Source organism: Aliifodinibius sp. S!AR15-10 (assembly GCF_031569985.1).
Taxonomy (GTDB): domain Bacteria; phylum Bacteroidota; class Rhodothermia; order Balneolales; family Balneolaceae; genus JAMQKA01.
Window position 1 is genome coordinate 1 of record NZ_JAMQKA010000025.1, and the last position, 57,671, is coordinate 57,671.

A 57,671-nucleotide genomic window follows, 5' to 3' on the forward strand; every position below is an offset into this window, starting at 1 on the left:
TTATCACAACCGTATCAAATGCAAGGTATTTTGGGAAATAGCGGAAAAACCTTGCATTTGAATCGCTAATTTAGTCTCCCAAGGTATTGGTAAATAATGACTTAGCACTCGCCTGAGGAAGCCCTACTTAAAACGGCTTAAAAATGAAGATCCATCTAGTCTTTTCCCGAAAAAAAATAATCCTCATTAGAATTGTAGTAAATATCGAATCGAGACAAAATAGATTTTTGTTTCTAGCACCCTTCATTATAAGCCTCAAGAAAAATTGATGGATGAAAGCTAAAATTGTTTCCAATCTCCCACCTTATCTCATTTCCGAGTCTTAACTGCGGTAAAATGCTCCATGTATCCGAAAATCGACAAATTTAAGATTGTAATATCAATTAAGCTCAAATTTCCATTCTAAGCGCCTATAACTAGAAAACAATACTAGATCACCCTTAAATTCGGGTGGTTTATGGTGGATTACACCAAATCCAGGATTTCAACCTCTTAAGAATAGTTCAAACTTATCCGACAACTCATTCCATTTTTTGTTGAAGTTCCGGTAGAAGTACCTCTTTTACCCAGTAATAATCCGGATCAATTTGAAGTGCAGTTTGATAGGCCTCTTTTGCAAGTGCTAGTCGTTCCTGTTCAATATAAGCCTGGGCCAGCCACGCATAATTTTCGGCTTCACCCCAGTCGGGATACGGTTCACTGGATGAGCTCCATTGTCCAAAATAATCCCTAGCCTTTTTAAACGTCTTAATTGCCTTTTCAATACTTCCACCAAACATTGCGGGTTTATACATCAGGCTGATACCGTTAATCATGGTCACCCTGGGGTTTTGTGGGACCAACGCCAGCGCTTTTTTAATCGCATTTTCTGATTTTGGTCCATACCGCATCCCGGAAATCATTCCTGTGGCCTTCATACCGTAGCAATTCCCCAGCAAGGCCCAGCCTTCAGCAAAAGTTGGATCCATTTCAGTTACCTTTTCCAATTTTTTAATACTCGCATTGAGATATTGCTCTTTTCTATCCTCTGGAATATCGGAAAATAAGCTGCTGAGCCGGTAATTGGCGTATGCGATATAGTAATTGGCCAGCATGCTGTACTCATGATTTGGAATAAACCCTTCAAAGTTGTTCTTGGCGGCGATCAACTCCTGCTTATCGCCATTAGTAATTGCTGAATCAAGCTTTGTTTTTGTCTCTAGAAAAGTTTTGGCAGCTGAGTCATCCCTTACTTCACTTTGTACAGGGAATAATCCCAACAGGAGTAAAAAAACTGAAGTTATTGTAACTATCTGTTTCAACATATCTCTAATTTTCATTATACCCGGCACGATTAAACTATTTTGCTGATGCCGGAGTTCATAAGTGACTCAATGATCGGAGTACTTCATTTGATTTAAAATTAAGTAGCTGAATCTACGGTTTATTTAACTTTTTATATTAAATAAGTTCCATTTATCAGAGTTAAAGAATAGGTGAATTCCAGGACTTTTTTTCATAAACTTTGGGGCTGAATATTCCAACTTTACGATCCCTCTTTATGAATTCTGTTCTATTTCTCTGTACCGGTAATTACTATCGCAGCCGGATGGCGGAAGAACTCTTTAATTTTTGGGCCCAAGCTACCGAACTGCCGTGGAAAGCTCAATCTGCAGGACTCCGCAAGGACATGTCAAAATCACCAAATGAGGGCCCGATCTCTGAACATGCGGTCCATATGCTCACCAAAAATGGCTACCCGGTGGCCACCCGCAATCGTTACCCCCGCAGTGTGGCAGAAAAAGAGCTCAAAGTACATGATATGGTTATCTGCCTGCACAGAACGGAGCACGAACCGATGCTTCACAAGCGGTTTCCCAAAAATAAAGCTGAGATCATGTATTGGGAAGTGCCGGACGTTCAGTACATGGAGCCGGAAGAAGCGTTCAGTCGCATAAAAAAAGAAGTGAGCCAGCTAATTTCTATTTTGAGCTCTACCAACCAGTGATTCAACTTTAATAATTAATCCTACCAGGTCTAATAAATTCTGCGGTGATCAAGAGAAGGAATACGTTTGCGCACTTCTTTTATACGATTGAGATCAATTTCAGCGATCGCCATCCCAATTCCTGTACCTGCATCAGCCAGCATATCCCCCCAGGGATCGATAATTAGGCTGTGACCATGCGTTTTCCGCTTTTTCCCGTGTGTTCCGGTTTGTGCGGGAGCGAATACATACGAAGTGTTTTCTATGGCCCTGGCCCTCAGCAGCGGTTCCCAGTGATCTTTGCCGGTTGTGGCAGTAAACGCCGACGGCACACAGAGAATCTCTGCCATCCGTTCGGTTAGTGAACGATAGAGCTCGGGAAATCGCAAATCGTAACAAATACTTAACCCGATGTTCCCTATTTCCTGCGTCCTGCTTACAACGGGCTGATTTCTGCCCGACTCCACATAGTCAGACTCCCGGTAGCTCTCTCCTTCCGGTAGCTCCACATCAAAAAGGTGAATTTTATTGTACCTGGCCACTGTCCTCCCATCTGGATCGATAAGCAATGACCGGTTGTATACCTTGCCATTTTCCGCGGGTGCTGAAAAACTCCCTCCCAAGAGATAAATCTCAAATTCCTTTGCTGCTTGTTCAAGAAATTCAGGCGTGCGTTCCGCAATTTTCTCAGACTGTTCTAATCTCACATTTAAATCACCTAAAAAGGTAAAATTTTCTGGTAAGCCAACGAACAAGGCACCTTCTCCCGCAGCTTTCTTAATTAGCGCATACGCCTGTTCCAGGTTGTGTTCAAAGTTGGGTTGACTGTTCATTTGGATGGCAGCCGCCCGGAAGAATTTCATAATTACTTATATTGAAGGATTAACTATTCAGCGTACAAACCTGATATTAGCGATAGAACACTTTGGTTGCCAGAGAGGCAAACCTTTTTAAATCGATTAAGGTAAATACATGTTAGGGAAATGGTCCTATAGTACAAAATACTAATTGCTGACAAGTTCTTGTCCTGTACCGTCGGTTGAGATCATAAAAAGCCGGGTTTCTCCTTCCTGAGTAGACAGATAAGCAACTTTCCTGCCATCAGGTGACCAGGCTCCACAATATTCATTGCCTTCGTCATAGGTCAAACGCCGGATATTCTCTCCATCCGAATCCATAATAAAGAGGTCGAATCCCCCGTCTCCACGATCTGAAGAAAATAGAATTTGGTTGCCATCTGGTGACCATACCGGGGAAATGTCGTAGGAAGGATTATCAGTCAATTTTCGTTTGTCTTTCCCATCGGAATTCATCACCCAAATATCAAAAAATCCGGATTCGTTTGAGATGTACGCAACGTTCTTGCCATCCGGAGACCAAACGGGATCGAGATTATATGCAGGAGAATAGGTTAGCCGTGTCTGCTCGGTCCCATCCGCATTCATCACGTAAATTTCCGGCTGGTAGTCGCGACCCGAAACAAAAACGATCCGTTTTCCATCTGGTGAAAAACGCGGTTGAAGATCACTTGCATCATTCCAGGTCAACGGTTGTCGGTCTCTCCCCCGCCGGTTCATTTTGTAGATTTCATAATTTCCTCTTTCACTCCGTAGATGAGCTAAAATTGTTCGGCCATCTGGCGACCAGTTTGGCAGGTAACCATCCCGGGCATATGTTTCATACAGCCCCTTGATTTTATAGACTATGGTGTCAGGAGGATGTGGCGGAACAGTGCTTTCGCGGTCGGAATAAAAGGCGATATTTCGTCCAGTGGGCGACCAGGCGGGATAAAGATCGTTCGCGGGGTGATCAGTGATTTGCTCCATAGAATCATCACTGAGATTAACGATATACACATCGTAGTTTCCGCTGTAGGAGGCTGAAAAGGCCAGTTTTTGCCCGTCTGGTGACCAGTAGGGTCCTGTGGCAATGCGGCCGTCCGGCGTGTAAGCTTGGGCACAAATAGTTTCTACATTGGCAAATAACCAGAACGTCAACAAGACCAAAAGATAACATGAACGGAGTTTAACTATAAGCATTAGGAACTCCTTCCTTAAGCAGGGTTTACCGGAGTTAATGCAATATGCTACCCTGCGCAACGAAATTCAATACGTCAAAATACTTTACCCGGAATAAGTTTGTATGAGATAACTATATTTATTAACACTAATCACCTTAAGTTATTGTGGTGCATAGACTTATACTTGTATTACTCCCGTTTTGAAATCTTCAATATCAGGATTGTGATCGGCGCATTGAATGGCTTTGGAAATCTTGCCACGCGTCTCCACGGGATTTATGATAGCATCAATCCACAGGCGAGCCGCAGCGTAGCGAACATCTGTCTGGTGCTCGTAGCGCTCGCTGATCTCTTTCATGATCTCCTCCTGCTCTTCTTCGGTGATCTCTTTACCCTGCTTCTCCAGTGTTCTGACTTTAATCTGTGTCAACACTTTGGCGGCCTGCGTTCCACCCATAACAGCGATCTGTGCAGAAGGCCAGGCGTACATAAACCGTGGATCATAAGCGCGACCACACATCGCATAGTTACCCGCCCCGTAGCTATTGCCGATCACGATGGTAATCTTAGGGACCGTACTGTTGGCCACAGCGTTTACCATTTTGGCTCCATCTTTGATAATACCCCCGTGCTCCGCCCGTTTTCCGATCATAAATCCCGTCACATCCTGGAAAAAAATGATGGGAATTTTTTTCTGGTTGCAGTTCATAATAAACCGGGCTGCTTTGTCGGCGCTGTCGGAATAGATGACGCCGCCGATCTGCATCTCCCCCTGCTTGTTTTTCACTACTTTTCGCTGATTGGCTACGATCCCAACGCTCCACCCGTCAATTCGGGCATAACCAGTAATTAACGTCTGTCCATATCCTTTTTTGAACTCAGTAAAACTGTCCTTATCGACGATACATTCCAGGACGTTATTCATATCATACGCCTTGGTCCGATCTTCCGGGAATACCTCGAAGATATCTTTTGGATCCCTGGCTGGTGGTTTCGCCTCTTTCCTGTTAAAACCAGCTTTGTCAAACGGTCCGAGTTTATCCACGAGGTCTCGAATTGTACTAAGGCACTCCTCATCATTTTCCATTTTGTAGTCAGTGACTCCACTGATTTCGGTATGAGTAGTAGCGCCGCCCAGTGTCTCATTGTCCACATTTTCTCCTATAGCGGCTTTTACCAGGTAGCTGCCGGCCAGGAATACGCTCCCTGTCCCGTCCACGATCAGAGCCTCATCGCTCATTATTGGCAGGTAAGCCCCTCCTGCTACGCAGCTCCCCATAATGGCGGCAATTTGCGGGATGCCTTTGGCACTGATGACAGCATTATTCCTGAAAATACGCCCAAAGTGTTCCTTGTCGGGAAATATTTCATCCTGCATCGGCAGGTAAACACCGGCTGAATCCACCAAATAAATGATCGGGAGATGGTTCTCAATGGCAATTTCCTGGGCCCGCAGATTTTTCTTTGCCGTAATCGGAAACCAAGACCCTGCCTTCACCGTGGAGTCGTTGGCAACAATCACACACTGCCGACCTGATACCTGCCCAATTCCAATGACAACACCCCCGGCCGGGCATCCGCCTTCATCCTCGTACATCTCAAAACCGGCCCAAAGTCCCAGCTCATTTAGTTCGGTACCCTGATCGATAAGCCGTTGGATACGTTCCCTGGCGGTGAGTTTACCTTGCTTGTGCTGTTTTTCAATTCGCTGGGCCCCTCCTCCCTGTTTTATCTCCGACTCGGCTTGCTGTATCTCTTTTATTTTAGACTGTATGGCGTGTAATTCTGATGAATCATTCGTAGAACTCATAGTAACTGACCCGATTTTTTAGCTGTGAAGAGACTGCAGGCGTCAAAAAAATAAACAAATTCTCCACCTGTTACTAATCATTGAATCAGTTCGAGATCTGTTTATAAATAAACTACGTATGCTCCAGTTTCTTGGGTTGTACTATTATGCCATTGCTTATCTCTTGCTGATGAATGTTCCAGTAGAGTTCTATTCGATCGCAAAAATCACCAGGGGTATCAAAATAGAACTTCTCCCCTTTCATCAGGGCGTGTTCTTTCATTAACCGCCTGTGTTTTTCTACAATAGCATTGAATAGTAGTTTCTCAGTTTCATCAGTGAAGGGTTCACCAAGTTGTTTAATGGCAAGGTGAAGATTATGCAAATCTTTAAACGTACCGGTAAAATTGGTAATATCATGTAATTCATCTTCGAGTGTTTCAAACATTTGGGGCCAAAGGCGGTTAAGAACGTCAAGCTGATAACGCAGGTACTTTCCTCTCTTTCGCCACTCATGTAAATCTTCAACGCCCCCATTTTTCTTTGAATTTTGCAATCCCTTGCGACCTCGTTTGTATGTGCGCTTAATACTCGGACGTATATCATCGAATGTTTTAATATCGATCGGCCATCCGGATATTGCTTTAATCTTTTTCTCTACAGATTTCCTTATTTTTTCAAGTCGATTCTCTTCTCGGAATACCTTTTTAGCCACCTTCTCCCGATCTTGCTGTAATTCGTCTTCCAGAACGTTGAATGACTTCTCATACAGTTGAGAGTCATACTGCTCCAACAGAACATTTAAAGTCTCAATATTGGCTGTACGATCCCGTATCCCAGAAATCTCCCGCCCCAGATCCCGGAACCAGGCATTCTCCTTTTTATAGTACTCAATATGGTCACGAACCAGCCGCAGGCAACCCCTGATTTTCTTAAACGCCTTTCGTGTTTCGTGGACTGCTTTGTGCTTTTCGTCCATGGTATCAGATTTTTTCAAATAATCCAGTGCCGTATTGCACTCGTTGATCATCAATCGTTTCAGGCCAATTGAAAAATCTTCAGTATAGGCAAGTTGAATACTCATGCAGGTAATTTCCATTTTAGTTAATCACACGCAGTTGACAAAAGGATGAATCGAAGAATTAAAATTCTGCGAATGAGAACTTTTTTTGGAACAAGTTTTCTTAAGGAGCATTTTTCGTAGCTATAACAACAATAAATTGCATAGTTGAGTTTAATTTAGCAATCACTTCAAAGTAGAATAATACTCAATTCTAAATGCGTTCTAACAAACAATAACCGATGAGCAGGAAAGTTAGATAGAATAGGTAAACAAATTTTAGAATGCTGCACGGGAATATTAAATTGTTATCGAAACTGTTTAAAAAATAAATCATCAAATACGTGACTATCTCAAAAAAGGTATCCTACACAATACTCTCTTTGTTGCTACTAATGATGATAGGTTTACCGGTTCAGGCTCAGCGGGGTATTTCGTATGAGCAACTGGCAAACCAGCAGAGAGAGCAGAATATATTCATTGACAACTTTACTCTGCCCGGCAGCCAGGCGGGAACGGTGCAGTTTGTTACGACTTTCCGAATCGACTATAACCTGTTGCCCTTTAAAAAATATGACGGTTCGGAGGAAGGGAGAAACTTTTTCAGTACTATCGGGATGAATATTGAGATATTCCGAGATCCCAATCCACCGGAAAAACGCAGGCGCAACAGGGATTTTTCTGTTGAGGGACTAGAACCGGTGGACCGAACTTTTTGGAAGGATACCGCCTATGCCGAAAACTATGAGCAGACGAAATCCAAAAACAAATTTATCACTGGCAAGTTGGTTTCCGAGCTAAAGCCGGGAAATTACAGCTATATTCTGCAATTTACCCGTGGTGAGCAGGTGGATGGACGAACATCCAGGAAAAGATTTGTAAAAATTAAACCCTATCAAGAAAAGAAGGCAGGCCATATAATCCTGGCTGAAAGCGTAGACAAGGCAACCGGCTCGGGAACCTCAGATTCTATTCAACTGCTCAATTTTGGAACAAACGTTTATTACGGGAAGGATTTTTACGCCTTTGCTCATCTGCCTGGGTTCCAGCCGTCTGACAACTATAGCTTCAATGTTCATACAGTGGATATCAGTGAACGCGATACCACAAAAAAGGAATTGATCCATTCGGGTAACATCAGGCAGGATCAGATCTATGGAAGCATAAAACCGGAATTGACAACGCAAAATTCGTTAGAACACCTGGTACTAAAAGAAGTTTCAAACGGGTCAGCCTATGCACTGCTAACCATTCCCAACAGCCGGTTTATGAATGCAGAATATCTACTGGAAGTTAGCAAGGAAGGACAGAAAGAACCTGTAGCCAAAGCTGTTTTTCGTTCTAGATGGATTGAGATGCCTACAAGTCTACTGAATGTAAATGTGGCAATAGATATGCTGCGGTTTATTGAAAAAGAAGAAACGGTCCGACAGATGAAATCAGGGTCGAATGCGGAGAAAGAGAATAAGTTTCGGGCATTCTGGGAGAAGCGGGATCCCACCCCGAAAACTGAGTTTAATGAGCTTATGGCTGAATATTATCGCAGAATTGATTATGCCTACGAAGAGTTTTCAACAATCAATGTTCAGGGTTATAATACTGACCAGGGAAATATTTACATCCGGTTCGGCCCTCCCAAAAATATAGAGCGCAGGTTTCCGCCCGGAGAGCCTGCAGTGGAAATCTGGCAGTATGATAACCGAAAGTTTGTTTTTAGGGCTGTAAGTGGATTCGGGGAGTTCAAATTGGTTTCTAATTAATCCTTTTTAAGACTAAAAAAATAGTTGCGTCGGTTTACAATTTATAACCGTATGCAGTATCCTTGCACTGCGTAAAAAGTTCCTGAATCATCACATTACTGTTTGAATTAGCACAAATAGAATAACATGAGCGTACGTATTGCTATCAGCATTGGAGATTACAATGGTATAGGTCCCGAAGTTGTTTTAAAATCACTCAAGAGTAACAAGCTAACCGATTGCACACCAATTATTTTAGGTGATTCAAAAATTGTAGATTTCTATAGTGATTTGCTTGATATCCCACTGGAATATAACACAGCTGGAACCATGGAATCGGTTGTTGAGGGCCAGGTGAATGTGCTTAAATGCATGGATGAGCGGACGATAGAGCTCGCACCGGGCTCCCTGTCAAAGACGGCCGGGAAGTGTGCGATGTTGGCTGTGGAAAAAGGTATTGAATTGTGCAAGTCCGGACAGGCTGATGCCCTGGTTACTGCTTCGATCTCTAAAGAGGCGGTAAACCTGGCCGGCTATCATATTCCGGGGCACACCGAGTTTTTAGCTGAAAAGACGAAGACCGACGACTTTATTATGATGATGGTCAACCAGGAGCTGCGCATCGGGCTTATCTCCACGCACGTGCCGCTGGTTGAGGCTGGTAAATGGGTCTCCAGGGAACGGGTCGTTCGTTATATCAATATTCTCAGCAAAAGCCTGAGACAAGATTTCGGCATATCGTCCCCCAAAATTGCGGTATTGGGCTTGAATCCCCACGCCGGGGACGGGGGCATGATTGGACGTGAAGAGCTTGATACCATCACACCTGCCATCAGGGAAGCCGATTCTGATCACCATATTGTGGAGGGCCCCTTCCCTGCCGATGGTTTTTTTGGAAATCGAACGTACAAACGGTTTGATGGCATCTTGGCGATGTATCACGACCAGGGATTAATCCCATTTAAAACAATCTCATTTGGTGCCGGTGTTAATTTTACTGCCGGACTCCCGATCATCCGAACCTCTCCCGACCACGGCACAGCATTCGATATAGCGGGACAAGGCAAGGCCAATCCCGATTCCTTCCGCCAGGCGTACGACTTGGCGAAATCGTTGGCAAAAAAACGAAAAGAGTCGGCATGAAATCGCACAGCAGCCCGGAATATAGCAAATTGGCACAGATTTACGACGCCCTCATGGCTGATGTCGATTACGAGGTATGGGCAGATTTTATCGATGAAATCATCCAAACCAATCATCCCGATCCTGTTTCTATCCTGGAGATCGCCTGTGGCACAGGTTCTATCGCTCTTTCACTGGATGAACTGATGTGCTACGACATTGTCGGTACCGATAAATCGGCTGAAATGATTGAAATAGCCCGACAAAAGGCGCGGGATCAGCGGTCCAATGTTGAATTCAAAGTAATGGATTTCCTGGATGTTGACCTCGACAGAACGTTTGATGTGGTTATTTCAACGTTCGACAGCGTCAATTACCTGCACAAGCCGGAACAGATCGTTCGTATGCTTAATGAGTTAAAGAAAGTGTTGACCCCTGAAAGCCTGTTTGTATTTGATTTTACGACCCCAAAAAACTCTATACGTTCCATTGAGTACCTGAATAACGAAGAGGGATACGCCCCCGGGAACTACCGTTTTTTCCGTAAGAGCAGCTATGATCCCGAGAATCGCATTCACTACAATGCTTTTGATATCGAAAAGCTTGATGAAGACCAGGAGACTGTAATTGAGAAATTCCACGAAGTTCACGAGCAAAAAATTTATACTTTAGCTGAAATGCTTGACATTATCGATGAAACCGACTATAAATTATTGGCAAAATATGAGGATTTTGATCTCATTGATGCCGATGAGTCAAGCTTAAGAATAACTATGGTGTTACAATGCCCTACGATTCAGTAATTGAATTCAATAACGTTTCGGTTCGATATGATCACCGGCCGGTGCTCGACGGTATCTCCTATTCCCTTGAAAACGGTGAGTTTAACTATCTCATTGGTCAGACCGGGGCCGGGAAAAGTTCTTTTTTAAAGTTGATTTACAGGGATATTACGCCTGATTCCGGCACGGTGCGGGTCGCTGATATGGAGGTGAACTCACTGCCCGACAAGAAGGTGCCGTTTCTTCGACGTCGGCTGGGAATTGTTTTCCAGGATTTTCAGCTACTGCCCGACCGGACGGTCTATGAAAATGTAGCTTTTGCCCTGGAAGTCACTGGACAGAAAGGCAGTTTCATCAAACAGCGGGCGCTTGAGGTGTTGGGAATGGTTGGACTAAGCCACAAGCGAAAAAATATGCCGGGTGACCTCTCCGGCGGTGAACAACAGCGCGTTGTCATTGCCCGGGCCTTGGCCAACGAGCCGCGCATCATGCTGGCCGATGAACCCACCGGCAACCTGGACCCGAAGGCCTCGGCTGAGATCATGCAGCTACTCAAGCAGATTAACAACCGCGGCATGACCGTACTTATGGTGACTCATGATTATGATACGGTCAAACAATATCCCTTTAAAACGCTTAAGCTGGAAAGCGGTAAGATTAAGGAAATTAAAGCACAACAGCTGTAGTAGAACTCGAATGAGACAAATAAAACAGGCCTTTCTGTGATAATTTGAAATAACTGTTTTTATTCGTGTTCCATTATCAATGATTGCACATTTTGGGTATCCCGGCTTATATCTCTCTTTAGCCCTGCCAACCCTTTATTCCTGGACATCTACGCTCGGTAGTTGCCTTCGTCGTCCCACTCCTTTAAGAAAATTAAATCGTCCTTTTTTTATTCATTAAAATTGTACTCTACCCCTATATATGTTTCGAAAAGTGTTTCGCTTTGGTCGGGAGACACCATTACAACTCTGAGCTGATCTACCGTGACAGGGTCATCACCATCATCAATAGAAACTCCTACCTCACGACCTCCATCTCCATGAAAAACACTTGATGAAGAGTATAAAAAACGCGGGCTTATAGAGCCGGATGTATAGGGCTGTACCCACATTCGTGCACCTTCTGAATTGTCGATCATGTATTCGTATGTGATGATCACAAATTCACCATAGGATAAGTCGGCTGGCGACTCCGGATTAATGGAAATAATCTCCATAACATTACTAGCCTCGTCATCCGAGCTGGTGCCGCAACTCATTAATACCAATGAGAGGCTACAAATCAATACTATGCTATACATAATTGATGTTTTCATCGCTTGAACGTTTTTTTAGTTCATAGTGGCTGTTTTGATTAGCATTTGTTACTGGTTATCGGTTATTGCTCACCGATAAAATCTATCCGACAAACCGAGTCGGGGTTCATCTTTGCCACCTTTACAGGCTACGGAACAGAGAAGTATAAAAGGAGAAATGTAAAATGATACTTGGAACATATACGCCTCCCCTTTAATTATTATGTCCCATCTCAGCCCCGTAAATATTTATAGGTATGTTGCACTCCCTTATAAGTAATAATCTAATTATTTACGGCCATCTTGCAAATATGAAAATTACCGGAACGGGCCTCTTTTTATCGTGTCTTCTATGCCCGAAAATGGAGCGCAGATAATGTTGGTTAAGAGGTTTGTACAGGAAATACGATTTTTACAAATGTGTATATTTTATTGTTCTACCTAATCTTCCCTATATTTCTGCGGTAATACGTAATATCCACTTTATCCGCGTTCCATTATGAATTTCACCCAGCGTACGCAACGTGTTCGTGAAGAAGCCCTGCGATTGGGGTTTGATGCCTGTGGTTTTGCCAAAGCGGGTCGGCTGGAGCAGGAAGAACGCCGCCTGGAAGAGTGGCTGAACCAGGGACGACACGGCAACATGAGCTGGATGGAGAACTATTTCGACAAGCGCGTGGATCCGACAAAGCTCGTACCCGGAGCCAAGTCGGTGGTCTCGGTAATGGGCAGTTACTACCATCCCGACCATGAGCGCCAGATAGAGCAGAACGGGTCACCCAAAATTTCCAAGTATGCCCAGGGGCGAGACTATCACAAAGTCTATAAACAGAAGCTGAAAAAGCTCTTCCAATTTACACGCAATCTTGTCGGCAACCTCAGTGGGCGCGTTTTTGTGGATTCAGCCCCGGTTCTCGATAAAGCCTGGGCCAAGCGTGCCGGCATCGGGTGGATCGGCAAGAACTCGAACCTATTAAATAAAGATATCGGCTCATTTACCTTTATCGGGGAAATGATTGTTGATGCAGAATTTGTCTATAGCACTACGGCAACCGACCACTGCGGATCCTGCACACGCTGCATCGATGCCTGTCCTACCAATGCCATCTATGAGCCCTATCGCGTGGACGGGTCCAAGTGTATCTCCTACTTTACTATCGAGCTTAAAGAACAGATTCCCGAAGAATACCGGGACAGCATCGGTGACTGGCTCTACGGTTGCGATATCTGCCAGGATGTATGCCCCTGGAATCGCGAAGCGAGCTACTCCCAAATGGAAGACCTGGCGCCGAGAGACAAAATTCTAAATCACGATATCAATTTCTGGGAAGAGCTGGATCTTGACCAGTACGATGCCCTGTTTGAAGGCAGTGCGATCCGAAGGGCAAGGTTCGAAAAATTCAAGATGAATGCTATAACTGTAAGCAATAACTTAAGTAATCATCAAAAAGAAACGCAACTAAATGAACACCGTTGAGGCTCCCTTTGGAGCTATGGGGAGCCGCTAATCCATGCTATAGCACTTTAATCCACTCTGGTTTATTGTAATCAATTTTGCATCATTTGTGATTGTAAAGCCCGCCGGGTAAAGCTCTCCGTAAATCGTTTTATCGGGACGTTGGAGAATAAACTCTGCCCTCTTCTGCCCTGTTGCCAGATCATAAATATGAAGTGTCGTTGGAGAAATTCCTAAAATCGATCTTTCTTATCTTTAAGGGCTTTATACAGCATTTCACGGGCGCGAAAGATATGCGCTTTGACAGTGCCCAGCGGCTTGTCCAGCACCTCTGCAATCTCTTGATAGCTCTTCTCTTCCATATGGCGCATCTGTATGACTTTGCGGTATTTGGGCGGAAGATCCTCAATCGCCTGCTGCACCATCTGTTGCCGCTGCTGCCGAATGATCTTGCGGTCGGTTGAGGCATCGTCGTCGGGGAGCTGCATCTGCATATCGCCATCCCGGGTCTTGACCGGTTCATCAATCGAAAGCGTTTGTAGCTTTTTCTTCCGGAGGTAATCGATGGTATGGTTGGTTGCAATCCGATACAACCAGGTAGAAAACGCGTAATTGGTGCTGTAGGTGTTCAGATTATCAAAAGCTTTAACGAACGTCTCCTGGACAAGATCTTCTACCTGCTTTTTATCCTTGACCATTTTGAGGATGTGGAAATAGATAGCGCGCTCATATTTATTCACCAACTTTTTATAGGCTTTTTCATCCCCACCGATGGCTTTTTTTACCAATACATCGTCCTCAAGACTACTTTCCGAAGGATTTTCTCTTGGGGACTGTGATTTTTGTTGCTCAGAATCCGACATAAAATGTTACAGACAGTTGTTCTTGTATCTCAAAATCGGTGTTAAACTTACAGAAACTGAAACTATTTTCCCATTCTGAAGTTAGAACTTCATGGTACAACTTGCTGTTTGATCTGGACAGTAAAATCAATTTCCGAACCTATACATTTACTCATCTTAACTTCTTTGGATCAATTGGTATCATGAAAATATTATATAGGACTTTTTACGCGTTGGTTACTGTATTAATCTTCATACCCTCAACATTATATGCCCAGAGCAATACTTTTGATCGTGTCCCGCTTTACCAGTCCTTTTTCCGTGATGCCCCGATCTCTGAGGTTCCTTATGGGAACGGTTTCTATAGCTATTCCAACTATGATTTCCTTGATATAACTACGGCAGGCGTCCAGGCCGGGTACGCAGTCTCTCCTAATATTGAAATAGGGTCAGGGGTTTATTATGTAACCCGCATGCCCGATGAAGTAGACAGCGAATCGGCTATTGCAGATATTCCAGTGTATGGTCGATATAATTTCATGGCAGAACAAACAAAGCTGTCAGGTGGTGCATTTGTCACGGTTCCCATTGGTAGCAAAGATATTGGTGAAGGCAACCTAAACTTCGGTTTATTTGGTGCTCTTCGTCACCCGCTGAGCGAAGATGTGGTTCTCACAGGTACACTGGGTATCGATTTCCTGGATACAGCGATAGAAGATTACGAGGCATCGATGAATCTCGGCACAGGTCTTATCTACCAGGCACGGGAAAATCTTTACCTGCTGAATGAACTTAAGATACGATCTGACCTGGATTACTCGGCTATCAGCAGTGGCATCAACTATGAGCTGGCCGATTTTACCCAGCTCCGCGCCCACCTCCTGCTCGGCCTTGATGATACAGCTCCTGACTTTGGATTTACTGGAGGTTTAAACTTTAACTTATAGTAGTGACTATTAAAATTTCTTAATGTCAAGATCACAATCATATCGTCCTCTTGACTCTAAAATGGCTTTGAATTCTGCGAATTTGTAAGGAGATGGCGAATGAATACGTAGGGGAATCTACTACAATTGTGCGTAAACAGTTGATTATAATGCATATTAAAGTAAATTAATTGTGAGAAATACCAAAAATCATCATTATGATATTTCTCGTGTGACAAACTTTCGCACAATCATCAACAAATGGCTATTACTTACTTATGGGACTCACAGAAAAATTTCTAGTTAATGCAACCAATCTCAAACCAATCTTTGAGAAAATAAGAACAGCTGACCAACTTCCCGATTCTATTGACAGGGAGTTCCTCCAAGAGTTAGGCTTCAATCAAGACCCCGACTACCTGGTTCTTCCAGTGCTCAGGGTACTTAACCTGATCCAGGAGGACGGTACTCCAACTGAGTTAATAGAAAAATTCCGTAACCAGGACACAACCCAGCCATTGGCGTATGGCCTTATCCAGGCTTATAGTGACCTCTTCGAGAAGAATCCTAAAGTGTATAGTTCTTCGACGGATGAATTAGTTGGTCAGATACAGGATGGTTTATCCTCCGAAAAGTCTGATATAATACTCAAATATATGGCCAACACTTTTCAGGCACTTGTTAATTATATTGGACCAGAGAATATTGAATTGGTATTGGAGGAGCGAGTCTCAGAAAGTTCTTCTATTGAATCTGTGGTAAAAGAAATAGCCCAAAAATACAGTACTGAAACTGTCGAGGTTTCTCAAAGTAACGGAACCCCGATTACTAAGGTACAGGATATCCCATCCGTTAAGGAATCATCAATACCCAGTGATGATAATGCAAAGGAGACAGAGCCAACTGAAGGACACCTGGAAAATAAGAACAATCACTCAAATCAAGAAAATATGAATTCTGATGCCAGAACAGTAGATACTTCGGAAGAGAGTTCACCCCAAAACCAAGCCCAGAATGGTGGAAAGTCTATGGAGAATTCGGTCAAAGACCAAGAAGAACAGATAGAACCTTTTGACATAGAACTTTCTCAGCAAAACGACCTCGGTAGCTTGAAGCCAAACTCCCACTACCTTAACCGGGCTTATATTAAGAGGGCTGCATTGGCATTCGATTTAGGACAGTATGAAAAGGCAATGCCAGCCTTGGAAGCTGTGATTAAACGTTTCGCTAATTCAGATAGTCCCGAGTTATATCGTCATGGGTCTATTGCTCTGATCAAAAAAATGCAGCTTGCAGAGAAACTTGACAGGAAAGATGAACTGCTACCGATTTATGATTCAATTATAGAACGGCTGGAAAATTCTGAGGAAGAAAAGTTTATCCCCCAGGTAGACCATGCCTTTATCTCCAAAGCGGAAATGCTCCTGCAGGACAACCGCCACAAAGAGGCATTGGATGTAATTACTTCAGCGATAAAACGATTCAGAAAGGCTAATCGAAACCAAGAGTTTCTGGCTAAAGCAATGTTTAAGCAAGCCGAACTATTTGAGCATTTAGGGAAAGAGGAACAAGCCTTGGAAGGATATGAAGCATATGTGGAATATTTTGAGTCCATGTAAAATACATCTTCATTACTTATTCCAAACTATCTGACTTTTTTAAAGTTACAACAGCTAGATATGTTTGGATCACATAAAGATACAATTAGCTAAGTTTGCATTGAGCTACAAGTCGAGTTGAGAACTGTTTTTAATAATTAGAGAGGTTTCTTATGAACAAGCAAAAAAAACGATTATTTCAATCCCTGCAACAGCAGTTGATTTATGAAATTCACTTTGTAGATAACGTGAGTAAAGCCTACAAGGATAAGGAGCAAGAGTTGGAGATTGTCGATTTCGATTATAAAGGTGCACCCTACAAATTAAAATTGAATGGTAAAATTATGCTTGAAACCAATCGGGATGAATTCGATGTAAATTCTTTCCGTGACTTGGTTAATGGGCTAATAAAATCAAATTACAAGGGCAAGGCATAACAACTAAATTCGACAACTTACCTCCTTCTGTGTTAGCAACTAGAATCTTTTAGGGAATTTCCAAAAAGTCAGTGGAGATGGTCTACAATTCTACTTCCATAGTACGCGACCCTTCTACCAGGAATTTTATCTAAAATGATTTTATGATAATGGGTTGTACTTAATATTATTAAATAACCTGGGTTCAACATAAGAACCACTCAAAATAGTAACTGTCATCGCGAGGAGACTTGTTGGCTCAAGGATAAGGTCGAAGTGGCGATCTCCCCGTTCGTTTTCTGTTCAGTTACTGAGAGATTGCCTCCCGACAGGTGTCGGGATCCCGATGGTAACTTAATTCCTCGCAATGACAGGTTTTATCTCGAACTGACGTTAAATAGTATTTAATTGGCTTGCTAAAACGCGATAAGCCTATCTACACTATGCCTTTTCTGAGGTTATAATATTCATTAAAAACACTTAAAACTCTGAAGAAATTTTATGCTAAACTTCAGGGTATGTTTCATTGTTTAGTTAGTGGATAAGTCCTTATATAAAAACACAATGTTAGGGAGGTAACTATGAACCAGGGACATATAGATGCGGGAGAAGTGGTAAGCCTTGAAACGTTAAAAGAGGACATGTCGCCGGACGCCAGCTATGCCCTTATTAAAACGCCGGATATGGAAGTTATCAGGATGGTTGTGCCGAAAGGAAGAGAGATTGACGAACACAGCGTTAAAGGAGAGATGTCCATACAATGCCTCGAGGGCCGCGTTCAGGTAAACCTTGAGGATGGTTCTAAAGAGCTGACCAAAGGAGCCTGGCTATATCTTAACAGGAAGCAACCCCACTCCATCAGTGCTGAAACGGATGCGGTGCTGCTCGTAACAATCCTGTTTACATCCGACTCCTGAATTAGTTTAACGTCAACTCGGGATAAGAAGCTCAAAGATATAGTAAAACCGCAGTATTCTCCGGCCTTCGAAATTTTTGTTGACCAGAGTGACCAGAGCCGGAGCGTTAAGAAACCATTTCTGTTTGAGATCCGCGCCTTCCAGCGGAGCGTCTCCGACTACCGGCGGATTGAGTTAAATGGTTTTATCCCGACCGCTGTCGGGAGTAGGGAACGCAACAAAAATTTCACCCGCCGGCGACGTTTTTGGTGGACAGTTCTTTAGTCCGCCCACCGGCGGATTCTCGTCGTTCAAAAAATGAACAGCTACAAAAGCTCTTTTATTTACAGACAAACCAGGATTCTAGCAAATTCTTAACCCGAACTCACGTTAATTTACCAAATAACCTGATCTTAGCCTCCGCCTTCTTCTCGCTGGCACACTGCTATGGCAGTCGACAGATCAAAGATTACACACTATTTTCTTTGCCAACCAATACAACCAGGCGACGAGAGCATAAAAATATTGAATTCTCCCTTTTGGGGGGAAGGCTCAGGTCGCCTACCCGCGTTTTCTTGAGAAAATGACGAATAACCTATCTGTAGTGTAAAGAAATCATTGTTGCCTGAGATCCGCGTTTGTTACGGAGCGTATCCGACCACCGGCGGATTTTTATCACTAAAAAATGAATACTTTACATCGATGAAGCCTCCTGGTTGTTCTTTCGAGCCAATTCCCTGTCGGAGGTGTTCATTTTGGCTTGGCCCAAATCCGAAGGGGTTCGGAACCAGCAGTGCTGGACTAAAAACCCTCCCGAAAACTTTCGGGATAACTCCTCGGTGCTGATATCGATCGGGCCGCTGGTTTTATTACCAGCCAGCACCTCGTCAGACAGAAAGGCTTCGAAAATTCATCTTATGCTATAAAACACAGAGTTCTAATAAACTGGAGTAGTTATTACTCACCGGCAAAAGGAAAAATTTAAATGTTATCCAATATAATTCCTTGTTCTGCCCCCTTCCGCCCTACGGAGGGGCTAGGAGTATATCATGGAGGCCCGGACCAAGCTCCAAAATACAAATGGTCTCCGTTCGGGGAGCCTAAATGCGACTCTTACCGTCACCTGACTGGGGCAAAATAACCCAAACGGCCGCATGCCAGCACTCCCGCCATGCGGCCCAATCGTTATAAGACAATGATCACTATGGTGATACAGCTTACATCACCATGGTAATATAACTTACATCACCAAGGTGATATAGGTCACATCACTATGGTGATAAGACTCATATTACTATAGTGATCTTTTTAACGGCAATGGGAATACCGAACAAACAACTGACACCAGCCGCTCCCTGCTTCTTGAGTGTCCATTTACCGTTGCTTCTCCTCAACTGCTGATCACAGGGGCAAACCTGCCCTGTCCCACCCTATTTGCTGAATCGTCTGGAATATTATATCACAGTGTTATATCAAACCGTTTGATATAATATCAGCGTATAATATCCCTTTTTGGGGCTCGTCCACTATAATGGCACTCAAACACACTTGAAGATAACAGCATTATTCGGTAGGCTCTTTGATATAATTATAAGTTATGCCGCATACGCGAGTCAATAGGTTTTTAATACTTGCAGTCGTTGGTGATTGCAATTTACGATAATACACTTTAATAAATATATTAGGAGAATACAGGTGACTATGATATTGCGGATGACTGCAGATTAATATGTATTGATTCATTTATAAGATCTTTCCGTGTTTATTGGCAGATTCTACGGTATCCGGGTTCCGTCCGGAAGGGGAAGAAATCAAGGGCTGCTTGTTATTCTTTTTCGGCCTAACCATATTAAGTATGCGATGCAATCAATTAACGAAATATATTTTCAGAAAGAGGAAGACCCATCACTGGAATTTGAAATAATTCCCCTTGAGGATTTTTTCGTCCAACATTCAAACCTGGCCCAAAAGCCCCACCAACTTAGTTTTTACCAGCTCATATTTATCACTAGTGGAGAGGGAGAACATGAGATCGATTTTCAGAGATTAACCTATAAACCGGGGACACTCATCCCGGCGGCCGTCCACCAGGTTCAAAAATTTTATCCCGATCCCAACACTACGGGATACATGCTGCTGTTTACTCCGCATTTTTTGCTGGATGAATTAAAATCGGTTCCGCTCTATTCAGAACTGCTTATTTTCAGCTCTCTCATCTCTCCAGTTACTATCAACGGCAGCCCATCTGAAAGTTCGGTTTTATCAGATATTGTGTACAGGATACACCAGGATTACACCATCCAATCCGATGTAATTGAGGAGGAGATCTTACGGTCTGAGTTAAAAATTTTGCTGTTAAAAGCCGAGCAAATAAAAAGAAGGCAATCGTCAATAGAAAACAATGTTGCGTTTGCACTGCTGAGTGATTTTAGAAAAGAAATAGAAAATCACATTGAAGAACGACCATCCGTACAAACATGCTGCCGCAGGATGGGTGTTTCTGAAAAAAGACTGAATAGTGAGCTTAAAGAATATACCGGAAAGACAGCGAAAGAGATCATCGATGAAAGGATAACCCTGGAGATTAAACGCCTGTTATCATATACCGACAAGTATGTGAAAGAAATAGCTTATCACCTCGGGTTTAATGATCCTTCTAATCTAACAACGTTTTTTAAAAAACATACCGATTCTACTCCAAAAGAGTTCAGGGAGTCTTACCGCCACTAAACTGCGCATATTCACCATTCTTTCTCACTTTTCTACATTTCCCCTAATCACCTTGCTTGGTAGTTTAGATGGAGTAATAAGAGTTCTTTTACCGGTTAACAAATTTTTTAGCCATCTATTTGGTTAATCCAGAATCAATCCACCTGTCCTCCTTCTCCAAGGAGGAACTCACTGATGAAAAAAAATGCTCCCAAAAGGATTAATGAGCATTCAAGAAATCCCTCTTGGAGAAGAGGGATTTAGGGAGATTGATCTTCCGACACAATAAAATAGGATTACTTTCTACCGGTAAACGCATTAGTAAGAAGTTAGTCTACCCAAACATTCAAAACCAAACAGTACTGCGATGAGACAATCAACCTTTTCCACACCGATAGCATATGCATTGACCCTATCTTTCTTCCTCTTTGTATCCGGTATATTTGGGAAGAGCCATGCACAGCAAACCAAGGCGACAGAACTCCTCAAATCCCGAAATGCTGAATTTCAAAAAGATATTGTTCATGTAACAGACAACGTGTATACCTCTGTGGGACATACTGTATCAACAGTCTCTATGATTGTTGGAACTGATGGCGTCATTATCATTGATACCGGAATGTCCACATCAGCGGCCGAGGAAATTCTCTCAGAATTTCGCAATATCAGCCAAAAGCCGATAAAGGGTATTATCTATACTCACGGCCACGGCGACCATACCGGGGGAGCTAGTATTTTTGCCAAAGAGGACGATCCGGAAATCTGGGCACGCGACAACATCAAGCAGGAATCAGAGACGTTGAAGGAAGCTGGATTGACGATTCAAGCTATTCGTGGTGCTCGCCAGGGTGGATTTAAACTGCCACCCGAACAGCGGATAAATAATGGGATTGCGCCTGCTGTATATCCAAATCGGGGCGGAGAAGCCTTTGAAGGCGGTTCCGGGTATCTCCCACCAACCCATACGTTTTCCACAAACAGAGAAGTGGTAGAAATTGCGGGTGTCCAACTGGAATTGGTGGCTGCAGGGGGTGAAACCTATGATCAATTATATGTGTGGTACCCAGAGGGAAAAGTAGTTTTTTCAGGAGATAACTTTTATAAATCATGGCCCAATCTGTATGCCATTCGCGGAGTTCCCTATCGGGATGTCCTTGACTGGGCGGATGCAACCGACAGGATGTTGAAGGAGGGCCCGGAATACCTGGTACCAGGACATACCCGTCCGGTACTTGGCGAGCAAGAAGTGACCCGACTCCTCACGGACTACAGGGATGCCATAAGGTTTGTTTTTGATAAAACCATCGAAGGGATGAATAAAGGGCTAACACCGGATGAACTGGTCGATTACGTGCAACTTCCTGAGGAGTTGGCATCAAAAGACTACCTGCGGGAATACTACGGGAATATTGAATGGGGGGTGCGCTCTATTTTTACGGGATACCTGGGGTGGTTCAATGGAAATCCAACAGAACTGTTCTCGTTGCATCCGGCCGATGAGGCTGCAAAGATGGCAGATTTAGCAGGCGGCCAGCAACAGCTTCTGGTTAAAGCCCAACAAGCTCTGAAAGAGGGGGAATATCAATGGGCGGCACAGCTAAGCGACCATTTGATTGCTCTTGATAAGGATGCCAAAGAGCCGAAGCTCATTAAAGCTAATGCATTGACCGAATTGGCCAATGAGTTGCTTACGGCAACCGGCCGGAATTATTACCTGACAGTAGCCCGGGAATTGCGACAGGAAGCCCAAAGTACCCAGTAGGCATAACCCAAACTCCATCTTAAAAGAGGCTTAAAATGAAGATAAATGTAACAGCGGCAACCGGACAACTGGGGACTAAAGCAGTACACGTATTACTGGAGCAGGGAGTGGCAGCAGATGATATTGTTGTGAGCGTGCGTAGTCCACAAAAAGCAGACGAGTTTGCACAGAAAGGCATTACGGTTCGTCATGCCGATTATGACAAACCTGATACACTCACATCAGCTTTTCGTGACACCGACATATTATTGCTGATACCCAGTTCGGCTCCTGTTGAACCACGGATTATGCAACATCACTATGCATTGGAAGCTGCTGAGCTGGCTGGAGTTAACCGCATTGTATTTGCCAGTTTTATGGCGGCAACTCCAACCTCTAAGTTTCTAATCGCTCCGTTCCTGCTGTATGCCGAGTCTCGACTCAGACTCAGTGGCCTGGATTGGACAATATTGCGCGACGGCATGTATCTTGATCCTGTGGCTGACTGGATCCCTGATCTAATAAAAATGGGGCGTTTGCCCTATCCCGTCAAAAATGGACGAGTGGCCTATATCTCAAGAGATGATATCGCCAGGTCACTGGCTGCTGCAGTAATTGAAACAGGACACTCGGAAAAATTATACAAACTAACAGGTACCGAAGCGATATCCATGCCTGAGCTTGCCAAAATCATTTCTCGTGTTACCGGCAAAAAAATAGTCTATGATCACGTGACGGAGATGGAGTTTGCCGATCTTTGCCGCAAGGACGATATTCCCGAAGAAGCAATTGAAGTGCTCAACTCCATGTACAGGGCCGTCGATAACGGGGAGTTTGACCAGGTTACCGACCATGTTAAACTGTTAACCGGAACGCCCCCTAAAACTGTGGAGCATTACATTGGTTGCGTTATAGACGAATAAAACTTCTTGCCTCAATAATTTATGATAAATTTGGGGATTAACTTCAAACCCAATACGGTAATTTCTCATTTTAAGCCCTGACCTTGTACGATCCACTTTTCAAGTGAGTTGTACCTGAATGGGCACTATTTGGTGTAAGATGGAGTACACCGTGGAGGTGTACCCCATCGCCACAATTATAATAATGCAGTCTATTTTAGACTGAATGAACATCTCGCAATTATAAACGGTGAATGATAAAGTTTTGAAAACATCTGGAAAATTCATTTTTAAAGAGATTCGATATAAACACTTATTGCTCCACACCCCATATGCTTGGTCCCATCGTCCCTCTCAGATATACGGCGGCAGAGTGCGAGGAAGCATCAGATAGGCTTCCACCGCATTCCCTGCCTACGTTAAAATTTCAGCGGAGAGGCGGACGAAGCAAGAAAATTGCGTACAGCAGTTCGTAACAGTGTTTATCTAGAACTGACGTTAAATAGACAAAAATGTTGATATGAAAAATCAACATACTGACTGGTTTAAAATTATTCAGCATTGGGTACTTAGTGGTGGTACTGGCTATTCGCTTCTATTTCTTGTCAGGGTAAGACTAATTAAAGGAAGCAAGGACTGAGGCATCGATCGATGATGCAGAGAAAATTCTAGATGAGATATTTGATCCTCAAACACTAACGGATACTCTCCAACTTACTTAGTGTCAACACCTAGACGTATCGGTATTTGGTTTAAACCAAGTTGAAATTAATGGGATAACAATCATTAGGGAGCAAACTCAATTACCGACGGTAGTCGTGTGTGACGATATCGTAGAACTCTGGAGAGACTCTTCCGGTCAATTGATTTCGGAATTGCTTGATTATTCCCGTCAACCAATACAAGAGGGGCACCTCTTCCGAGGAAATGGCTCTTGGGTCCCAATGCCCGAAGAGGTACAGCAACGAATCAAAAAATTTTTTAGAAACGAACAAGTAATAAGTTCGAAAATACGGCATAACCACGGCATCAAGCGGACGCAACTCGCCCTGGCCTTGCTTGAGTTGAAGATTTAAGCTACAATGTAATTCATCAACATTTTCAGTGAGCGTATTGCGCTGCTTATCCCGAAGGCCGTTATACCAAAAGAAGTCGGGGAATCAATTTTGCTAAATTATGAACTCTTACAAATTCGAATTCCATCTTACTAAAACATGTCCCATAGATCTATCAGGAAGAAAAATTCGATATAATGGCAATACGTACAATATTGAACTTCCTGCCAATAAAAGAGAAATAACTATATATCCAGTAGAAGGTGATTCACACGAAACTGCAGAAATACTTGCAAGAGATATTGTAAACTTATTTTTGACTAAAATTTTTAGTCGAATCCAGTATGGACCAATAGTTCAACCAGTTTATGGATGGAGTGACCTAGATAATCCTACCTCAAAAGCACAAGTTGTAAAAGTTCCTAAACCATCTTGGTTTACAGGCGATACAAGAATTGGAAAGAAGTTAAGTCTTTCAGATGATCTCATAGGTGCAGCTCATATGAGGGCAGGTGACTTAGCTACTGGACCTTTTGATTCATTCAGAAATTATTACCTGGCAGTTGACTCAATCGGCAAAAGAGTGAGAGGGAAAGGAAACGATAGCACTGTTATAAGTGATACACTTCAATTGGTAGTATGCAAAACAAAAATTAAATCCTTATCAAAGTTATTGAAGGAAGTGGAAATTCCTCAGGGGGTTAAATTGAAACAAGATGAAATTAAGAATATTGAAACAGTTCTCTACAAAGCTTTCCGATGTGCACTAATGCATAGTGGGAAAAAATCAGACCTTACTCCTTTTAATTCTAAAGATGAACGACAAGTAAATTCTGCATTAAGATTGATGCGTGGAACTGCTTGGCAGTATGTTAGGTACGAGAGAACAAAATTGATTTGATTAATTGAACTCAACTTTGGGTATAACCTATATATGGCCTCCAAAGTCAACAGGCAATAGCTCTCCACCGCATGAATTTCCTCACTTTTCTGAATTCGATCTCCTCTTCCGGTGGTATCCCATTGCAGGCAGTGTTCGACGATGGTTGTCCCAACGGGGAGAAGCGAACGCAGTGACAATGTACTCCGCTTTAGGCTAAGAAGCACTCCTTCGCGTAAAGCTTCGGTGTGTAAACCTTGTGTCTACGAAGCCTTGTGCGTAGTAGTAGCGGTGACTTTTGGCCAGCGGATTTGTTCACACAAAAGAAATTCCCTTACCTTGGAAACCAGCTGTTTCTTATTAGGATGCCTCCAACACTCGATAAGTTTTTTTACTATCCTCACTTTATATCCTTTACATTTCAAGTAATTAAAACTCAAAAATAACGGGAGCGATTTCTTCATGAGTGATATCCAGCCGAGTGTTAGCTACAGTTTTACCATGCGTTTGTATATAGAAAACAAGCCAGGGATGCTTGCAAAAGTATTGAACGTCATTGCTGATAAAAAAGGGGATCCGGGCGCTGTTGATGTCGTGAAAGTAGAGGGCAACTACAAAGTACGCGACCTCACCGTAAGTGCGCGAGACGAAGAGCATTCGGAAGACATTGTTCAGGCCATCAAAAAAATTGAGGGTATCAAGGTTCGCAATGTCTCCGACAGGGTCTTTCTACTCCACCTGGGCGGTAAAATTCGCATCGAAAACAAAGTGCCTGTCAATACCCGTGACGCTCTCTCCATGGCCTACACGCCGGGCGTGGGACGTGTTTGCCAGGCGATTGCAGAAGATGAAGAAAAAGCCCATACGCTGACAATCAAGCAAAATTCGGTAGCCGTGGTCAGTGATGGCTCTGCTGTGCTGGGGCTCGGAAATATCGGGCCCAAAGCGGCCATGCCCGTGATGGAGGGAAAGGCGATGCTCTTCAAAGAGTTTGCTGATGTCGATGCCTACCCGATCTGCCTGGACAGCCAGGATGTCGATGAAGTGGTTAGGGCCGTAGAATTGATATCACCGGGATTCGGCGGAGTGAACCTGGAGGACATCAGTGCCCCGCGATGCTTTGAAATTGAACAGCGGTTAAAGGAGTCGCTGGATATTCCTGTTTTTCATGACGACCAGCATGGCACCGCCGTGGTAGCAATGGCCGCTACTATAAATGCTCTGAAAGTAGTTGGAAAACAGCTGAGCGATATCCGTGTGGTGATTGTGGGAGCCGGTGCCGCAGGAGTAGCAATAGCCCGGATATTGAAGAATGCCGGTACAGGAACAATTCTCTGCACGGACAGTACCGGCATCATCAATCGCGATCGTCTGTCTGAGCTGAATGAGAGCAAAAAATGGTTGGCAGAAAACACCAATCCTGATAATCTCGGGGGGTCCCTACTAGAGGCCACCTCTGGAGCTGATTTAATAATCGGTGTCAGCGGTCCGGGCATCATACCGAAAGAAGCTGTTAAGGTGATGGCGGACGATCCAATTGTATTTGCACTGGCCAATCCCGAACCAGAAATCAGGCCGGAAAAGATCACTGATATTGCCCGTATCATCGCTACCGGGCGCAGTGATTATCCCAACCAAATTAACAATGTGTTGGCCTTCCCCGGTTTATTTCGTGGTGCCCTCGATGCCCGCGCTTCCGACATCAATGAAAAGATGAAGCTGGCAGCCGCGCACGCCATTGCCGAACAGATTGATGATAATGACCTTAGTGAGGAGTATATCGTTCCCAGTGTGTTCAACAAAAAAGTGGTACGAAGGGTATCTCGTGCAGTTAAAGAGGCTGCTTTTGAAAGTGGTGTCGCACGCCGCCCAAGACCATAAATTGGCGCTGATCATGTGTGATTTATAATCACCTTCCCTGCCCTTTTGCTGGTCGTAGACGTACAGTTTAAAACCGAGAACGATTCAACAAATAACAATTACGAACTTTCAAACATGATGAAGCATTTGAAAAACCTGTTACTTCTTGCCATTACTATGATCCTCATTTCCTGTACCTCTAAAACAGTAGAAACCGAGGAGTGGCAGCCATTATTCAATGGTAAAGACCTCAGTGGCTGGATCCCAAAATTTCATCATCACGAAACAGGTGTCAATTATGCCAACACATTCCGCGTTGTAGATGGGGCCATCCAGGTGAACTATGATGACTACGATCAATTCGAAGAGCGTTACGGTCACCTTTTTTATGAGGAGCCGTTCTCTTCCTATCATTTGAAGTTTGAATACCGGTTTACCGACCAATGGATGGAAGATGCGCCCAGCTACACCTATCGCAATAGCGGGGTGATGTTTCATTCACAGGCTCCCCAGACCATCCTGAAAGAACAGGACTGGCCGATCTCAGTGGAGTACCAGATGCTTGCTGAAGCTGAAGAAGGCGAATCCCGCCCGACGGGCAATATGTGTTCTCCGGGAACCGAAGTGTTTTACCAGGGTGAGATGGATCCCAGGCACTGCATTAGCTCCTCTTCTGATACCTATAAGTGGGATCAATGGGTCCAGGCCGACCTGATTGTGCATAGTGACTCCCTGGTGATTCACAAAGTGAACGGGGAAAAAGTACTGGAATACACCAAACCCCAGATTGGTGGAGGCGTGGCCAACCGCTATGATCCTGAGATCAAAGTGGATGGAAAGCTTTTAAAAGAGGGTTATATCGGGTTGCAAGCCGAGGGCCAAGGTGTGGAATTCAGGAATATCAAGATCAAGGAGTTAAACTAGCTGTTCTCACAAAATACTTCTTTAGGATTGAGGAATAGAGGGCTTTGCAGAACCTAATGTTTTTTGGAAGATGATTTTACTACCGACCTTTCAGTCATGTTAAACGGGAATGCGACCCTCTTTGAACGGTGTTTTAAATGTTTTTGCAAAGCCCTCAAATAGTAATAATAGTTGTATTACCCATCTACGGGAGCATATTATCATCTTATCGATTACTCTGATATCGCAGACTATCGGCCTATAACTTATCTTCCCTGCACCTTCATATCGAGAGTATAAACAGCAGTACTGGCTGTAATAAACAGCATCTGCCGATTAACGCCTCCAAAAGTGACATTGGCAGTCCATCCCTGAGGTACCGGGATATGCTCAATTTGTTTTCCGTTTTTATCGAATACCGTAACACCATTGCCCGTCAAATACACATTCCCCTGGTTGTCGATCGTCATCCCGTCGGACCCTATATCGGTAAACAGCTTTCTGTTTGAGAGCTGGGCATCGGAGGAATTGATGGAATAGGAATACGTCTTCTTATCACCTATATCAGCAACATACAACGTTTTCCCGTCAGGGGTTCCTATAATTCCATTGGGCTTAACCAGGTTATCTGCAACAATCTTAATTTCTTCCCTGTCGGGCGTTAGGTAATAGACTCGCTCCTCTTCGATATCTTTTTCCGTTCGCTCCCAGTAGTCGCGCGGGTAAAATGGATCGGTAAAATAAACCCCGCCCTTCGGATCGACCCACAGGTCATTCGGCCCATTCAGTCTCTGACCCTGGAAGTTGTCAAACAGCACTCTCACCTCTTTCTCTGGGCTGATGCTCCACATCTCCCCTTTGGCATCGGCACAGGTCAGCAGGTTACCACTGTGATCAAAGTACATGCCGTTCGAGCGGCCGGACTCATCCATGAAGAGCGTCAGATTCCCGTCAATGCCATACTTCCAGATATCGTTGTTGGGCTGGTCGGTAAAATAGACATTGCCATCACTGTCTGCTGCCGGCCCCTCGGTAAATGAAAAGCGGTTGGATACCAGCGTAAGCTCGGCATTGTCGGCCACTACAGGACTGTCTTGGGCGTACAGTGTATGAGTAAAAAATAAGAGAAAGCATACAGAGAGTAAGAAACAAAATCGATAGATATTTTTACCTGGGGTAGTGTTCATTTCTTCTAAGGGCATTTCAATTGACAGAGATATTGGTTTAATGGAATTAAATACGAATCAAAATTATTGCTCCACTACATCCGTATTCGTAGTATTATTTCTAAAATTCTGCAGTGAAAAGCAAAGAGGATGAAAGGCTTAAAAACTGAATACAACTCAACAATTCAGTTCAATAGACCTTAGACTTTAGACTTTCGACATTAAAACTTGTTTTTACCCATCCGCCCCTTTCGGGCTCATGCCATACTTGTTTTCCCCGGAATCACCATCAATAGCCATCATTATTAATAGTACAATAGCCCCAAAAAATGGAATTAACCCAATCAACATGAACCAGGCACTCAACCCAAGGTCATGAAGCCTCCTGACCATAACAGCAACTCCGGGAATAAAAAGGGCCAGCGCATAAAGAATATACAATGGGCCGTATCCGACCCCTCCAAAAGCCAGGCCGAGGATGTTATCCAGTATGGCGGCTGATAACGAGAAAATCATATTGAGCAGGAAAAACATCCAGTATTCTCTCCTGTGGGCTCTTCCGTTAAAGTTGGCATAATTCTGTAAAACTTTTAAGTACCAGTACATGATGCTCTTAATTCCCAGTTAATTTGACTTATCCCCCATCCACCCCATTTTCCCAAGATCAGATTCGGTTGTAAATCAATTCGGCCAGGACCTCTCCAACAGAATCCAGGGTTTCCCGGCTAATGATCTCCATATTGTCTTTATGGGTGTGCCAGTAGGGAGCAAATTTAACCGTCGATCCTGTGCCGGGTTCATGCCTGATGATGTCTATAGTTGGAATTCTTAAAATGCGGTTAATAACCACGTGGTCGTCAGAAATGGCCACCCCTTCCCTGTTGATGAAGGTGTCAGAGTATCCCTTGCCGTCAGCAATCTGCCAAATTTCGTTAACAAGCGCAGGCGCAAAACGGAGTGAATTGAGTTCTTTGGGAAACTGGGCATTTTCTCCACCCACCATATCCAGCAAAATGCCAAATCGTGGGCTGTAGTTTTGCACAGGTGGATTATTAGCCCAATAGCGGGATCCCAGGAAGTAGCGATCCATCTGTCCCTTTTTTCCATAATCTTCCCCGTCAAAAAGAACGATATCGACACCTATGGATGGTGGGTTTTCTTCAAGCATTCTAGCAAGTTCCAGTAAAACGCCGACACCACTTCCTCCATCATCAGCTCCAAGTATAGGTTTGTTCGGTTCATTCGGGTCCTCATCCGCACGTGGTCGTGTATCCCAGTGCGCACAAAGCATAATTCGGTCGCTGGCAGTAGGATTAAACGCAGCAATTATGTTGGTAAGATTCAGCGTATCCCCTTCATAACCCTGGTGAGTAAAGTGCTGGGCAAACACGTTGCGCTCTCCGGCTGTTTCTGCCAGCTTCCCAATCAGGTAAGCCTTGGTAAGCTTGTGGCCTTTTGAACCAGGATACCTCGGCCCGAAATCCACCTGCTGCTGGATGTAATGGTAGGCACTGTCGGCGTTGAAGCTTGGAACCTCCCGGCCCTGCTTCTCAAAATTTAGTCGCTCTGTTGAATTGGTGTCTGCACAACCCGTTAGTACTGCAGGCCCACAAAGCAGAATTAACCCAAAATATGTTAAAAGCCTATTCATCATCGCGATAAATCATCGTGGCAGATGACTGGTTGACCGCATAGATTACCGTATCGATGATGTTGACATGGCGTGGTCGATTGGCCACAAACACAATGATTTCAGCAATATCCTGGGGCGTTAGCGGCTGCATGCCTTCATAGACCTCATCGGCCCTCTCCTCATCTCCCTTGAACCGGACTTTACTGAACTCAGTCTCTACTGCTCCAGGTGAGACCATACTAACGCGAACCGATGTGCCGTGCAAATCTTTCTTGGTGGCTTCTGTAATCGCTTTAACCGCATGCTTGGTAGCGCAATAGACCGAGCCACCGGCATACCCGGTATGCGATGCTGTAGAGCCAAGATTAATGATGTGGCCGCGGTCCCGTTCTTTCATCTTCTCAGAAATGAGGCGGGTCATAGAAAGCAGGCCCTTGACGTTGGTATCGATCATCGTATCCCAGTCTTCAAAGTTTGCCTCATAGACGGGATCTTTACCAAGTGCAAGTCCGGCATTGTTTACCAGTATATCGATAGGCTGTTCAAGAGAATCGACAAAATCACGACAGGCGTCGCGATCGCGGATGTCGAAGCTGTTGGTCTGCACCTGTATGGGATAGGTTTCCTCAAGCTCCTTTTTCAGCTCCGCCAGGCGATCCTCCCTGCGACCGGTGAGGACCAAGTTGCTTTCCAGCTCCCCGAACTCCCAGGCGGTGGCTTTGCCTATTCCTGCTGTTGCCCCGGTTATTACAACCCAGTTCCCTTTGACGCGATTCTTCAAAACTATATGGTTTCAACTTCGGATTGTCGTTCAATAAGTCGGGCAGCATTCAGCAGCTTCCCTTCTTCAAACGTATCCGCCATAAATTGAAGCCCGTAGGGAAGTCCATTGGAATGCGTCCCGGCCGGTACATTGATGCCACAAATTCCAGCCAGGTTGGCCGTAATGGTATAAACATCATTAAGATACATCTGGAGTGGATCGTCAGTTTTGGAACCGATATCAAAAGCGGTGGTTGGGGCCGTTGGAGAGACGATGACATCCACATCCTCAAATGCTTTGGTAAAATCTTCTTTGATAAGTCGACGTACTTTTTGGGCTTTACCATAGTAGGCGTCATAATAACCTGCACTGAGCACATAGGTGCCGAGCATAATGCGACGCTTCACTTCGGTGCCAAATCCTTCTGTTCGACTTTTCTTGTAGAGACGAATCAGAGAAGAATCGACCTCTTCGAGTTCTTTGCCGAGGGTTACTTTTTTATCCCCGGTAGCGAGTTCCATTTGTTCTTTAATGGCTGCCTTCTCTTTCTTGAGCTCCTCTTTTACGTCACGGATATTAGCACGATGCCCATATCGAATGCCATCATACCGGGCCAGATTACTGGATGCCTCGGCCGTAGCAAGAATATAATACGTGGCAATGCCGTATTTCATATGTGGCAGATGGATCGGCACGAGCTCTACGCCCTCCTGCTCCAGTGCAGAAAGCCTGCTTTCAATGCCTTCCCGGATCTCTGCATCCAGGCCTTCGCCAAAATACTCTTCGGGAACACCTATTTTAATGTTAGACTGTGGTTCCTTAACATATGAGCTGTAATCCGGCACTGCACGACTGGAAGAGGTATTGTCATTGGGGTCATACCCAGAAATCACCTCCAGCATTTCTGCAGCATCTTCAACGGTATTAGTCAGCGGCCCGATGCAATCGAAAGAGGAAGCATAGGCCACCAATCCATAGCGTGAAACCCGCCCGTAGGTCGGCTTAAGTCCCACAACGCCGCAATAAGAAGCGGGCTGCCGGATTGAACCACCGGTATCAGATCCGAGCGTAGCTGCACTAAATTCGGCTGCTACCGCCGCGGCACTTCCGCCGGATGATCCGCCGGGCACCTTGCTGGTATCGTGGGGATTGCGAGCCGGGCCAAAAATGGTGTTCTCATTGGATGAGCCCATGGCGAACTCATCCATATTGAGTCGACCCAGCAGGACAGCATCTTCCTCTTTGAGGCGTTCAATGACCGTGGCATCATAAATACTTTCAAAATTTGAAAGTATATTCGAGGCACACGTCGTCTGCTTGTCCTTCTCGCAAATAAGATCTTTGATACCGATAACTGCGCCCGCCAACTTGCCGGCTTCGCTGTTATCTATTTTCCCCTGGATGCGTTCGGCGTCAGCCAGGGCCTGGTCAACATCAAGAGTAACGACCGCATTAATGTCGGAGTTATTCTGCTCGATATTGTCTGCATAATGGCGTACAACGTCCTGAAGTGAAATCTCTCCGGTTTTGACAGCCTTCCGGATGTCAGTAATACTTCTAAAATTCAATGGCTAAATCTTAATTTTCAGTTTGTTTCTGCGGTTGGCCCTGATTTTTTTCCTGCGGTTGGGTTTGGGAGTCAAATGATTCCTTTTCACCCTCTTCAATCTCCTTCTTAATTTGATCAGAAGCCTTTCGGAATTCATTTATTCCCTGTCCAATTCCACGAGCGAGTTCAGGAATCTTCTTTGCTCCGAAAAACAACAAAATAACAAGCAGGATCACAAGGATCTCAGTTCCGCCTAATCCACCTAGCATAATATTCCTCTTTTAAATTTGTTTTAGTATGAAACAACTAAAGATAACAAAACTTTTTTACACCTTTCAGTTGACTATTAAAAATATTTCACTCTTTATTAAAGAAAAGACTTGAATTTTATTGCATAATCCTTTTTATAAGGTGCTTTGGAACTTATAACACACTAAATAAACCAACAAGAAGTAAATTAGACATGATCTGGACTGTAGAATTAGCAGCAGCTTTAGATGACGCACCATTTCCGGCAACACGTGAAGAACTGATTGAATGGGCAGAACGCAATGGCTTGCAACAACAGGTAATTGATAACCTGTATGAACTGGATGAAATAGAGGAAGGCGAAGATATGGTGTATGAAGGCATCGAGGACATCTGGCCGGACTATATCCGTAAAGAAGATTTCTTCCACAATGAGGAAGACGAAGGCTTCGATTATGATGATGTATAGATATTGATCTATAAACATTCGGTTTATTCCATATCTTTACGGCGGTTGTTCCGGTCACGGGACAGCCGTTTTTTGTAAATTGAAACCGTACTCTGATCTCATTCTATCTTGTTTCAACGTGTTGTTTCCACAATTGTCCTGGGGATGCTCCTTGCTTGTTCGGTTCTGGTGGCTGAATTACGCGCACAGAATTTGCAGGCTGAGCAACCCGATACGACCGATAACGTAGTTCGTGTCATCCGTTTTGTGGGAAATGACAACGTCAAAGACAACACGCTTGCTACATTAATACGCACACATACCAACCGGGAGTTCCTGGGGATTCCCCGATTTACGCCCTGGTATTTTATCTGGAAGCTGACCAAGCGGTTTGGCGAGCCCCCGGCCTATCTCGTCCCACAGACGGTATCAACTGATATGGAACGAATACGCCGTTATTATGAGTCGGTTGGCTATCTAGAGGCTTCCGTTGATACTAATATCGTTGAGTTTAGTCCCGACAAAGTGGAGGTTTCTTTTTTAATTGACGAGGGACAGCGCTCGTACGTACAGACTATCTCCTACTCCGGCATGCCCAGTTTCCCCGACCAGGAGCTACTGCCCGACTTCTATATGGACAGCGAACTGACACGCAGGCAGAGAAACGATACCACGTTTACCGTAAACCGACCATTTTCGGAGAATGCACTCAATAACGAGCGGAATCGGATTATCAACTTTCTGAAAAATAATGGGTATGCATCCATACAGAGAGACTCCGTGCTGGCCCAGATAAAACGAGACCCTGCAGATCGTCACCAGCTGGATGTGCTTTTTTATATAAATCCGGGCCGTATCTACTATTTTGATGATCTCTACATTAACCTTCAAGGGCCTGACACCGAAACCAATTACGACCAGGCCGACACGCTCAACGGTCCACCACTGACTACCAGTGACAAAAAAATCTATATCCAAAAGGAGCAGGAGGCTCAAACCCGGTTCAGTTTGCTTACGGATCAACTGTTGTTCAAACCGGGCGATGTATTCAACAACAATCGCTATGTACGGACGGTCAATGAGTTCCAGAACCTGGGTATGCTCAATATTCGAGAATTTGGACTCAGCAGGGATGGTTCCCTCCCCGACTATTCTCAGCAGGATATACCGGTCCTGTTCTCCCTGCAGACGCTCCCAAAACATTCGTTCAATTTTAACCTTTTTGGGCTTCGCCGCTATGGATTTGGATCAGGTGCCGGAGTAACCTATACCAACAACAACCTGTTCGGGAAAGCGGAAAACCTGCAGGTGTCACTTAATGGCAGTTTTGAATATGTGGGCTCAGAAACCTTGCAAAATCTTGATACCACTTTCGGTGGTGGCGATCAGCTTTTTCGAAGCTATGAAGTGCGGGGCGATTACTCTCTCCCACGGCTCATCTTCCCCTTCACCGCACTTAATGATGACCTGTTCTTCTCAAATTCCCGTACCCAGTATTCGCTTTCCCTGGCCCGCTCCAACCAGCTCTATTTTGATGTAAACTCTGATGTTCGCTTTAACCTCCGCTATGTAGTCAACCACAGTGACCGCTTTACCAGCTTCCTTGACCTCATTGAACTGGACGTACTCGACTCTGATCCCTCTGCACAATTTCGCCAATCATTGATTCAGCAGTTTGATACAACCTCGTTTGAATACCGCCGCTTGTTGGAGGATTTCCGGCCACAGGTTTCCTCCATTCTCAGGTATACATTCCGCAGCCAAAATACGGACCTCATTCAGCGCGACCACGGGTATTACAGCGAATATTCAGCAGCTTTGGGTGGGAATATACCCTACCTGGTTGACCGCCATATCGTTACCCCTGATACGGTAGAGGGGAATCTACCCTCTCCTGCCCGCATTAGTAACAACAGTCTTAGTTACAGTCGTTTCTTCAAGTTTACTGCCGATTACCGCCGCTACATCCCGTTATCAAACAATGCTGTGTTTGCCTACCGGGGGTTTGCCGGCTATGCACAGCCTTTTGGTGGAAGCAATACCATTCCACTTAACCAGCGTTTCTTTGCAGGTGGAAGTAATGACATCCGGGGATGGGACTTCAACAGTCTGGGGCCGGGCGGCATTGCCGTAGAAGGGACGCCACCTGTAGTTGGGGGCGAAATTAAGCTAATCGGGCAGGCTGAAGTGCGACAGACCCTCATATCAAACTTCCTTTCGGCAGACTGGATCGGAGGCTTGTTTACAGATGCCGGCAATGTATGGTACGGCCCGAGAAATTCATTCAGAGGTGACCAGTCCCAAGACCTTTTGAATGAGGGGAAATTTTATGCCGACGAGTTCTACAAGCAGATTGCTGTGGGCTCGGGCGTGGGATTACGGCTGGATTGGGAATACCTGATCGTACGCTTTGATTTTGCATTTCGTGTTCACGATCTGGCACCAAATGAGGGCTGGTTTACCAATAAAAAACTGTATTTTAGTTTTGGTATCGGTCACTCTTTCTAATTTCATACCGTAAGAGTTTTATTTCCGTGCAGATAATAGTACCAGAAAGAACTGTCTATTAAAGTTAACAGTTGAATTGAATGTTACAGGTTTCAGTTTAAAACTTTTGACCTGCGACATTTGACCTTTAACTTCTTAAAATGATAATTGACAGCCTTAAAATTCATTACCTTTAAAACAGGAAGCATCATAATTAATGGAATTATATGTTTGGATTTGATCGGTTCAAAACGATAAAGAAACAGGCACAAATTGTTTTTAAATCCAGGTTCCTGGATAATTTGACGCCGTTGGAGCGTTATGAATTTCTCCAGTTGTGTCACCGAAGAAGCTATAACGAAGGAGAGTTTATTTACTACCAGGGTGACCCGGGTACCGGTATGTATTTTCTCGAGGAGGGAAAGGTCGAGCTTGTTGTGGAGCCCGAAGCGAGATCTAAAGAGGACACCAACACATATATCATTGAAGCACCGGAGAGCTTCGGAGCCCTCTCCATTGGTTATGAACTCCGCCGTATGTCGTCGGCCAAATGCCTTACGGATTCAATTTTGCTCGGATTCTTCAAACCCGATTTTGAGACCCTGCGAGATCGTCATCCTAAAATAGCAGTAAAATTCCTGGAAACTCTCTCAATGATTGCCATGAAACAACTCGAAAAAACGACCAACGCTTTAATTGAGGCCAAAGGAATTGCCGAGGCTTTTTCTATTCAGTTTGCCACCTACTATGATGCGGAAAATGAAAAGGTTTAAAACAAAGTTAGAAGTACTTTTATGAAATTAAAAAAAGGAGCTGATGTAGAGCTCAAAATTGAATCGACAGCTTTCAAGGGCAAGGGAATAGCAAAATTGAATGGTCTGGCCATTTTTGTACCTAATACTGCTCCAGGAGATCGCGTTGAAGCCCGCATCATCAAAAAGAAAAAGAACCATGCCGAGGCCAAGCTTCTCAAGGTGCTGGAAGGAGGCCCAAAGCGAATTGAGCCTCGTTGTGGACACGCCAAAATGTGCGGTGGCTGCAGTTGGCAGCACGTCGATTATGCCTCGCAGTTAGAGTTCAAACAGAGCCAGGTGCAGGATCACATGGAACGGATCGGTGGTTTTAAAGAACTTGAAGTGGAGCCCACAATAGGTTGCGAGCAACCTTTTTACTACCGGAACAAGATGGAGTATTCCATCGGACACAAAAAATGGCTCAGTCGGGAAGAGATTGAACGCGACGAATATGTAAGCGACCGATGCTTTGCTGCCGGACTCCATGCCCCCGGTAGGTTTGATAAAATTCTCAACCTGAATGAATGCCACCTGCAGGAACCGATATCGTATGAGATTCTCGACTTTATCCGAAGCTACTGTACTGAAAACGATATTTCCCCCTTCAACAGGATAGACAATGAGGGGTTCATGCGAAATGTGGTCGTCCGGAACTCCTACCACACCGACGACCTGATGGTGAATATCGTCACTTACAAGGATGATCAGGAAACCATGCAAAAAATGTCCAATGCGTTGCTAGATAAATTCCCCCAGATAACGACCATCATCAATAATGTAAACGACACCAAAAGCCCGACGGCAGTAGGCCGATATGAAAAGGTGCTGCACGGTCCGGGCTATATCGTTGACTCTATTGGTGGCTACAACTTCAATATCGATGCCAACGCGTTTTTTCAAACCAATACCGGCCAGGCCGAGCGCTTATACGAGGTAGCCCGCTCATTTGCCGATCTGCAGCCAGACGACCTGTTGTATGATCTGTATTGTGGCGTGGGGACACTTAGTCTGTTTATGAGCGAAAAAGCAGAAAAAGTGATCGGTATTGAGAATGTGGATGTAGCCATTGAAAATGCACGCGCCAACGCCAAAAGCAACGGCGTTGAAAACGTGGAGTTTGTGAAAGGTGATATGAAGGATGTCTTCAACCAGTCGATCGTTGCGGAACATGGTAAACCCGATTGTATCATCACTGATCCTCCCCGTTCCGGTATGCACCCTGATGTAGTAGAATATCTCAAGCACCTGGAAGTGCCCAAGCTGGTCTATGTGAGCTGCAATAGTTCCACGATGGCCCGCGACCTGAAAGAGCTCAACAAAGTGTATGATATTCTGGAAGTACAACCGGTGGACATGTTCCCGCAAACCTACCACATCGAAACCGTGGCAAACTTGAGGTTGAGATAGTTGAGATAATAGAACACGGGTTACGCGGATTGAACTGATTACCGCTGATTTGAGAATATTAAAACCGTGATTATCTGGTTAATATCTGCGCCATTCGCGTTCTATTCGACCGGAATCATTTTGAGACAGACCGGCTGTGATACCTCGATTTCCGTTCCTGTGGGTGATAGCTGGCCCGTGTCCTCATCCCGGTTGAAGATCACAATATTATCAGTGTGGCGGTTTGCGACCAAGAGAAATTGTCCCGTTGGATCGATCATAAAATTACGAGGATGCACACCACCCGATGCTTGCTCTCCCACCTTTGTTAATTCACCACTTTGCTGGTCTATAGAGTAGATCACAATATTATTGAGGTCCTCCCTGTTGGAAGCGTACAGGTAGTCCCCATCAGGAGAAACATGGATATCCGCCCCCGATATCGCACCGTCATACCCTTCCGGCAGCGTAGAAATAGTTTGCAGTGGGTCAAGGCTGCCATCGGAATAACTGAACGCCACGACCGTCCCATTCAGCTCATTCACCAGGTAGGCATACTCCCCATTGGGATGAAACGTCAGGTGGCGTGGCCCCGCCCCGGGCTCGGCATCAAACACATAAGCCGGTTCTTTTTCAAGAGTAACTTCATCAGCATTGAAAGCATAACCCGTAACCTTGTCGGTGCCCAGGTCTGTTGCAAAAAGGTAATTGTTGTCAGGAGACACATAAGTGCAGTGCACATGAGGACTCTGCTGCCTTGCTTGGTTCGCACTGCTGCCTTCGTGCTGGATTGCTGCCGAAGCCTCGGCCAGCGCCCCATCTTCATTGACTGGTAACATGGCAAGCGAACCGCCACCGTAATTGCCGGCAAAAACGGCTTGGCCTTTTGCATCTATCGAAACATAGCAAGGGCCCTTGCCCTGGCTTGATTGCCGGTTCAAGAACGAGAGTTGGCCCGTCGCTTTATCAAATGCGAAGGAACTGACCGAATCTGTTGGTGCGTCTCCCCCCTCACTGACCGCATAAACGTTGGCATGGTCCGGCGATATAACCAGGTAGGAAGGGTTCGAAGCCTCGGCGGTCTCAATCAATGAGCTAACGCTCCCGTCAGCAGAGTTGAATTTGTAAAGATAGATCCCTTCACTACCTTCACCCGTATAGGTTCCGACAAAAAGATAGTATTCTTGGTTGGATTCCATCTCTCCACTGGATTCCTGCGAACACCCTACGGATGTTAAGGCGATTAAAACTGTTACTAAGATTATTCCCATGCCCCTTGATAAGCTCATTCTACAGATCCCATTTTATTTCCAATGAATTTAGAAACGAATGTACTATTCATTACCATTCAAATCCAAATATGTTTAGGACTTTTCATGGTTGTGAGAGGGTGCAGCTAAATCTTGATGCAAATCCCTGAAAAACAAATTATATGAACGAATTTTGTCTATTTGGCGATACACATGGATAAAAATCTATACTGATACGCATTCTAACATAAACTGGTGATCTGGATGAAAATAGCAGTTATCGGGGCCGGAATCGGGGGACTGGCAGTAGCCTCCCTGTTGGCCAATGACGGACATGAGGTTATTGTCTACGAGAAGAACGACACCGTTGGAGGAAAAATGAACGAAATCCAGGCAGAGAGTTTCCGATTTGATACCGGTCCCAGCCTGCTGACCATGCCCGAGTTATTGGAAGAGCTCTTTACCTGCTGTGGAGAGAATTTAGACAGTTATCTTGAGCTGAAGCCCCTGAAACCGTTGTGCCGTTATTTCTACAAAGACGGGACAATCTTTGATAATTTTCAAGACCTGGATCGCTCGCTGGAAGAGGTTCAGCGGATTGCTCCAGAGGATCGTACAGCCTATAAGGAGTTTCTAAGCTATACACGTGAGCTTTATGAGAAAGTATCAACCCCGTTTCTGTTTAATCCGCTATTTAATTTCACTGATGTAAAAAACCTCAACTTTGCAGATCTACTCGATATCGATGCCCTGAGTACTGTAAGCAAGCGTATAGACAGCTATTTCAAATCGCCCTACCTGCGGCAGTTTTTTAAACGATTTGCTACCTACAACGGGTCTTCTCCCTATCAGGCACCGGCAACGCTCAATGTGATTCCCCATGTTGAGATCAACCGCGGCGGGTATTATGTGAAAGGTGGAATCTACCGCATTGCTGAAGCATTGACCAACCTTGCAGAGAGAAAGGGAGCTGAAATCAGGCTTAATAGTACCGCAAAAGCTATAAAAATGGAACACGAGGTGGTCACCGGCATTGTGCTGGCCGACGGCACAAAAATTTCATGCGACCTCGTAGTTTCGAACTCAGATGCCTACGAGACATACCTCCACCTGCTGCCCCACCGAGATGTACCACCATTAAAAAAAGAACTTATCTCCCAAACAGAGCCATCCTGCTCGGGCTTCGTCCTGCTGTTGGGAGTGGATCGAAAATATGAACAACTCCAACACCACAATGTGTTCTTTTCGGGTGATTACGAGCAGGAATTCCGCACTATATTTGAGGAGAAACTCCCTGCTGAAGATCCTACCATTTATATTGCTAATACCTCTGCTTCTGATCCGGAACATGCCGTAAAAGGTGGGGCAAATCTGTTTGTGCTGGTGAATGCTCCCTATCTCAGCGATAATGTAGACTGGAGAAACGAAAAAACGGGATATGCTGGGTTAATTAAGCATAAATTACAAAATTACGGACTTGAGGGCTTGCAGGATGCAATTCTATATGAAAAGGTTATAACACCCCTCGATTTTTACAAACAATACCGCTCCAACCGGGGCAGTATTTACGGGACCTCTTCCAACAGCCGGTTAGCTACGTTTATGCGACCGGGTAACAAAGCACGTTCAGTGGAAGGCTTGTACCTGGTGGGTGGAAGTACACATCCGGGAGGGGGAATTCCGTTAGTGCTCTTATCAGCACGTCATGCTTATACTTTAGTGAAGAGGTATAATACATAATACGTGATCCCTAATGCGTTAAGAACAGCAAAGTTACGCATTACGGATCACGCATTAAGTTAGTCCTGCCCCATCGTTCCAAGGTTGATAACCTCCATATTCTGGATCTTCCCATCGCCTATTTCGAATCGCACACAAGTTCGATAGACCTGGAAACCGTGTCGGCCTGCTGCGCCGGGATTTACAAACAGCATCTGCCCCTTCTCCTCATCGCGACCGATTTTAAGGATGTGCGAATGGCCGCAAATAAACATATCCGGGGGGTTATTTTCCATCTCCTCCCTGATCGGGATACAATATCGACCCAGCGTGCCGCCTATGTGTGTCATCCAGACATCAACACCCTCCACGTTAAATCGTTGATGTTGTGGATATTCTTTGCGGATATCCTGACCGTCAATATTGCCATAGACACCGATCACAGGAGCAATTTTTTTCAACTGATCGGCGATCTCATAGTTGCCAAAATCACCGGCGTGCCAGATCTCGTCACAGTCTCCAAAATACTCGAACACCTGTGGATCGAGATAATTATGGGTATCTGATATTAGCCCGATTTTTTTCATTATAATTTCTTTCCCATATTGCGCTTCAAAATGGAACACATAATAGGGATGTTTCCACAGGTTGTAAATAACCTAAATCATGTAATTCTTACTTAAGAAACGATCATATTTTCATTCTTCAAAACGTAGTTGATGCACAGTTTTAGTATAATTATTGTCTCATGGAACGCCCTTAATCATCTAAAACGATTTCTACCCTCCGTAGCCGAGACCAATTATCCTGATATAGAAATAATCCTGGCAGATAATGCTTCCTCAGATGGATCCGCCGAATGGGTGAAAGAAAACTATCCCAAAGTTAAAGTGGCTACTTTTGATCAGAATTATGGGTATTGCGGTGGAAATAACCGCGGGGCTAAACACGCGAATGGCGATATCCTGGTTTTTTTGAATAACGATGTAAAAGTAGAGCCAGACTGGATCACCCACCTGGACCAGTGCTTTACTAATCATCCTGAGGCTGCTGCAATACAGCCCAAAATGCGGTCATTCAGTAATCCCGATGAATTCGAATATGCGGGTGCCGCAGGCGGTTTCCTGGACAAATACGGATACCCATTTTGCCGGGGACGTATTTTTGATACTGTTGAAAAAGATGAGGGACAGTATGACACTCCGGAAGAAATTCTCTGGGCCAGCGGGGCTGCCATGGCGATAAAAAGCGAGCTTTTTGACGAAGTGAGGGGATTCGACGAGGATTTTGAGTTTCACATGGAGGAGATTGATCTATGCTGGCAACTCTGGAACCGGGGACATACGGTACGTTACTGCCCTGACAGCGTGGTCTACCACCTGGGAGGTGGCTCTATGCCGATGGGATCGCCCCGGAAAGTATACTACAACTACCGTAACAACCTGAAAATGCTCTGGAAAAACTGTAGCAGCGCCTCCCTGCCCTGGCGATTCCCGGTTCGTTATGGCTTGGATATCATTGCGGCTTTTCGCTCGCTACTTTACGGGGAATGGCGGGAAGTAGGAGCCATTATCCGCGCACATTTTCACTTCTGGAAATCACTTGCTGAAACGCAAGGCAAACGGGGAAAACTACAAAAGGTTCGTACAAACAAAGAAGATCCTCCCACCATCCTACCGATAAATCTCATCTGGAAATACTTTGTGAAAGGAAAACGGCGATTTACAGAGTTGCTGTTTGATTAATTTTTGTCAAGCGCTCCTTCTTATTTTTTATAAACGTTGTCTTACGAGTAGTCTCTCTTTTCGCCCTTTTGCTATATAGTATCCTTTTTAATATTTCTAATATCAATTTTATATTTACCGGGAAATCAACCGGGATACATCTTGAATTCAGAAAAGATCAAAAAACAAGCACTTCATTTTCTTAAAGACTGGTGGTGCTCCCTCCTGCTTTTGCCGTTTATCTATGAGACGATCCATCAGATATACTGGGCGCTTCGGTTCAATATCTTTTTTATGATAACCTATGACTTCTCCTTTCCTGTTAATATTATCTACTTCCTGCTCGATAATTTTCTTTTAATCGTACACGAAGCGGGTCATACGTTTTTCAGTTTACTGGGCGTGCGTTTTATCACCATTCTGGGAGGTTCTCTTTTCCAGATTCTGCTGCCAATGGCCATACTTTTTTACACTTGGGTCAACAGGCAGAAGATAGGAATACAACTTTCGCTCACGCTCGTTGGCTTGAGCTGGTTGGGAGTTGCCGGTTATGCTGCCGATGGCGGGCAACAGCAGCTACCCCTTATCGGGGGACTTTCTAAAGAATCGCACGACTGGCGCAACCTGCTCATGGATATGAATATGATTGAATTTGACCTGCAGTTCGGTATTGCTTTCGCGATTATCGGCTTCCTTTTTTATGCCGCCGCCCTGATTACGCCCCTATGGTTTAGGGAGTATAACAAAGCCGAGATCGAACTGGATATTTAGGTGATCCTCTCTTGGCTGTCATAAAATGTTAAATAAAAAGGCAAGATCAATCTCCCTAAATCCCTCTTGCCGCCAGTAGTCGGTCTCGGCTCCAAAACCTGCCCCAAATACTGTTGGGAAGGACGGGAGGATTGACTTCATAACCCACAAGATGTCTGATTTTGTGCTATAAAACTCTCTAATTCTCCATCCTCAAAGCATCGCCCGAAGCTTCTCTAACAACTCCAGGGCCGTCTCCTGTTCCCTTTCAGATACGAGCTTGCAGTAGGTCTGTAACACCTCCACTGCTTTCGCGTACTGGTGCTCCATCGCCAACAACAAACCGAGGTTGAAATAGCTGTTCGGAAACTCCGGCTCAATCTCAATGGCGATTTCAAAGTGAAGTTTTGCCAACTCCTTGTTTCCCGCCTCTCCATAAATATTCGCCAGGTTAAAGTGCGCCTCAAAATGCCTGGGGTCATGTTTTAGGCAGAGCGTGAGATAATTAATGGCCAACGCCACATTCCCTTCTCCAGATTCAATAATTCCCAAATTGCAATAGGCATCTGAGACCGTATCGTCCTTCCGGATCGCTTGGTGGTATAGCTTTTTCGCTTCGTCCAGGTCACCCTTCTCATCACGCCGCAACGCTTCTTCGAAAGCAGACCGGGCATGCAATGGTAAAACGCGGCCCGAGAAAAGATTAAGCTGTCCCTCCTCTTCGAGCTTTCGTTTTTTTTGTGCTCGTTTGGGACCAAACTTTTTGGGATCTGAAACGGGCAGTTTTAGAATTTTCATAATCTGATATTATCTCAGCCTGTTTTACTTTTTCCTTTGGCCGACTTTTTTTCTGCCCCTTTTTTCTCACCCTTCGCCTTCTCCATCGGCTTTTTGGCGGATTCAATGCTTGCTTTCAGGGCGGTCATAATATCGACAGCATCCGGCTCCTCTTCCCTCACCGTCACCACCTCTTTGCCCTCAATCTTGGCCTCAATAATCTCTTTTAGTGCGTCGTAATACCGATCTTTCATTTCAATTTCGGAGAAGTTGACTGACATCGAATCCACCAGCGTCTTGGCCAGGTTGAGTTGCTCCTTGTTGGCTTCCACCTCAGTCAGGTATGGCACATCCTCAAAATTTCGCAATTCTGAAGGATAGCGCAGCCGATACAGGATCATCCCTCCATTTTGTGCTGCCAATAGCACCGGGTGCTCACGATCCCGTAACACCACTTTGCCTACCCCCGTCTTCCCCGTCTGTTTCAAGGTCTGGGCGAAAAGTTCATAATTTTTGGCGGCTATCTCGCTGTCGGGACCAATAAAATACGGCGTATCAAAAAGGACCGGTGGAACTTCTTTCTCATCCACAAAGCCCTCAATCTCAATCACTTTGGTGCTCTTGAGTTTTACCTTTTCAAGGTCCTCTTTTGTGATTATTACATACTGTCCCTCCCCGTATTGGTATCCTTTGACAATATCCTCGCTATTGAGCGGTTTGCCGGTAACTTTGTCCTTTTTTTCATACCCAACTGGGTTATGCCCTTCCTTAGTCAACAGGTTAAATTTGATCTTTTGGGCGGCATCAAAGGCGTTGTATATTCTCACCGGGATGGTAACGAGTGAAAACTGTATATGTCCCTTCCATATTGATCTCATAACAGGCTCCTAATATTTATTCCCAAGATAATAAATATTAGTTATTTAACCCTTAAATTTTTGATCATTCATCTCCTGGACTGGCTAAACCTTAACAGGTAATTAGTGCTAAGTAATGCTCCAGAAATGTAGATTTGTTCGTACTAAGGCCATAAGGAGTGCATGGCCTTAGTACCTTAATGCTGAAAAATTAAACTCCGTTATCACGTTCGGGAGAGCTTATTGATACGATTACCGGAATGGTCAAAAAACAGTACCTGTTTCAAATCACCCTGACGGAGCTTTACTTCATATTCCGTCTTTTGGCGATCAAAGTCATTGACAACAATTTTGTTATTAGTCATTGTCCAACCAGTAAATTCGGTAGCTAACTGGCGTCTTATGACAAACGGGAGTGGCCAATCTTTACGGATGTATACACTATTAATCAGGGCTCCTTTCTTTGAATATCTCGCATAAAGGTCCACTCTTTTGGTATGACTCTCAATCACATAATAGGTGATATTAAAGGGATTAAGTTCTCCATTTTGTTTTACATTTGAATATTTTTTCAGACTCTCAACATTCAAAAAATTGGGAAAGTCATCCTCCTCAATTACCGACAGGGCAGTACTCGGTTTTATTTGACTAACCTTTGCTTCAGTGCAGGTACAGTCCTGCGCATTAACTGAAAGAGTTATGAAAAACAAACTACCGATTATTAAGACGATAGTTTTAATTGGTTTCATTGTTTAATCCTGAGTAATTAAACTCATTTAGTTTTTATTGTGTGTTTGATAAGAAGGGTCTCAGACAGTAAAGTCTTTTAAAAAAACTTTCTGGGGAGGCTTAACTTGGTATCAACACTAATTTATCATTATGTCAAATCAGATACTACACATTTTTAAAAAATCACTACTATTAGGATTACTACTTATGATCCTGTGATTTTCTTCCAGTATTTGAATACCTTCCATGCTTCCAAAAATAACCCTGATATCGCAAGCGTATCTTTGCTGACAACTTATGACATACCTTTCAACCGAAAACCTTTCCAAACACTACGCCGACAAACAGCTGTTTGAGGGTCTCTCATTTGGTATATCCAGGGGGGACAAAACGGCCTTGATTGCTGAAAATGGTACCGGCAAGACCACCCTCCTTAGGATACTGGCTGGTAAAGAGACCCCGGACGAGGGCAAGGTCATGATCCAGAATGAGATCAAGGTCGGCTACCTGGAGCAGGATCCACAGCTTGACGATGAGAAGACGATCCGTAGCTACATTGCAGAGAGCGACAACGCGATGGTGCGCCTGATCCAGAACTACCACGATGCAGCCGATGCCCAGGCGCAAGACTATAACGAAGAAACTCAAAAGGCGTTTGAAAAAGCGGCGGCAGAGATGGAAGCGGCAGAGGCGTGGGATTATGAGCAGCGTATGGAGCAGATCCTTGGCAAGCTAAACATTCATGACCTGGACCAGGATATTGCTACCCTCTCCGGCGGCCAGCAGAAACGGGTGGCGCTTGCATTTGCTATCCTTGGGGATCCCGATCTGTTGATTCTTGATGAGCCAACCAACCACCTTGATTTAGATATGATAGAGTGGCTTGAAGATTTCCTGATCCAGAGCAATATGACGCTCCTGATGGTGACCCATGACCGTTACTTCCTGGACCGCGTCTGTGATCACATCCTGGAGCTGGACGGCAATAAACTGTATCACCATAACGGCAATTACCAGTACTTCCTGGAGAAGCGTGCAGAAAGGCGTGAAATAGAGCGCAAAAAGACCCACAAGGCGAAGCAGCTCTACAAGCAGGAACTGGAGTGGATGCGTCGTTCTCCCAAGGCCCGTACCACCAAGTCGAAATCGCGCATAGATGATTTTCATGATATAAAGGAACAAGCCGATGATGGCCGGGTGGCACCGGAACTGCGACTACAGATGGATATGCAGCGGATGGGCGGTAAGATCCTTGAGTTGATTAACGTGTCAAAAAGCTATGGAGAGCAGGTAATCCTGGACAGTTACGACTACGATTTTGACAAGGGGGAACGAATTGGTGTCATTGGTGGTAACGGGGTGGGAAAGAGTACCTTTCTGAAGATCCTGACCGGTGAAGAAGGGATCGACTCCGGGAAGATACGGACCGGTGAGACGATAGCATTTGGTCATTATCGGCAGGAAGGCCTGGAATTTGATGAAGAGCAGCGCGTGATCGATGTTATACAAGAAGAGCGCAAGATTATTGAACTCGCCAACGGCAATAAGATTTCTGCCTCTCAGTTCCTGGAGCACTTTATGTTTACACCCGAGATGCAGTACACGCCGGTAGCAAAGCTGAGTGGCGGTGAAAAACGGAGACTGGCCCTGATGCTGGTACTCATCCAAAACCCCAACTTCCTTATCCTGGATGAACCTACCAATGACCTGGACCTTCTGACCCTCAACAAGCTAGAAGAGTTCCTTATGGGTTTTGAGGGCTGCCTTATCTTGGTTTCACACGACCGGTTCTTTATGGACAAGCTGGTAGAGCATTATCTCGTATTTGAGGGTGACGGGGAGATCAGGGATCACCACGGGAGCTACGAGGAATACCGAGAGCAGCGCCAGCAGGAAGAGCTGGCGCGGAAGAGAGCCGAACGCGAAGCCAAGAAAGAGCAAGGCACAAACGGCCAAAAAAGCCCTTCCTCTTCAACCAGTAGCCAAAAGTTGAGTTATAACGAGCAGCGGGAGTACAACAAGCTGGAGACCCTTATTGCAAAACTTGAAAAAGAGAAAGAAGAGCTGGAAACCCAGATCAGCAGCGGTGAGCTGGACCACCAGGAGTTGCAGGAGAAGTCCAATCGCTATAACGAGATCACCCAGGAGATTGAAGAACGAACCGAGCGCTGGTTTGAGCTGGCTGAGCGGGCGTCCTGATTCTTCAATTTAAAGCCCCCAATTACTGGCTAAAAGTTTGTAAAATGTCTGGCTAGCCGATACTAATTAGGGCATCCTCACGAAAGCTCAATGTTTTGTATACCAACAACTTAGGTAAGTAATACCCTCTCACAAGCTCATAAGCCTCTCAAGAATCTTGAGCAGTAAGGTCAAGAACCTTGAGCAGTAATGTTAAGAGTCTTGAGCAGTAATGACAAAACCTTTGAGCAGTAAGGGTAGCCCGTTTGTTCAAAAAAAGGCCGCATGCCGTTTAACTGACATGCGGCCGTTAACTATGTAATGGTCTGTACAAAGTACATCCTTACAGAATAATTTATATTGGCTGTTTTGGGTGGATCGGGTTGTTAGGGAGTGTTGGATTGTTGGTGCCCTGGTTGTTCTTTTTTTGCTCTTATTACTGTTAGGGGTGTTACTTTTTTTAGTGATAAAAAAAGTAACCCAAAAAGGTACTGTGTCTAAAGTCAAGCCCTACGATTGGGTTTTACCTAAACAATTTAAGCAGCTTGAGTAATTTGCTGGTAATGGAACTCCTCGTCATAGGACTGCCCAGATTTCCACAAGCTGTAGATTAACAGCAGGAGTTTGCGCATGACGGCGACCAGAGCAATCTTTTTATGATTGGGATGTCGCTCGACCAGTCGCTGATAGAACGCCCGCAGGGCCCGGTTGTGCCGGCTGGCCGCCAGGGCGGGCATATACAAGGCCCGCCGGATATGCACATTGCCCTGCTTGGAGATCTTAGTAGCTGCCTGCCGAGTGCCGGATTGCTCAAAAACGACGTCCAACCCGGCATAACTGGCCAGCTGATTACGGTTGGTGGTCAGGGCAAATCCGTTGGTCTCGGCGATCACCTGCAGCACAGTTCCTCGCCCCAACCCGGTGATTTTTCCTATGCGCCGGATCGGCTCTGCCAGCTGCTCCTGGGAGGACCACAGGGCCTCCAACTGCCGGTTGATCTGGGAAATATAGTCCTCAATTTGCCGGATATGGTCGGTCAGTCGCCGGAGGCTGCTTTCCGGATGGTTCCAGGCCCGCTGGGCGGCATGCCGTTGGTTTTTCAGCTGCGTGCGCTGTTTTTTTAGTTGCCCTCGCTCCCGCAGCAGCGCTTTGATCTGGCGTAGTAGCTGGCTGGGGGGCTGCCACCGGCGGGGCTGTCGCTCCAGCCCATAGCGGGCCAGCAGGCGGGCATCGATGGCATCCGTTTTGGATTTGATCGGCAAGCTTTTGGCGTAATTCTTGGCCCGCCGAGCAACCAACACACAAACGCGGAAGCCCTTTTGGTGCAAGAAATAGGCGAACTCTTCGTAATAGACCCCGGTGGCTTCCATGATGAACCATAGCTCGGACAATTCGGTGTGGGATTGCAGCCACTCCAGCAGATTGGCAAATCCCTGCTGGGTGTTCGGGAAGCTTCTGCAGGGCGTGTAGGCCAACTGATGGTCGGTCCTCCGCGTCCCTAATCGAACCTCCAGGGTTTCAGAAGACACGTCAATTCCGACGGACTGCTGTTGAATCTGATCAAAATTAATGGTATCCATAGGATAATAGTCACTTGTTATTCGCATTGGCTAGGCTATATGTTGAGGAAACGGCTTTTTGCTTGACTCACGGAAAAATACGAGCTCGACTGCAGGTCGGCTCTTTGTACTGGTTGAGTATAAAAGCCCGAGGAGAGGGAGCTTGAAGCTTTTTGACAGCCTCTTCGACAGGAAGGGCTTAATCACCGGCTGCTCTCCTACAGAATCCTCTGGGCGAACACCTCATGCAGCTGCATGAGGTGTTCGTGTTTATAACAACCTAAATTATTTAACCTTCCTCAATACACCATTAACATATGAATCACCGGCTCAGGTAAACTTGACCTGAAGGGCACTCCGTTCCGCTAAAAAAATCGCAGATTTTTTCTTAACGCTCCATTCCGTTTCCTTCCTGGCGGTCAGCTTTTCCAAGGCCGGGTGGGGCCTTTTGACCTTTCAACCTTGGACTTTAGGACATTCGGTCTTTTTGTTCAACAATTCAACATCTCAATAACTCAACAACTTTCAACCTTAAACCTTCTGACTTTCGACCTGCCCAAAATGGTTTCTTAACTCTTCGGCTCCGTTCTCTTTCCAGCGAAATTTACATTAGCGGAGGGGAGTTATGAATTATGAATTTAGAAGAAGATATGGCTAATAATCCAATCAACAGCTCAACGCCTCAACAACTCAACAGCTCAACGCCTCAACAACTCAACAGTTCAACACCTAAACACTTCAACAGGTTACTATTTCCAGTAGCTTATTTTGTATTGCGACTGCTGGCTCTGCAGGTCCGGCAGTTCGGAGTCGAACTCTCGCTCATAGATCACCTGGGCAGCCCCTGATGCCGAGAAATTCTCGGCCACCATCGCTCCTCTTACTTTAGCCGACCCAGTGAGTTCAATGTTGGCATTGGGAGCGTAAAAGGCGCGGGAAATGGTTTCAGCATCCCCCGAGATGGTAACATTGTCTCCGCCGGTAATAATGTTACCCTGGATGCCACCCGACCCTGTAATTTCAAGGTCAGCCTCCCTGGTGTAGATGCCCGAATTAAAATTGGTTGCCCCGGCAAAATCGAGTTCTTCCGTCCCCCTGTGATATACGAACGCCTTGTTTTGGTTACGATCGGCATTCAACGTGCTGCTCCCGTTGAAATTCAACTTATCCTCAACAAAAATCTCCAGCTTCCCGTCCCCCTCAACTTTAATATGGCCCTGCTGTATATCCATGTCCCCGACATGCAGGATGCGGTCCTGGTCACTGGTTTGGATTGTCAGGGTGGCATTACCGGTAATCTTTAGCTCCGGGATATACTGGCCTTCATAACTTGATGGCAGCATAGGAGGCGTTGCGGGCCAGGCGGAAACATGCATTGAGCTGGCAATGGAATTCTTGGGTGGAAAGTTGGGAAATTTTGGAAGTTCATAATTCGCTGGCGTGGGAAGGTTGGTAACACTCTTTCCCACGTTTCCATTTTGGAAATTAGCCTGGTTTACTACCGTAGACGGATCCCCGCCCGGACCGATGGCAAGGTTACTGTCTATGCTTGTAGACCATGAGAGATCCACCGCATTAGCCGTTGTTGCATTGGTTCCAGCATGCCCCGCTATACGAGAACTGCCCGTCAGATCCATACCCGAACCCGAAAATACGGCGAATGGCAGGTCGGGATTCCATTCAGATCCGCTGGTATTCATCTCCACTTCAACCTGGTAGGTTTGCTGGCCTACCCGGGCAACGGCGTTGACAATTAGCAGCGTATCTCCCTGGTTGTGGACGGCTACCCTGTATTCTCCCTTCATCTCATCCCAGGAAGCATAACTGTTCAGGGAGGGATGGGTAAAAGTTTGACCGGCCGGTGGCTGGAATGTCTGATCGTTGGAATCTCTTATTTTCTGTATGGCGACCAAGGCCGTGCTCTGAGCGATATTTTTAGCCTGGCTGCCATTATAGGACTCCACCAACTGCTGCTGGGCCGTATTGAGGTTGCTTTGCAGACCCGAACTATAGGCTATCAGGGCAAAGGTCATCGTCATTACAAGAATTACAGCGTATCTACCCATAGCAGATCAGTGTGTACTTAGAGTTGTGACATATGTTTATTCCTGAGGTAGATCGATTTCTCTGCCATTCCCTGGTATCGCTCACTGTTGTTGCCGACCTCTTGGTTGGGACGGCTTTCGGTAACCACTCGCACCTGCAGCATGATTTCGGAAGGCTCCAGCGTGAACTCTAAGTTGGATAGCTTGGCCGGATAGCTCGTGGTGTCATTTGGAGAGCCGTCAGCATACTCTGTGGCCACTTTCATGTCCCTTCCCTCTTGGTATATATGAACCGTATCCTGGTTGAACTTGGAATATCGGAGGTGCGGCCCACTGGCCTGTATCACATCTGTCAGGCCTCGCATTTCATGCTGCACAATATTAGCAGAAGTGTTAGCAAAATACTGCAGCTCATATGTGAGCCTGTTTTCTACGGTTGAGTCAACAATCAGGGAATTTGTGGTAATAATAATCCCCATAAGCATCGCCACAATGACGGGCGGAAGGACAATATCTATCGTAACGTTCATACCCTCTTAATCTATATTACTGATTGCGGCTTCGTACTGGGCCCGCTGCCGATATTCCGATCCATTTCGTCCATACACGGTGATTGTCCCCTTTTTGCCAACCACGTTGTGTTTCAGTTCCTGCTCAGTAATATGAATGGTTGCATAAAGCGTATCTCCCATCGTAGTGACCTTCTCCAGGCGGCGGTTGGGATCGGTAACGTCGTCATAGTCGCCATACACATCCTCTGCATTTTCATAGTTTGAGGCCTGTGAATAAAACTCATCGGCTAGCGACTCCCCGTAGTTAATGGCATTGATATATTTTTGCTGATCCAGGTTTTGCTCTACAGCCTGTACGTAATTTCTGTTCACATTGAGCGCAGTGATCATGAATAGCACGATTGCTGCCAACGTCAACAGCGTTTGCCCCGAAGCCATAATGTAAAGTGGTTATTACTATGCTAATTAGTGACGAGCGATTGGAAATAATGCCCAGAATGCGCTCTTGTACGCTCATCCTTACAGCATATTTATTGTGTCGATAATTCCAGCAAATCATAGGGTACAAAATAATTGGCAGAGTTCAAGAATCCGGCACAGACTTAATAACTTTTAAAAGTTAATTTTCCCTTTCTTTTATTGTCATTTAAATATTACTGCAGAAGTATGGTTCTGCCCCTATTAAAATTATAGACCATTTATGACACCTAATTTTCTAGTAAAGCCAACTCATTTCTGTTATTGAGCTATCTCATTGATCTCATATAAAAAAGGCAGCCCGTCGCAAGGCTGCCTTTTCCGATTCGTGATGTTATAATCACTTCTGTTATTACAGGTTCTGGTTAAGAACCAGGTCTTTAGATCGTGGCTGCTATCGCATTAGTCGAGGTCGAACCGATCCAGGTTCATCACCTTGTCCCATGCTGCCACAAAGTCCTTCACGAACTTTTCCTCAGCATCCTCAGATGCATAGACTTCAGCAAGGGCACGCAGTTCGGAGTTCGAACCGAAGATCAGGTCTGCACGAGTACCGGTCCACTTAACTTCGCCTGTCTCACGATCACTGCCAACGAACACATTCTGTTCATCGGTAGTGGCCTTCCAGGTTGTGCTCATATCGAGCATGTTGACAAAGAAGTCATTGGTTAATGCTCCCGGTCGATCAGTGAAGACCCCATGATCGGACTCATCGTAGTTGGTGTCGAGCACACGCATGCCCCCGAGCAACACTGTCATCTCCGGTGGCGTTAGCGTCAACAACTGCGATTTATCAATCAGCAGTTCTTCTGCCGTAGCATTGCGGTTGGTATCGTAGTAGTTACGGAATCCGTCCGCATCCGGCTTCAGCCATTCGAATGATTCGACATCCGTTTGTTCTTCCGTGGCGTCGCTTCGCCCCGGTGTAAATGGTACGGTCACATCATGACCAGCTTTCTCCGCCGCTTTTTCAATGGCCGCACATCCACCCAGAACGATAAGGTCTGCCAGGGAAACCTTCTTATCACCTGACTGGGTGTTGTTGAAGGCTTCCTGGATATCTTCCAGTGTCTCTAGTACCTTCGCAAGTTGATCCGGATTGTTGACTTCCCAATCTTTTTGCGGTGCCAGGCGCACCCGGGCTCCGTTTGCGCCGCCTCGCTTATCGGATCCACGGAATGTTGATGCAGATGCCCAGGCAGTAGATACGAGCTCAGATACCTTCAGGTCTGAATTAAGGATCTGACCTTTTAATTCAGCAATGTCCTCATCATTAATCAATTCATGGTCAACCTCCGGAATGGGGTCTTGCCAGATCAGGTCTTCCTCGGGAACTTCCGGACCAAGATAACGCGCTTTAGGTCCCATATCCCGGTGAACGAGCTTAAACCATGCTCGTGCAAAGGCATCAGCAAATTCATCCGGGTTCTCATAGAAATGACGTGAAATTTTCTCGTATTCAGGATCCACTTTTAGCGCGAGGTCCGTGGTAAGCATCATGGGAGCGTTCTTCTTATCAGGATCGTGCGCGTCAGGTACTGTTTCCTGGGCCGCCTCGTCCTTTGGAGTCCACTGATACTTTCCGGCCGGGCTCTTGGTCAGCTCCCATTCATAGTTGAACAGATTTTCGAAGAAGCCCATATCCCACTCAATCGGGCTATTGGTCCATGCCCCCTCAAGGCCACTCGTGATTGTGTCTGGACCTTTACCACTGCCATACTCATTTGCCCAGCCCAAGCCCTGCTGTTCAATGGGGGCTGCTTCGGGATCGGGGCCGTTGTGCTCTTCAGGAGCCGCACCATGGACTTTCCCGAATGTGTGCCCACCGGCGATAAGCGCAACCGTCTCATAATCATTCATCGCCATACGCTTGAAAGACTGTCGAATGAAGCTGGCTGCCTTTTCTGGATCGGGCTCTCCATTTGGGCCTTCCGGATTTACGTATATGAGTCCCATGTGATCGGCAGCAAGGCGGCCCTCGAGATTCCCTTCGTCGTCATGGCGTTCATCTCCCAGCCATTCATGCTCAGGCCCCCAGTTGATATCATCCTCGGGTTCCCAGACATCTTCACGTCCACCTCCAAATCCGAAAGTCTCGAAGCCCATCGATTCCAGGGCGCAGTTACCAGCAAGGATCATCAGGTCGCCCCAAGAGAGTTTCCGCCCGTACTTCTGCTTGATTGGCCAAAGCAGGCGGCGGGCTTTGTCGAGGCTCACATTGTCGGGCCAGCTGTTAACGGGAGCAAAACGCTGGTTGCCGGTACCTCCCCCGCCGCGACCATCAGCAACGCGGTAGGTTCCAGCACTATGCCACGCCATACGGATGAAGAGTCCTCCATAATGGCCCCAGTCTGCCGGCCACCAGTCCTGGGAGTCGGTCATCAGATCATAGAGATCTTGCTTTACGGCATCCAGATCCAATTTCTCAAACTCTTCAGCATAGTCGAAATCCTCGTCCATGGGATTGGACAGAGAAGCATGCTGGCGAAGAATATCCAGATTTAGCTTATTCGGCCACCAGTCACGATTTTTCGTGCCGCCACCGGCCGTTTGCCTAGTTGCACCGTTGTGAAACGGACACTTACTTATATCATTCGTACTGTTAGATGTAGTCTCACTTTTTTCTTTTTCCATGCGACAACTGATTTATGGTTCTCTGTTCAATGGGTTAATTTTTTTCACGCCTTATTATTATGAATAAATCTCTGATAGACTAATAGATATTTATTATGACCTTTATTTGGCGTGGTTATAACATCAAGCAGGAGCGATTTCAGGCATTATAAAAGTCCACAGGCTGCTGGCTATGTTAACAGGTTTAGGTACTATCTCGCGTGTAAGAACCAGGGCCCTCGCACTGTCCTGTGCGTTTTGTTTTCTAGCTGTTAACTACTAAACTGGAATTGATTTAAATTCGTTTTCACGTCTGCTGTACAGAAAGTTTACAGGGTAAAAAAAATCAAGTCTCATTTTATGACTGTTTTTTTATTTGTTTCTGGGCTGGCTCTACTAATCATTGGAGCGGAAGCATTGGTACGGGGTGCGACAAAAATAGCATCTGGTCTTGGGATATCACCGCTGATTATCGGTTTGACAATCGTAGCATTTGGTACAAGCTCGCCAGAATTGGCAGTTAGTATTAAAGCAGGTGTTTCAGGACAAGCTGATATTGCTGTGGGTAACGTAGTGGGGAGCAACATCTTCAATGTGCTTTTCATTTTAGGCCTGTCAGCTCTTATTGTACCTCTTTATGTTTCACAGCAATTGATTAAACTGGATGTCCCTTTGATGATTGGTTTGTCTTTGGTGACGCTGCTCATCGCACTGGATCAACACATTAGCCGTATTGATGGCTTACTTCTTGTAACCGGCTTGATCGTCTACATACTCGTGTTGGTTTATATGGGTATTCGAAATGTAAACGATACAGACAAACCTGATAAGAACACAATTACTGAAAATAATTCCACCAGAATAGGCAATTGGCCTCTGAATGTCATATTGGTAGTTGGGGGACTTACATTATTAGTTATTGGATCGCGATGGTTTGTAAATAGTGCAGTAACCATCGCTAATTATTTTGGTATTAGTGAAGTGATAATTGGCTTGACTATTGTAGCTGCCGGTACCTCAATGCCTGAAGTAGTGACATCTATTGTAGCAGCAATTCGAAATGAACGTGATATTGCAGTAGGCAACGTAGTTGGCAGTAACATATTTAATATCATGGGCGTGCTTGGGATATCCAGTATAGTGGCTCCTGCAGGTATAGATGTTACTGAAGCCATAATCGGTTTCGATATCCCGATAATGACTGCTGTAGCGGTTGCTTGCTTGCCAATATTTTTTTCAGGAGGAAAAATAAGCAGATGGGAAGGCGGATTATTCCTGGGATATTATGTAGCATATACTCTTTACCTTGTCCTGGATGCAACTGGGCATGATTCCTTGCCCCTGTTTAATGATATCATGTTCTATTTCGTTATTCCATTAACTGTGATTACAATTATTATCATTGCCATTCGTGAACTAAGACCTGAGGATAAATCATAAGCCTAACAACGAATTATTGAACTTAGTGTATACCGGACTGGCTCTGATTGAGTTAAGTTTAATTGCGGAGATAAAATTTATCTCTATGTCCACTACATGGAAAAGTCTAATAACAGAGCTCCGCAACCTTCAATTTGAGTTTATTGAAGTGGCTCAGCAACTGGAGCAATCCAAGAGAGAAAAGCCGGGAGTTTGCGGTTCCTGGTCTCCCAAACAAGTTATTGCTCATATTACCGGGTGGGACAAGGAGGTCATCCGACAATTTGAGCTTTTCCGTGATGGCCTCGAAAAAGCGATTGAACACGATATTGATGAGTTTAATAAAAATTCTGTAGAGGATCGCAATCATCTGAGCTGGGATGAAACGATAACAGAGCTACAACAGGCTCACAAGCTATTCTATGAAATGGCAAAATCGATTTCGTCAGGGGAACGTTCTAAAAATGAAGACTACAGGGAATGGATAGAGGTACAAATCGATCATTACAAGCATCACACCGAACAGCTTGAACAGTGGGTGTAAAGTGCTACCGGTCATCTCTCCACAAAAAAAGGTCCCGGTGTTTAAACCAGGACCTTCTATTTTAATAACCTTCTTTAGATA

49 protein-coding genes are annotated in these 57,671 nt (G+C 45.2%); 26 read left to right on the plus strand and 23 right to left on the minus strand.

Features of this window, described 5'->3' with window-relative positions; translation table 11 throughout:
* Window positions 1–521: 521 nt before the first annotated feature.
* Entirely contained in the window at window positions 522–1,304 is a 783-nt protein-coding gene (locus NC796_RS15585; RefSeq protein WP_310685704.1) for a hypothetical protein, read from the minus strand.
* Between the two features lie 236 nt (window positions 1,305–1,540).
* On the opposite strand from NC796_RS15585, the gene NC796_RS15590 reads away from it, so the two are divergent.
* Window positions 1,541–1,987, plus strand: a complete 447-nt coding sequence (locus NC796_RS15590; protein ID WP_310685705.1) for a low molecular weight phosphatase family protein — start codon at window positions 1,541–1,543, stop codon at window positions 1,985–1,987.
* A 29-nt stretch (window positions 1,988–2,016) separates the two neighbouring features.
* Here the strand turns inward: NC796_RS15590 and NC796_RS15595 are convergent, their stop codons facing one another.
* The 4 genes from NC796_RS15595 to NC796_RS15610 all read right to left on the minus strand — a co-directional run bounded on the left by NC796_RS15595 (window position 2,017) and on the right by NC796_RS15610 (window position 6,859).
* Window positions 2,017–2,829 (minus strand): carbon-nitrogen hydrolase family protein, encoded by an 813-nt coding sequence (locus NC796_RS15595; RefSeq protein ID WP_310685707.1) that lies wholly within the window; start codon window positions 2,827–2,829, stop codon window positions 2,017–2,019.
* Between the two features lie 141 nt (window positions 2,830–2,970).
* Entirely contained in the window at window positions 2,971–4,005 is a 1,035-nt protein-coding gene (locus NC796_RS15600; RefSeq protein WP_310685709.1) for a DUF5050 domain-containing protein, read from the minus strand.
* 159 nt (window positions 4,006–4,164) lie between these two features.
* Window positions 4,165–5,796, minus strand: a complete 1,632-nt coding sequence (locus NC796_RS15605) for an acyl-CoA carboxylase subunit beta (protein ID WP_310685711.1) — start codon at window positions 5,794–5,796, stop codon at window positions 4,165–4,167.
* 112 nt (window positions 5,797–5,908) lie between these two features.
* Window positions 5,909–6,859 carry a CHAD domain-containing protein gene (locus tag NC796_RS15610; RefSeq protein WP_310685712.1) on the minus strand — a complete coding sequence of 317 codons (951 nt, stop codon included), beginning with the start codon at window positions 6,857–6,859 and terminating at the stop codon, window positions 5,909–5,911.
* A 320-nt stretch (window positions 6,860–7,179) separates the two neighbouring features.
* Between NC796_RS15610 and NC796_RS15615 the strand changes: the two genes are divergently transcribed.
* The 4 genes from NC796_RS15615 (at window position 7,180) to ftsE (ending at window position 11,164) form a co-directional block, all read left to right on the plus strand.
* Window positions 7,180–8,595 (plus strand): GWxTD domain-containing protein, encoded by a 1,416-nt coding sequence (locus NC796_RS15615; protein ID WP_310685714.1) that lies wholly within the window; start codon window positions 7,180–7,182, stop codon window positions 8,593–8,595.
* Window positions 8,596–8,721: 126 nt separating this feature from the next.
* Window positions 8,722–9,717: a 4-hydroxythreonine-4-phosphate dehydrogenase PdxA gene (gene pdxA / locus NC796_RS15620; protein ID WP_310685715.1), complete on the plus strand. Its 996-nt coding sequence runs from the start codon at window positions 8,722–8,724 to the stop codon at window positions 9,715–9,717.
* On the plus strand, window positions 9,714–10,499 hold the full coding sequence (locus NC796_RS15625) for a class I SAM-dependent methyltransferase (protein WP_310685716.1): 786 nt from the start codon (window positions 9,714–9,716) through the stop codon (window positions 10,497–10,499). The genes pdxA and NC796_RS15625 overlap by 4 nt, the downstream gene beginning before the upstream one ends.
* Window positions 10,481–11,164: a cell division ATP-binding protein FtsE gene (gene ftsE / locus NC796_RS15630; RefSeq protein WP_310685718.1), complete on the plus strand. Its 684-nt coding sequence runs from the start codon at window positions 10,481–10,483 to the stop codon at window positions 11,162–11,164. The genes NC796_RS15625 and ftsE overlap by 19 nt, the downstream gene beginning before the upstream one ends.
* 209 nt (window positions 11,165–11,373) lie before the next feature.
* Here the strand turns inward: ftsE and NC796_RS15635 are convergent, their stop codons facing one another.
* Window positions 11,374–11,784: a hypothetical protein gene (locus tag NC796_RS15635; protein WP_310685719.1), complete on the minus strand. Its 411-nt coding sequence runs from the start codon at window positions 11,782–11,784 to the stop codon at window positions 11,374–11,376.
* A 493-nt stretch (window positions 11,785–12,277) separates the two neighbouring features.
* Here NC796_RS15635 and queG point away from each other — a divergent pair, with 493 nt between their 5' ends.
* Window positions 12,278–13,255 (plus strand): tRNA epoxyqueuosine(34) reductase QueG, encoded by a 978-nt coding sequence (gene queG, locus NC796_RS15640; RefSeq protein ID WP_310685721.1) that lies wholly within the window; start codon window positions 12,278–12,280, stop codon window positions 13,253–13,255.
* A 212-nt stretch (window positions 13,256–13,467) separates the two neighbouring features.
* On the opposite strand, the gene NC796_RS15645 is transcribed toward queG, so the two are convergent.
* Entirely contained in the window at window positions 13,468–14,097 is a 630-nt protein-coding gene (locus NC796_RS15645; RefSeq protein ID WP_310685722.1) for a sigma-70 family RNA polymerase sigma factor, read from the minus strand.
* A 182-nt stretch (window positions 14,098–14,279) separates the two neighbouring features.
* Between NC796_RS15645 and NC796_RS15650 the strand changes: the two genes are divergently transcribed.
* From NC796_RS15650 to NC796_RS15695, 10 genes are all read left to right on the plus strand, one after another.
* Entirely contained in the window at window positions 14,280–15,023 is a 744-nt protein-coding gene (locus NC796_RS15650; protein WP_310685723.1) for a hypothetical protein, read from the plus strand.
* Window positions 15,024–15,280: 257 nt separating this feature from the next.
* Window positions 15,281–16,621, plus strand: coding sequence for a DUF5343 domain-containing protein (locus NC796_RS15655; protein WP_310685724.1), 1,341 nt, complete (start codon window positions 15,281–15,283; stop codon window positions 16,619–16,621).
* Between the two features lie 152 nt (window positions 16,622–16,773).
* On the plus strand, window positions 16,774–17,037 hold the full coding sequence (locus tag NC796_RS15660; RefSeq protein WP_310685725.1) for a hypothetical protein: 264 nt from the start codon (window positions 16,774–16,776) through the stop codon (window positions 17,035–17,037).
* A 560-nt stretch (window positions 17,038–17,597) separates the two neighbouring features.
* Window positions 17,598–17,933: a cupin domain-containing protein gene (locus tag NC796_RS15665; protein WP_310685726.1), complete on the plus strand. Its 336-nt coding sequence runs from the start codon at window positions 17,598–17,600 to the stop codon at window positions 17,931–17,933.
* A gap of 1,839 nt (window positions 17,934–19,772) precedes the next feature.
* Window positions 19,773–20,642: an AraC family transcriptional regulator gene (locus tag NC796_RS15670; protein ID WP_310685728.1), complete on the plus strand. Its 870-nt coding sequence runs from the start codon at window positions 19,773–19,775 to the stop codon at window positions 20,640–20,642.
* 346 nt (window positions 20,643–20,988) lie between these two features.
* Complete coding sequence (locus NC796_RS15675) at window positions 20,989–22,383, plus strand: alkyl/aryl-sulfatase (RefSeq protein ID WP_310685729.1); 1,395 nt, start codon at window positions 20,989–20,991, stop codon at window positions 22,381–22,383.
* Between the two features lie 35 nt (window positions 22,384–22,418).
* On the plus strand, window positions 22,419–23,285 hold the full coding sequence (locus NC796_RS15680) for an SDR family oxidoreductase (RefSeq protein ID WP_310685730.1): 867 nt from the start codon (window positions 22,419–22,421) through the stop codon (window positions 23,283–23,285).
* 1,155 nt (window positions 23,286–24,440) lie between these two features.
* A complete protein-coding gene (locus tag NC796_RS15685; RefSeq protein WP_310685731.1) occupies window positions 24,441–25,220 on the plus strand; it encodes a hypothetical protein in 780 nt (259 codons plus the stop codon).
* Window positions 25,221–25,661: 441 nt separating this feature from the next.
* Window positions 25,662–27,080 carry an NAD-dependent malic enzyme gene (locus NC796_RS15690; RefSeq protein WP_310685732.1) on the plus strand — a complete coding sequence of 473 codons (1,419 nt, stop codon included), beginning with the start codon at window positions 25,662–25,664 and terminating at the stop codon, window positions 27,078–27,080.
* 117 nt (window positions 27,081–27,197) lie between these two features.
* Window positions 27,198–27,983, plus strand: a complete 786-nt coding sequence (locus NC796_RS15695; RefSeq protein ID WP_409070386.1) for a DUF1080 domain-containing protein — start codon at window positions 27,198–27,200, stop codon at window positions 27,981–27,983.
* 245 nt (window positions 27,984–28,228) lie between these two features.
* Here the strand turns inward: NC796_RS15695 and NC796_RS15700 are convergent, their stop codons facing one another.
* From NC796_RS15700 to tatA, 6 genes are all read right to left on the minus strand, one after another.
* Complete coding sequence (locus NC796_RS15700; protein WP_310685735.1) at window positions 28,229–29,044, minus strand: SMP-30/gluconolactonase/LRE family protein; 816 nt, start codon at window positions 29,042–29,044, stop codon at window positions 28,229–28,231.
* Window positions 29,045–29,362: 318 nt separating this feature from the next.
* The gene (locus NC796_RS15705) at window positions 29,363–29,734 is read right to left on the minus strand and encodes a DUF805 domain-containing protein (protein ID WP_310685737.1); all 372 of its coding nucleotides are present in this window, start codon (window positions 29,732–29,734) and stop codon (window positions 29,363–29,365) included.
* Window positions 29,735–29,792: 58 nt separating this feature from the next.
* Entirely contained in the window at window positions 29,793–30,782 is a 990-nt protein-coding gene (locus NC796_RS15710; RefSeq protein WP_310685738.1) for a M28 family peptidase, read from the minus strand.
* Window positions 30,772–31,542, minus strand: coding sequence for an SDR family NAD(P)-dependent oxidoreductase (locus NC796_RS15715; RefSeq protein WP_310685740.1), 771 nt, complete (start codon window positions 31,540–31,542; stop codon window positions 30,772–30,774). The genes NC796_RS15710 and NC796_RS15715 overlap by 11 nt, the downstream gene beginning before the upstream one ends.
* Before the next feature lie 2 nt (window positions 31,543–31,544).
* The gene (locus NC796_RS15720) at window positions 31,545–33,092 is read right to left on the minus strand and encodes an amidase family protein (protein WP_310685742.1); all 1,548 of its coding nucleotides are present in this window, start codon (window positions 33,090–33,092) and stop codon (window positions 31,545–31,547) included.
* Between the two features lie 10 nt (window positions 33,093–33,102).
* Window positions 33,103–33,342, minus strand: coding sequence for a twin-arginine translocase TatA/TatE family subunit (tatA, locus tag NC796_RS15725; RefSeq protein WP_310685744.1), 240 nt, complete (start codon window positions 33,340–33,342; stop codon window positions 33,103–33,105).
* A 194-nt stretch (window positions 33,343–33,536) separates the two neighbouring features.
* On the opposite strand from tatA, the gene NC796_RS15730 reads away from it, so the two are divergent.
* From NC796_RS15730 to rlmD, 4 genes are all read left to right on the plus strand, one after another.
* On the plus strand, window positions 33,537–33,791 hold the full coding sequence (locus tag NC796_RS15730; protein WP_310685746.1) for a DUF2795 domain-containing protein: 255 nt from the start codon (window positions 33,537–33,539) through the stop codon (window positions 33,789–33,791).
* Window positions 33,792–33,899: 108 nt separating this feature from the next.
* Window positions 33,900–36,278 carry a BamA/TamA family outer membrane protein gene (locus tag NC796_RS15735; protein ID WP_310685747.1) on the plus strand — a complete coding sequence of 793 codons (2,379 nt, stop codon included), beginning with the start codon at window positions 33,900–33,902 and terminating at the stop codon, window positions 36,276–36,278.
* Window positions 36,279–36,484: 206 nt separating this feature from the next.
* The gene (locus tag NC796_RS15740) at window positions 36,485–37,030 is read left to right on the plus strand and encodes a cyclic nucleotide-binding domain-containing protein (protein ID WP_310685749.1); all 546 of its coding nucleotides are present in this window, start codon (window positions 36,485–36,487) and stop codon (window positions 37,028–37,030) included.
* A 21-nt stretch (window positions 37,031–37,051) separates the two neighbouring features.
* On the plus strand, window positions 37,052–38,458 hold the full coding sequence (gene rlmD, locus NC796_RS15745; RefSeq protein WP_310685750.1) for a 23S rRNA (uracil(1939)-C(5))-methyltransferase RlmD: 1,407 nt from the start codon (window positions 37,052–37,054) through the stop codon (window positions 38,456–38,458).
* Between the two features lie 101 nt (window positions 38,459–38,559).
* Here rlmD and NC796_RS15750 read toward each other — a convergent pair whose 3' ends face one another.
* A complete protein-coding gene (locus NC796_RS15750; RefSeq protein ID WP_310685751.1) occupies window positions 38,560–39,726 on the minus strand; it encodes a lactonase family protein in 1,167 nt (388 codons plus the stop codon).
* Between the two features lie 225 nt (window positions 39,727–39,951).
* On the opposite strand from NC796_RS15750, the gene NC796_RS15755 reads away from it, so the two are divergent.
* Window positions 39,952–41,427: a phytoene desaturase family protein gene (locus NC796_RS15755; RefSeq protein ID WP_310685752.1), complete on the plus strand. Its 1,476-nt coding sequence runs from the start codon at window positions 39,952–39,954 to the stop codon at window positions 41,425–41,427.
* 59 nt (window positions 41,428–41,486) lie between these two features.
* Here the strand turns inward: NC796_RS15755 and NC796_RS15760 are convergent, their stop codons facing one another.
* Complete coding sequence (locus NC796_RS15760; protein WP_310685753.1) at window positions 41,487–41,993, minus strand: metallophosphoesterase family protein; 507 nt, start codon at window positions 41,991–41,993, stop codon at window positions 41,487–41,489.
* Window positions 41,994–42,125: 132 nt separating this feature from the next.
* On the opposite strand from NC796_RS15760, the gene NC796_RS15765 reads away from it, so the two are divergent.
* Complete coding sequence (locus NC796_RS15765; protein ID WP_310685754.1) at window positions 42,126–43,151, plus strand: glycosyltransferase family 2 protein; 1,026 nt, start codon at window positions 42,126–42,128, stop codon at window positions 43,149–43,151.
* Window positions 43,152–43,292: 141 nt separating this feature from the next.
* Window positions 43,293–43,901 carry a hypothetical protein gene (locus NC796_RS15770; protein WP_310685756.1) on the plus strand — a complete coding sequence of 203 codons (609 nt, stop codon included), beginning with the start codon at window positions 43,293–43,295 and terminating at the stop codon, window positions 43,899–43,901.
* Between the two features lie 192 nt (window positions 43,902–44,093).
* On the opposite strand, the gene NC796_RS15775 is transcribed toward NC796_RS15770, so the two are convergent.
* The 3 genes from NC796_RS15775 to NC796_RS15785 form a co-directional block, all read right to left on the minus strand.
* Window positions 44,094–44,678 carry a tetratricopeptide repeat protein gene (locus tag NC796_RS15775; protein ID WP_310685757.1) on the minus strand — a complete coding sequence of 195 codons (585 nt, stop codon included), beginning with the start codon at window positions 44,676–44,678 and terminating at the stop codon, window positions 44,094–44,096.
* 14 nt (window positions 44,679–44,692) lie between these two features.
* A complete protein-coding gene (locus tag NC796_RS15780; RefSeq protein ID WP_310685758.1) occupies window positions 44,693–45,535 on the minus strand; it encodes a Ku protein in 843 nt (280 codons plus the stop codon).
* A gap of 203 nt (window positions 45,536–45,738) precedes the next feature.
* Complete coding sequence (locus NC796_RS15785; protein ID WP_310685759.1) at window positions 45,739–46,263, minus strand: hypothetical protein; 525 nt, start codon at window positions 46,261–46,263, stop codon at window positions 45,739–45,741.
* A 277-nt stretch (window positions 46,264–46,540) separates the two neighbouring features.
* On the opposite strand from NC796_RS15785, the gene NC796_RS15790 reads away from it, so the two are divergent.
* Window positions 46,541–48,442, plus strand: coding sequence for an ABC-F family ATP-binding cassette domain-containing protein (locus tag NC796_RS15790; protein ID WP_310685760.1), 1,902 nt, complete (start codon window positions 46,541–46,543; stop codon window positions 48,440–48,442).
* 515 nt (window positions 48,443–48,957) lie between these two features.
* Here NC796_RS15790 and NC796_RS15795 read toward each other — a convergent pair.
* The 5 genes from NC796_RS15795 to katG form a co-directional block, all read right to left on the minus strand.
* Complete coding sequence (locus NC796_RS15795; RefSeq protein ID WP_310685761.1) at window positions 48,958–50,028, minus strand: IS110 family transposase; 1,071 nt, start codon at window positions 50,026–50,028, stop codon at window positions 48,958–48,960.
* Window positions 50,029–50,729: 701 nt separating this feature from the next.
* A complete protein-coding gene (locus NC796_RS15800; protein ID WP_310685762.1) occupies window positions 50,730–52,046 on the minus strand; it encodes a hypothetical protein in 1,317 nt (438 codons plus the stop codon).
* A gap of 17 nt (window positions 52,047–52,063) precedes the next feature.
* On the minus strand, window positions 52,064–52,555 hold the full coding sequence (locus NC796_RS15805; protein ID WP_310685764.1) for a hypothetical protein: 492 nt from the start codon (window positions 52,553–52,555) through the stop codon (window positions 52,064–52,066).
* 6 nt (window positions 52,556–52,561) lie between these two features.
* Window positions 52,562–52,975: a hypothetical protein gene (locus NC796_RS15810; RefSeq protein ID WP_310685766.1), complete on the minus strand. Its 414-nt coding sequence runs from the start codon at window positions 52,973–52,975 to the stop codon at window positions 52,562–52,564.
* A gap of 441 nt (window positions 52,976–53,416) precedes the next feature.
* Complete coding sequence (gene katG, locus NC796_RS15815) at window positions 53,417–55,648, minus strand: catalase/peroxidase HPI (protein ID WP_310685767.1); 2,232 nt, start codon at window positions 55,646–55,648, stop codon at window positions 53,417–53,419.
* A gap of 339 nt (window positions 55,649–55,987) precedes the next feature.
* Between katG and NC796_RS15820 the strand changes: the two genes are divergently transcribed.
* On the plus strand, window positions 55,988–57,067 hold the full coding sequence (locus NC796_RS15820) for a calcium/sodium antiporter (protein ID WP_310685768.1): 1,080 nt from the start codon (window positions 55,988–55,990) through the stop codon (window positions 57,065–57,067).
* 85 nt (window positions 57,068–57,152) lie between these two features.
* Window positions 57,153–57,590 carry a DinB family protein gene (locus NC796_RS15825; protein ID WP_310685769.1) on the plus strand — a complete coding sequence of 146 codons (438 nt, stop codon included), beginning with the start codon at window positions 57,153–57,155 and terminating at the stop codon, window positions 57,588–57,590.
* Window positions 57,591–57,671 lie beyond the last annotated feature (81 nt).

Excerpts from the sequence above, each read along its gene's own strand:
- NC796_RS15585 (WP_310685704.1), bottom strand. The coding sequence starts at position 1,304 with ATGTTGAAACAGATAGTTACAATAACTTCAGTTTTTTTACTCCTGTTG.
- NC796_RS15590 (WP_310685705.1), top strand. The coding sequence starts at position 1,541 with ATGAATTCTGTTCTATTTCTCTGTACCGGTAATTACTATCGCAGCCGG.
- NC796_RS15595 (WP_310685707.1), bottom strand. The coding sequence starts at position 2,829 with ATGAAATTCTTCCGGGCGGCTGCCATCCAAATGAACAGTCAACCCAAC.
- NC796_RS15600 (WP_310685709.1), bottom strand. The coding sequence starts at position 4,005 with ATGCTTATAGTTAAACTCCGTTCATGTTATCTTTTGGTCTTGTTGACG.
- NC796_RS15605 (WP_310685711.1), bottom strand. The coding sequence starts at position 5,796 with ATGAGTTCTACGAATGATTCATCAGAATTACACGCCATACAGTCTAAA.
- NC796_RS15610 (WP_310685712.1), bottom strand. The coding sequence starts at position 6,859 with ATGAGTATTCAACTTGCCTATACTGAAGATTTTTCAATTGGCCTGAAA.
- pdxA (WP_310685715.1), top strand. The coding sequence starts at position 8,722 with ATGAGCGTACGTATTGCTATCAGCATTGGAGATTACAATGGTATAGGT.
- NC796_RS15625 (WP_310685716.1), top strand. The coding sequence starts at position 9,714 with ATGAAATCGCACAGCAGCCCGGAATATAGCAAATTGGCACAGATTTAC.
- ftsE (WP_310685718.1), top strand. The coding sequence starts at position 10,481 with ATGCCCTACGATTCAGTAATTGAATTCAATAACGTTTCGGTTCGATAT.
- NC796_RS15635 (WP_310685719.1), bottom strand. The coding sequence starts at position 11,784 with ATGTATAGCATAGTATTGATTTGTAGCCTCTCATTGGTATTAATGAGT.
- queG (WP_310685721.1), top strand. The coding sequence starts at position 12,278 with ATGAATTTCACCCAGCGTACGCAACGTGTTCGTGAAGAAGCCCTGCGA.
- NC796_RS15645 (WP_310685722.1), bottom strand. The coding sequence starts at position 14,097 with ATGTCGGATTCTGAGCAACAAAAATCACAGTCCCCAAGAGAAAATCCT.
- NC796_RS15650 (WP_310685723.1), top strand. The coding sequence starts at position 14,280 with ATGAAAATATTATATAGGACTTTTTACGCGTTGGTTACTGTATTAATC.
- NC796_RS15655 (WP_310685724.1), top strand. The coding sequence starts at position 15,281 with ATGGGACTCACAGAAAAATTTCTAGTTAATGCAACCAATCTCAAACCA.
- NC796_RS15660 (WP_310685725.1), top strand. The coding sequence starts at position 16,774 with ATGAACAAGCAAAAAAAACGATTATTTCAATCCCTGCAACAGCAGTTG.
- NC796_RS15665 (WP_310685726.1), top strand. The coding sequence starts at position 17,598 with ATGAACCAGGGACATATAGATGCGGGAGAAGTGGTAAGCCTTGAAACG.
- NC796_RS15670 (WP_310685728.1), top strand. The coding sequence starts at position 19,773 with ATGCAATCAATTAACGAAATATATTTTCAGAAAGAGGAAGACCCATCA.
- NC796_RS15675 (WP_310685729.1), top strand. The coding sequence starts at position 20,989 with ATGAGACAATCAACCTTTTCCACACCGATAGCATATGCATTGACCCTA.
- NC796_RS15680 (WP_310685730.1), top strand. The coding sequence starts at position 22,419 with ATGAAGATAAATGTAACAGCGGCAACCGGACAACTGGGGACTAAAGCA.
- NC796_RS15685 (WP_310685731.1), top strand. The coding sequence starts at position 24,441 with ATGAACTCTTACAAATTCGAATTCCATCTTACTAAAACATGTCCCATA.
- NC796_RS15690 (WP_310685732.1), top strand. The coding sequence starts at position 25,662 with ATGAGTGATATCCAGCCGAGTGTTAGCTACAGTTTTACCATGCGTTTG.
- NC796_RS15695 (WP_409070386.1), top strand. The coding sequence starts at position 27,198 with ATGAAGCATTTGAAAAACCTGTTACTTCTTGCCATTACTATGATCCTC.
- NC796_RS15705 (WP_310685737.1), bottom strand. The coding sequence starts at position 29,734 with ATGTACTGGTACTTAAAAGTTTTACAGAATTATGCCAACTTTAACGGA.
- NC796_RS15710 (WP_310685738.1), bottom strand. The coding sequence starts at position 30,782 with ATGATGAATAGGCTTTTAACATATTTTGGGTTAATTCTGCTTTGTGGG.
- tatA (WP_310685744.1), bottom strand. The coding sequence starts at position 33,342 with ATGCTAGGTGGATTAGGCGGAACTGAGATCCTTGTGATCCTGCTTGTT.
- NC796_RS15730 (WP_310685746.1), top strand. The coding sequence starts at position 33,537 with ATGATCTGGACTGTAGAATTAGCAGCAGCTTTAGATGACGCACCATTT.
- NC796_RS15740 (WP_310685749.1), top strand. The coding sequence starts at position 36,485 with ATGTTTGGATTTGATCGGTTCAAAACGATAAAGAAACAGGCACAAATT.
- rlmD (WP_310685750.1), top strand. The coding sequence starts at position 37,052 with ATGAAATTAAAAAAAGGAGCTGATGTAGAGCTCAAAATTGAATCGACA.
- NC796_RS15750 (WP_310685751.1), bottom strand. The coding sequence starts at position 39,726 with ATGAGCTTATCAAGGGGCATGGGAATAATCTTAGTAACAGTTTTAATC.
- NC796_RS15755 (WP_310685752.1), top strand. The coding sequence starts at position 39,952 with ATGAAAATAGCAGTTATCGGGGCCGGAATCGGGGGACTGGCAGTAGCC.
- NC796_RS15760 (WP_310685753.1), bottom strand. The coding sequence starts at position 41,993 with ATGAAAAAAATCGGGCTAATATCAGATACCCATAATTATCTCGATCCA.
- NC796_RS15765 (WP_310685754.1), top strand. The coding sequence starts at position 42,126 with ATGCACAGTTTTAGTATAATTATTGTCTCATGGAACGCCCTTAATCAT.
- NC796_RS15775 (WP_310685757.1), bottom strand. The coding sequence starts at position 44,678 with ATGAAAATTCTAAAACTGCCCGTTTCAGATCCCAAAAAGTTTGGTCCC.
- NC796_RS15780 (WP_310685758.1), bottom strand. The coding sequence starts at position 45,535 with ATGAGATCAATATGGAAGGGACATATACAGTTTTCACTCGTTACCATC.
- NC796_RS15785 (WP_310685759.1), bottom strand. The coding sequence starts at position 46,263 with ATGAAACCAATTAAAACTATCGTCTTAATAATCGGTAGTTTGTTTTTC.
- NC796_RS15790 (WP_310685760.1), top strand. The coding sequence starts at position 46,541 with ATGACATACCTTTCAACCGAAAACCTTTCCAAACACTACGCCGACAAA.
- NC796_RS15795 (WP_310685761.1), bottom strand. The coding sequence starts at position 50,028 with ATGCGAATAACAAGTGACTATTATCCTATGGATACCATTAATTTTGAT.
- NC796_RS15800 (WP_310685762.1), bottom strand. The coding sequence starts at position 52,046 with ATGGGTAGATACGCTGTAATTCTTGTAATGACGATGACCTTTGCCCTG.
- NC796_RS15805 (WP_310685764.1), bottom strand. The coding sequence starts at position 52,555 with ATGAACGTTACGATAGATATTGTCCTTCCGCCCGTCATTGTGGCGATG.
- NC796_RS15810 (WP_310685766.1), bottom strand. The coding sequence starts at position 52,975 with ATGGCTTCGGGGCAAACGCTGTTGACGTTGGCAGCAATCGTGCTATTC.
- katG (WP_310685767.1), bottom strand. The coding sequence starts at position 55,648 with ATGGAAAAAGAAAAAAGTGAGACTACATCTAACAGTACGAATGATATA.
- NC796_RS15820 (WP_310685768.1), top strand. The coding sequence starts at position 55,988 with ATGACTGTTTTTTTATTTGTTTCTGGGCTGGCTCTACTAATCATTGGA.
- NC796_RS15825 (WP_310685769.1), top strand. The coding sequence starts at position 57,153 with ATGTCCACTACATGGAAAAGTCTAATAACAGAGCTCCGCAACCTTCAA.